Raw genomic sequence first — 56173 nt, 5'->3', positions numbered from 1 at the left:
TGCGATCCTCGGCGATTTTTACGTCAACGATGCCTTCTCGGCCGCGCACCGTGCGCACGCTTCGACCGAGGGACTGGCGCACCGGCTTCCCGCGTTCGCCGGCCGCGCGATGGAGGCCGAACTCGACGCGCTCGAAAAGGCGCTCGGCAATCCCGACCATCCGGTCGCGGCGGTGGTCGGCGGCGCCAAGGTTTCGACCAAGCTCGACGTGCTCACGCACCTCGTCGGCAAGGTGGATCATCTCATCATCGGTGGCGGCATGGCCAACACCTTCCTCGCCGCGCGCGGGGTGAATGTGGGCAAGAGCCTGTGCGAGCACGATCTCACCGCCACCGCCGAGGCGATCTTCGACGCCGCCGACGCCGCGGGCTGCATCGTGCATCTGCCGTATGACGTCGTGGTGGCGAAGGAATTCCGCGCCAACCCGCCGACGCGCACGGTCAACGTGCACGAGGTCGCCGTCGACGAGATGATCCTCGATATCGGCCCGGCCGCGATCGAGGCGCTGGGCGACGTGCTCAAGAATTGCCGCACCCTGGTGTGGAACGGCCCGCTCGGCGCGTTCGAGACCCCACCGTTCGATGCCGCGACGGTCGCGCTCGCGCGCACCGCGGCGGCGCTGACCCGCGAAGGCCAGCTCATTTCGGTCGCCGGCGGCGGCGATACCGTCGCCGCGCTCAATCAGGCGGGCGTGGCGGGCGATTTCAGCTTCGTCTCGACGGCAGGCGGCGCGTTCCTCGAATGGATGGAAGGCAAGCAATTGCCCGGCGTCGCCGCGCTCGCGCGCTGACCCACCCCCATTCGTACCAACGCGTTTCGCGGTAAGGTACCATCGTTCCAGCCGGTAATGATGCGCGTGACCACGCCGCGCCGCTCATCCGTGCGCACCGAATAACGACAAGGGGCTTCCGTGCCCCGGCTGGCCTGCGTATCAGGCCCGGAACGATCACTAGGGGAAGGGAAGGCCCGATCATGATGACCTCTGCCGTAAAGGCGATTCTGGACCGCTACGAAAGCGACAATCCCGGCGTGAAGGCGAACCTCGCGCGCATCCTCATGCAAGGCAGGCTCGGCGGCACCGGCAAGCTGATCATCCTGCCGGTCGATCAGGGGTTCGAGCACGGCCCGGCGCGCAGCTTCTCGGTCAATCCCGACGCCTATGACCCGCATTATCATTTCCAGCTCGCGATCGACGCGGGGATGTCGGCTTTCGCCGCGCCGCTGGGCATGATCGAGGCGGGCGCGGACACCTTTGCCGGACAGATCCCGACGATCCTGAAGGTCAATTCGGCGAATAGCTGGGCAACCGCGCGCGACCAGGCCGTAACGGGCGGCGTCGACGATGCGCTGCGGCTCGGCTGCGCGGCGATCGGCTTCACCGTCTATCCGGGGTCGGAGCATTTCTTCGAGCTCGCCGAGGAAATCCGCGAGCTTTCCGCCCAGGCCAAGTCGGTCGGCATCGCCACCGTGATCTGGTCGTATCCGCGCGGCGGCGAACTGAGCAAGGACGGCGAGCTGGCGCTCGATGTCGGTGCTTATGCCGCGCACATGGCGGCGCTGCTTGGCGCGCACATCATCAAGGTCAAGCTGCCGAGCGCGCATATCGAGCAGAAGGATGCGCAAAAGGTATATGAGGGCACCGACTGGTCGAGCCAGGCGACCCGCGTGCGCCACGTGGTGCAAAGCTGCTTCAACGGCCGTCGCATCGTCGTCTTCTCGGGCGGCGCGGCCAAGGGTGCCGATGCGGTCTATCAGGACGCGCGCGACATTCGCGACGGCGGCGGCAACGGCTCGATCATCGGCCGCAACACCTTCCAGCGCCCGCGTGCCGACGCGCTGGCGATGCTCGACAAGCTGGTGCGCATTTACAAGAACGAGGAATGATCGTCATGCTGGCGGACGCTGGCTCTCGCCCCGGCGAGAGGTTCTGGCGTCCGCTGGCGTGATATGGAAGGAGACGACACGATGAGTGATCCACGCTGGAGCGACGTCGATCACTATATCGAGCGCAAGCTGCTCGGCGAAGATGCCGCGCTCGATGCGGCGCTCGCGGCTAATCACGCGGGCGGGCTGCCCGCGATCGACGTGTCGGCCGCGCAAGGCCGGTTCCTGCACCTGCTCGCGCTTGCAGGCCGCGCCACGCGCATCCTCGAAGTCGGTACGCTGGGCGGCTATTCGACGATCGAACTCGCGCGCGGGCTTGCCGAGGGCGGCCGCGTCGTCACGCTCGAAATCGATCCGCATCATGCAGCGGTGGCGCGCGCCAATATCGATCGCGCCGGGCTGTCGGATCGCGTCGACATCCGCGTCGCCCCGGCGCTCGACACGCTCGACGCGATGGTGGCAGGGGGCGAGGGGCCGTTCGATCTCGTGTTCATCGACGCCGACAAGCAGCGCAATGCCGCCTATGTCGATCGCGCGGTCGGGCTGTCGCGGCCCGGCACGATCGTCATTGTCGATAACGTCATCCGCGATGGCAGGGTGATCGACGCGGCGAGCGACGACCCGACGGTGCGCGGCACGCGGGCGCTGTTCGATGCGCTCGAACGCGACGATCGCGTGGTGGCGACCGCGGTGCAGACGGTCGGCAACAAGCAATGGGATGGTTTTGTCATGGCGGTGGTCAAGTGAACGACGATCCTCTCGATGCGGATTTCGCGCAGCGTTTCGAGCGCGATGACACGCGCGAACCGTGCCAGCTCTATCTGATCTCGCCGCCCGATGTGTCGGGCGGGTTCGCCGATCGTCTCGCGCGCGCGCTCGATGCCGGGCCGGTCGCGGCGTTCCAGTTTCGCGTCAAGGCGGTGGATCAGCATCAGGCCGCGCAGCTTGCCGAGCCGCTGCAGGCGATCTGTGCGGCGCGCGATGTCGCGTTCATCGTCAACGACAGCATCAGTCTGGCCAGGCGGCTGGGTGCCGACGGCGTGCATCTGGGGCAGGAGGATGGCGATCCGCGTGAGGCGCGCACGATCCTGGGGCCTTCGATCCAGATCGGTGTCACCTGTCATGACAGTCGCCATCTCGCGATGGAAGCGGGTGAGGCGGGGGCCGATTATGTCGCCTTCGGCAGCTTCTACCCGACCACGACCAAGCAAGTCCGGCACCATGCCGATCCCGCGATCCTGTCATGGTGGGCGACGATGTTCGAGCTGCCCAGCGTCGCGATCGGCGGGATCACGCCCGATAACGCCCCGCCGCTGGTCGCGGCGGGCGCCGATTTCCTCGCGGTCTCGGGCGCGGTCTGGAACGGTGACGAAGCGGCCGCGGTGCGCGCCTTTGCCGCATTGCTGGCGGGCTGACGGGGCTGTCCTACAACGCGTCGATCGATTAAGGTGCCGGCGTGTCCGATCAAGGCCCGATCCGGGGATGCCACAGGCTTGCTCCAACCTTACCCCCTGCGGCGCGTCAACTTTGTCAACTTGGGCAGGGGCCGGGGGCGTCGGTTCGGCGCGTTACCGATGCGATCCGGCGCCGGTGGCGGCCGGCCGTGTGCGCCGCACGCCAACCGCCGCTTGCCCGCGACGGCGCGGACCGGTAAAGGCCGCGGCTCTCGGGCGTCCGACGGGGCGCTCTTTCGCTCTTTCCAGCAGGTAGGCCCATGAAGATCAGCGGCGTGGACATTCGTCCCGGCAATATTCTCGAATATGAAGGCGGCATCTGGCGCGCGGTCAAGATCCAGCACACCCAGCCCGGCAAGGGCGGGGCCTATATGCAGGTCGAGATGAAGAACCTCATCGACGGCCGCAAGACCAACGTCCGCTTCCGCTCGGCCGAAACCGTCGAACGCGTCCGGCTCGATACCAAGGATTTCCAGTTCCTGTTCGCTGATGGCGAGATGCTGACGTTCATGGACAAGGACACCTATGAGCAGATCACGCTGCCCACCGACCTGCTGGGGAATGCCGCCGCGTTCCTGCAGGACGGGATGGACGTGGTGATGGAACTCCACGACGAAAAGCCGATCAGCGTCCAGCTGCCCGACCAGATCGAGGCCGAAGTGGTCGAGGCCGACGCGGTGGTGAAGGGGCAGACCGCCTCGTCGAGCTACAAGCCGGCGGTGCTCGATAACGGCGTCCGCGTGATGGTGCCGCCGCATATCAGCGCGGGCACCCGGATCATCGTCGACGTCTACGAACAGACCTATGTGAAGCGGGCCGATTGATCATGCGCACCGTCCTCCTCCTGATGGCAGCCGCGTTCGTCGCGGCGACGCCGGCGATCGCGCAGAAGAAGCCCGCTGCCGAACCCGCGCCGCCGACGCAGGAACAGATCAAGGAAGCCAGCGACACGTTGAGCCTGATCGTCAGCGCGCTCAATTCCAAGGAGGTGCCGCAGGAGACCAAGAACGGTCTGTTCGGCTGTCTCTACCAGAATCCGCTCGGCAAGCTCGGCGACGGGCTCGCCAAGACGCTCGACGAGAATAAGGACATCGACGGCAGCAATCCGACGATCCGGTTGATGGTGCTCGCCAAGATCTGCGGTGCGCCGTTGCCGGCGGCGTCGGACGCTCCCGCCAAGCCTGCGGCGCCCGCTGCGCCATCGGGGCGCTGACGCGATGGTATCGCATTCGGGGCTTATCACCGTCATGGACCGTGCCGCGCGTAAGGCGGGGCCGCGGCTGCGGCGTGACTTCAACGAAGTCCAGCATCTCCAGGTGAGCCGCAAGGGGCCGGCCGATTTCGTCTCGATGGCGGATAAGCGCGCCGAGCAGACCTTGTTCGAGGAATTGTCGCGCGCGCGCCCCGATTGGGGTTTCATCATGGAGGAGCGCGGCGAGATCGAGGGCGACCCCACCAAGCCGCGCTTCGTCGTCGATCCGCTCGACGGCACCACCAATTTTCTCCACGGCATCCCCCATTTCGCGATCTCGATCGCGGTCGAGGAGCCGCGTCCGGGCGGCGGATGGGAAGCGATGGCGGCGATGGTCTATCAGCCGCTCACCGACGAAAGCTTCTGGGCCGAAAAGGGCAGGGGCGCGTGGGTGCAGGACCAGCGGCTGCGCGTGTCGGCGCGGCGCGATCTTTCCGATGCGCTGATCGCGACGGGGATTCCGTTCCTCGGCCACGGCAATTTCGCCGAATGGAGCCGCATCTTCGGTGCAGTCGCGCCCGAAGTGGCGGGGATTCGCCGGCTTGGCTCGGCGGCGCTCGACCTCGCCTGGGTCGCGGCGGGGCGGTTCGACGGCTATTGGGAAACGCATCTCAGCCGGTGGGATGTTGCCGCGGGGCTGTTGCTGGTCAAGGAAGCCGGCGGTTTCGTGACCGATTTCCGCGGCGGCGATCGTGCGATTGCGCGCAACGAATTCCTCGCTGCCAACGACGTCCTGCATTCGAAGCTGCACAAGCTGATCGGCGCCGCGCTCCGCTGATCGCGGTACGTTTTTCCGGCCGCCCCGGCCCGCTTCCCCACCCCACCTCCCATTCAGTATACTGCCGTTGGGAGGTGGGGTGGGGAAGCGGGCCGGGGCGGCCTGACTAAACCGCCACTAACCCGTGCTTAACCCGTCCGGGGTTAGGGGCGGGTGATGCGCACCGAGCCGATCGTCAGAGCCGAACGGAACGCGTTCCTGCGAACGCAGATCGACGCCGTTTACGGGCTCAACCTGCCGCTGATCGTGATGGACACGCTCGGCTGCGTGCTGATCGCGAGCTTCTGCTGGAGCCCGGCGGCGGCCCCTGCGCTCGGCCTGTGGCTGGCGATCAACGCGGTGGCGATGCTGCTGCGCGCTGGCGCGGCGATCGCCTATCGTACCGGGCGCCTGCCCGCGGTCAGCACTTGGGGCTGGGCCGCGGTGTTGGTCGTCGGCGCCGCCTTCGACGGGATCATGTGGGGGCTGGCGATCGTCTGGGTGGTCGCGACCGGCAGCGACAATCAGGTGATGGTCGTGATGTGCGTCGCGCTGAGTGCGCTGACACTGAGCATCGCCAATATCGCTTACTGGCCGGTTTATGCGGCGTTTGCCGCGCCCGTATCGCTTTCGGCGGCGGTCGGTTTCGCGATGTCGGATCGCTATGGCAGCGTCCTGCTGTCGATCGGTGCGCTCGCGATGACCGCCGCCCTGCTGATGGTCAGCCACCGGCTGGCGCGTAGCGTGCTGCGGGCGCAGCGGCTGGCGGTGGATAACCAGCAACTCGTCGATTCGCTCGCGCGCCGCAGCCACGAACTCGAAGAAGCGTGCCGTATCCTCGAAACGGTCAGCCGCACCGATCCGCTCACCGGGCTCGCCAACCGCCGGTCGGGCGATGCCTGTCTCGCGCGCGAATGGGCGCGTGCGCAGCGTTACGGTGGGCCGCTTGGTGTCGTGGCGATCGATGTCGATCGCTTCAAACGCTATAACGATACCCACGGTCATGCCGAGGGGGACCGGTGCCTTCAGGCGGTGGCAGCGATCATCGCCAAGGGCGCGCGCGGCCCGACCGATCTCGCGGTACGGCCGGGTGGGGAGGAGTTCCTGCTGATTCTCCCCGGCGCGACGCTCGATGATCTGCGGCCGCTCGCCGAACGCCTGCGTCGGCGGGTCGCGCGTGAAACCGCGGCGTCGGGGCTGATGTTGCGTGCTGGCGTGACGATCAGTCTCGGCCTTGCCTCGTTCGAGCCTGCCGCGGGGCTGTCGGCCGACGATCTGGTACGTGCCGCCGATGCGGCCCTGTACCGTGCCAAGATGGGCGGACGAAACCGCTACGAATGCGCGCCGGCAAGGGGAGTGAACGCCGCCGCGGCGGCCTGATTTGGATAGTTGCGAGCGATTCTCAGCGGCTACGGCCTTGCCCCTTCGGGGCCATCGGCCTAAAGCCCCGCAACACCCTCCGCCCCTATGAGAATGCCCCTTGGTCGACCTGTCTCTATATCTGCCGATCCTGCTGTTTCTCGGCGTTGCGATCGTGCTGTCGAGCGCGTTCGTCTTCCTGCCGATGGCGGTCGGCCGCCTGACGGGGGCGCATAAGCCCTATCCCGAGAAGCTCACCGAATATGAGTGCGGCTTTCCCGCGTTCGAGGATTCGCGCAGCCAGTTCGACGTGCGCTTCTATCTGGTCGCGATCCTGTTCATCATCTTCGATCTCGAGGCGGCGTTTCTCTACCCTTGGGCAGTCTCGGTGTTCGATCTCGGCTGGGTGGCGTGGATCTCGATGATGGTGTTCATCGGCGAGCTGGCGCTCGGCCTCGTTTACGCATGGAAGAAGGGAGCACTCGATTGGGAGTGATGCCGCATTCTGGCCCCGTCGAGCTGGATCGCAATTCCGGCTCGTCCGCGGTTGTGCCGCCCGATCAGGCGTTTTTCAACGATCTGAACGGCGAGTTGACCGACAAGGGCTTTCTCGTCACGTCGACTGAGGATCTGTTCCAGTGGGCCCGCACGGGCTCGCTGTGGTGGATGACGTTCGGGCTCGCGTGCTGCGCGGTCGAGATGATCCACGTCAACATGCCGCGCTACGATCTCGAGCGTTTCGGCGCCGCGCCGCGCGCGAGCCCGCGCCAGTCCGACGTGATGATCGTCGCGGGCACGCTCTGCAACAAGATGGCTCCCGCGCTGCGCCGCGTCTACGATCAGATGTCGGAGCCCAAATACGTCATCTCGATGGGTAGCTGTGCCAATGGCGGCGGCTATTATCATTACAGCTATTCGGTGGTGCGCGGCTGCGACCGGATCGTGCCGGTCGACATCTACGTTCCCGGCTGTCCGCCGACCGCCGAGGCGTTGCTTTACGGCATCATGCAGCTCCAGCGGAAAATTCGCCGCTCGGGCACGATCGAGCGATAATCCACGATGTTGGCACCTGCTCCCCGAACGCTTTCTAACGAGGGCGTGATCGACGCGGCCACGGCCGTGCTTGGCGATATGATCGTCGAGACGCTGGATGCGGTCGGCGAGATCTCGCTGACGGTCGCCCGCCCGCGGCTGGTCGAGGCGATGATCGCGCTGCGCGACACGCCGGGCCTCGAATATCAGCAGCTCATGGAAGTGGCGGGGGTCGATTATCCCGACCGCGAGGAGCGTTTCGAGGTCTGCTATCACCTGTTGTCGCTGACGCAGAACCGGCGTTTGCGGGTCCGGGTCAACACGGACGACGTGAGGCCGGTACCGTCGGTCACGGGGGTATGGCCGGTGGCCGGCTGGCTCGAGCGCGAGGTGTACGACATGTACGGCGTGCTGTTCGAGGGCAATACCGACCTGCGGCGCATCCTCACCGATTACGGCTTTCGCGGCCATCCGCAGCGCAAGGATTTCCCGCTCTCGGGTTATGTCGAGCTGCGCTATTCGGAGGATGCCAAGCGCGTCGTCTATGAGCCGGTCAAGCTTGCGCAGGATTTCCGCACCTTCGACTTCATGAGTCCGTGGGAGGGGGCCGATTATATTCTTCCCGGCGATGAAAAGGCGGCGGTTCCCGAAGCGAAGCCCGCGCCCGCGCCGGTGGCGGCCGACAAGCCTGAAAAGGCTGAGACCAAGCCCGCGGCGAAGCGTGCGCCCAAAAAGGCGGGCGTGAAGAAGGCGCCCGGCAAGGGGCAGAACCAATGAGCGATTACGTCCAGGAACTGCTTGGCGAGACCGATGCGATCGACCCTACCACCGGGGACGTCGCGATCCAGAATTACACGATCAACTTCGGTCCGCAGCACCCGGCCGCGCACGGCGTGTTGCGGCTGGTGATGGAATTGGACGGCGAGATCATCGATCGGGTCGATCCGCACGTCGGGCTGCTCCATCGCGGCACCGAAAAGCTGATCGAGTACAAGACCTATACGCAGGCGCTGCCGTATCTCGACCGGCTCGATTATTGCTCGCCCTTGGCCATGGAGCACAGCTTCGTGCTCGCGGTCGAGAAACTGCTCGATCTCGAAGTGCCGCTGCGCGCGCAATATCTGCGTGTGCTGTTCGCCGAATTGACGCGCATCTCGAACCATCTGCTCAATCTGGGCGCGCATGTGATGGACGTCGGCGCGATGACGCCGAACCTGTGGCTGTTCGAGATTCGCGAAGACTGCATGAACTTCTTCGAGCGCGTGTCGGGCGCGCGGATGCACTCCAACTATTTCCGCGTTGGCGGGGTGCATCAGGATGCGCCCTTGAAGCTGCTCGCGGACATCGGCGACTGGCTCGACACACGCCTGCCGCGCCTGTTCGAGGATGCGATCAGCCTCGTTGCCGACAACCGCATCTTCAAGCAGCGCAACGTCGATATCGCGATCGTGAGCCGTGACGACGCGATCGCCTGGGGCTTTTCGGGGCCGATGATCCGCGCGGCGGGCATTCCGTGGGATCTGCGCAAATCGCAGCCTTACGATGTCTACGACCGGATGGAATTCGATGTGCCGGTGGGCACGCGCGGCGATTGCTACGATCGCTTCATGGTCCGCGTCGAGGAGGTCCGCCAGTCGGCGCGGATCATCAAGCAATGCCTGCGCGAGATGCCCGAAGGGCCGGTGATGACGCTCGATCGCAAGGTCGGGCCGCCGAAGCGCGCCGAGATGAAGCGTTCGATGGAAGCGCTGATCCATCACTTCAAGCTGTTCACCGAGGGCTATCACGTCCCCGCGGGCGAGGTCTATGTCGCGACCGAGAGCCCCAAGGGCGAATTCGGCGTCTATCTGGTCGCCGACGGCACCAACAAGCCCTATCGTTGCAAGCTGCGCCCGACGGCGTTCAGCCATTTGCAGGCGATGGATTTCATGTCGAAGGGCCACATGCTCGCCGACATGACCGCGATTCTCTCCGCAATCGACGTCGTGTTCGGGGAGTGTGACCGGTGATGGTGTCTGAGCGCTTCCTGGTGGTTTGGAATTCGTAATGGCTGAAACCCCGCAACTCCCACCCGAAGACGAGGTCCGCGCACGCTGGGGCGCGTTCGCCTGGACGCCAGAAAACGCGGCCAAAGCGAAGGAAATCATCGCCCGCTATCCACCGGGGCGTGCGCAATCGGCGTCGCTGCCGCTGCTCGATCTCGCGCAGCGCCAGGTCGGCGCCGAGACCAAGACCCAAGGCTGGCTGCCCGTGCCGGTGATCGAGTTCGTCGCGCGCGAAATCGGCGTCGCCTATATGCGCGTGTTCGAGGTCGTGACCTTCTACACGATGTTCAATCTCGTCCCGGTCGGCCGATATCACGTTCAGGTGTGCGGGACGACGCCGTGCATGTTGCGCGGCTCGGACGATGTGCTCGCGGCGTGCCGCAACCACGGATTGTCCAAGGGCAAGACCACGCCCGACGGGCTGTTCACGCTGAGCGAGGTCGAATGCCTCGGCGCGTGCACCAACGGCCCGATGGTCCAGATCAACGACGATAATTTCGAGGATCTCGATTACGACAGCATGACCGCCGTGCTCGATGCGCTGGCGCAGGGCGAGGCGCCCAGGCCCGGCCCGCAGAACGGCCGCCAGACGAGCTGCCCCGAGGGCGGCCCGACCACGCTCAAGGAGATGGTCGGCGACAATCACGATTACAGGAGCGAATGGGCATGAACCTGCTCATTGCCCTCGCCGCGGCGGTGATCGCCGTGCTCGTGCTGATCGCGGTGCTCAAGATCACGTTCGGGCTGATCGTACTTGCGCTCGGCATCGGGGTCGCGGTGGTCGCCTATTTCGGCGCGGAAAAGTTGATCGGGAAGGGGCGCTAAGATGCTCGCCGACAAGGATCGGATCTTCACCAACCTCTACGGCTTCCAGTCGTGGCACGTCGATGCCGCGATCAAGCGTGGCGATTGGGATGGTACCAAGGCCCTGATGGCCATCGGGCAGGACGCGATCATCGACGCGATCAAGGCGTCGGGGCTGCGCGGCCGCGGCGGTGCGGGCTTCCCGACCGGCATGAAGTGGAGCTTCATGCCCAAGGAGCCGCGCCCGGACCGGCCCAATTTTCTCGTCGTCAACGCCGACGAATCCGAGCCCGGTTCCTGCAAGGATCGCGAGATCATCCGCCACGATCCGCACAAGCTGATCGAAGGCGCGCTGATCGCGGGCTACGCGATGCGCGCGCGCGCCGCCTATATCTACATTCGCGGCGAGTTCATCCGCGAGGCCGAGAACCTGTTCGCCGCCGTGGCCGAGGCTTATGCCAAGGGCTTTCTCGGCAAGAACGCTTGCGGGTCGGGCTATGATTTCGACGTCTTCGTCCATCGTGGCGCGGGCGCCTATATCTGCGGCGAAGAAACCGCGATGCTCGAAAGCCTCGAAGGCAAGAAGGGCCAGCCGCGCCTCAAGCCGCCGTTCCCGGCAGGTGCAGGGCTTTATGGTTGCCCGACGACGGTCAACAACGTCGAATCGATCGCAGTCGTGCCGACGATTCTCAGGCGCGGCGCGGATTGGTTTGCCTCGATCGGGCGTGAGAACAACAAGGGCACCAAGCTGTTCCAGCTTTCGGGCCATGTGAACACGCCGTGCGTGGTCGAAGAAGCGATGGGCATCTCGTTCCGCGAACTGATCGACAAGCACGGCGGTGGGATTCGCGGCGGCTGGGACAATCTGCTCGCGGTCATCCCCGGCGGGTCGTCGGTGCCGCTGGTGCCCGCCGCAGAGATCATCGACGCGCCGATGGATTTCGACGGGCTGAAGGCGCTGGGCTCGGGGCTCGGCACGGCAGCCGTCATCGTCATGGACAAGTCGACCGACATCGTCCGCGCGATCAGCCGCATCAGCTATTTCTACCGTCACGAAAGCTGCGGCCAGTGCACCCCGTGCCGCGAGGGCACCGGCTGGATGTGGCGCGTGATGGAGCGGCTGCGTTCGGGCGATGCCGAGGTGGGTGAAATCGACACGCTCTATCAGGTCACCAAGCAGGTCGAAGGCCATACCATCTGCGCGCTGGGCGACGCGGCGGCATGGCCGATCCAGGGCCTGATCCGCCACTTCCGCCCCGAACTCGAACGCCGCATCGCCGAGCACGGCCGCGATGAGGCAACGCCGTTGCAGGAGGCGGCAGAGTAATGCCCAAGGTTAAAGTTGATGGCATCGAGATCGAGGTGCCGCAGGGGGCGACCGTGCTGCAGGCGTGTGAGCTTGCCGGCAAGGAAATCCCGCGTTTCTGCTATCATGAGCGGCTGTCGATCGCGGGCAATTGCCGGATGTGCCTCGTCGAGGTGAAGCCGGGGCCGCCCAAGCCGCAGGCGAGTTGCGCGCTGCCGGCAGCGGACAATCAGGAAATCTTCACCTCGACGCCGATGGTCAAGGCCGCGCGCGAAGGCGTGATGGAATTCCTGCTGATCAACCATCCGCTCGATTGCCCGATCTGCGATCAGGGCGGCGAGTGCGATCTTCAGGATCAGGCGATGGCCTATGGTCGTGGCCAGTCGCGCTTCGAGGAGAACAAGCGCGCGGTCACCGAAAAATATATGGGGCCGATCATCAAGACGGTGATGACGCGCTGCATCCAGTGCACGCGCTGCATCCGTTTTGCCGAAGAGGTCGCCGGAATCGAGGATATCGGCGCGATCGGTCGCGGCGAGGACATGCAGATCACGACCTATCTCGAGCGCGCCTACAAGAGCGAGCTTTCGGGCAATGTGATCGATCTGTGCCCGGTCGGCGCGCTGACCTCGCGGCCCTATGCGTTCGAAGCGCGGCCGTGGGAATTGAAGAAGACGCTCGCCATCGACGTGATGGATGCGGTCGGCACCAACATCCGGCTCGACAGCCGCGGGCGGCAGGTGCTGCGCGCGCTGCCGCGGGTCAACGATGACGTCAACGAGGAATGGGCGAGCGACAAGACGCGCCACGCGGTCGACGGGCTCGTTCGCCGCCGGCTCGACAAGCCCTATATCCGCAAGAACGGCACGCTGGTCGCTGCGAGTTGGGACGAGGCCTTCGCCGCCATCGCGGCCGTAAAGCCCGGCGCGAGCGTGGCGGCGATCGCGGGCGATCTGGTCGATTGCGAAACCATGTTCGCCGCCAAGGCGCTGGTCAACGCGTTGGGCGGGCATCTGCTCGAAGGGCGGCAGACCGGCATGGCGTACGACACGTCGAGCATGGCGGCGGTCAATTTCAACACCACGATCGCGGGCACCGAAGAGGCCGACGTGATCCTGCTGGTGGGTACCAATCTGCGCTGGGAAGCGCCGCTGGTGAACACGCGTGTGCGCAAGGCGATCAAGCGCGGCGCCAAGGTGTTCGCGATCGGCCCCGAAACCGATCTCACCTACAAGGTCGAGTGGCTGGGCGACGATCTGGCCCTGCTCGGCAAGCTGCCCAAGGCGGCGAAGGACGCATTCAAGGACGCCGAGCGGCCGATGGTGATCGTCGGCGGCGGTGCGCTCAAGGGCGGCCACGGCGCCGCGCTCAAGCTCGCCAAGACGCTCGACCTCGTTCGCGATGGCTGGAACGGCTTCAACGTCGTCCATATGGCGGCGGCGCGGATGGGCGGGCTGATGCTCGGCTATGCGCAGCCCGGCGGGATTGCCGATGTGGTCGCGGCCGAGCCCAGGCTGGTGTTCTTCCTCGGTGCCGACGATGTGGATTTCGGCAAATTTGCCAAGAGCTTCAAGGTCTTCATCGGCCATCACGGCGACAAGGGCGCGCATCATGCCGATGTCGTGCTGCCGGGCGCGAGCTATGCCGAGAAGGCGGGCACCTGGGTCAATCTCGAAGGCCGCGTCCAGCGCGGCGAGCGCGCGGTGTTCCCGCCGGGCGATGCCCGCGACGACTGGACGATCCTGCGCGCGCTGTCGGAAGTGCTGGGCCATACCCTGCCGTTTGACACGTTCGAGCAACTCCGCGCCAATATGGCCGAAGCCGTGCCCGCGCTGGCGAGCGAGGGCCTCAAGACCTTCGCGTGGAACCCGCCCAAGCTCGACGACAAGGGCGAGGGCCGGATGGAGGGCTATCCGATCAAGGATTTCTATCTGACCAACGCGATCTGCCGTGCCAGCCCGACGATGCAACGCTGCTCGGCTGAACTGCTGCACGATCAGGACTTTGCGGAGGCCGCGGAATGACCGCGTGGTTCCAGACCTGGGGCATGCCCTACGATTGGGCGTGGTTCGTCGCCACGATCATCGGCATCCTCGCGATCGCGCTGCCGCTGATGCTGGCGGTGGCGATGATCATCTATGCCGATCGCAAGATCTGGGCGGCGATGGCGCTGCGCCGGGGCCCCAATGTCGTCGGGCCGCTCGGGCTGCTGCAAAGCTTCGCCGACGGGCTCAAGGTGTTCCTGCAGGAAACGATCATCCCGTCGGCGGCGAACCGCGGGCTGTTCCTGCTCGCGCCGATCATCACCTTCACGGTCGCGCTGATCGTCTGGGCGGTGATCCCGTTCCAGGCGGGCATGGTGCTGTCCGATATCAACGTCGGGCTGCTCTATATCCTCGCGGCGTCGTCGCTCGGCGTCTACGGCGTGATCATCGCGGGCTGGGCGTCGAACTCCAAATATCCGTTCTTCTCGGCGCTGCGCGCGGCCGCGCAGATGGTGAGCTACGAAGTCTCGATCGGGTTCATCCTGATCGCGGTGGTGCTGTGGGCGGGGACGTTCAACCTTTCGGGCATCGTCGAGGCGCAGAAGGGGCTGTACGGCTTCATCAACGGCTTCGCGTTCAACCCGCTGCTGTTCCCGATGGCGGTGATCTTCTTCATCTCGTCGATGGCCGAAACGTCACGCACCCCGTTCGACCTCACCGAGGCCGAATCGGAGCTCGTTGCGGGCTATCAGACCGAATATTCGTCGATGAGTTTCGCGCTCTACTGGCTCGGCGAATATGCCAACGTGCTGCTGATGTGCACGCTCAACGCGGTGCTGTTCTGGGGCGGCTATCTGCCGCCGTTCGATTGGGCCCCGCTTTATTGGGTGCCCGGCATCCTCTGGCTGTTCGCCAAGATCTTCTTCTTCTTCTTCGTCTTTTCGTGGGTGAAGGCCACGGTGCCGCGCTATCGGTACGACCAGCTCATGCGGCTGGGCTGGAAGGTTTTCCTGCCCGTGTCACTGTTCTGGATCTTCCTGGTTTCCGGGTTCCTGATGTTGACCCGCGTTGGAGTTGCGTCATGAGCGTCGCGCAGATCGTCAAAGCTTTCACCTTGTGGGAATTTATCGGCGCGCATTGGCTGACGCTGAAATATTTCTTCAAGCCCAAGGCGACGATCAACTATCCGTTCGAGAAGAACCCGATCAGCCCGCGCTTTCGCGGCGAGCACGCGCTGCGCCGCTATCCCAATGGCGAGGAGCGCTGCATCGCGTGCAAATTGTGCGAGGCGGTCTGCCCCGCGCAGGCGATCACGATCGAGGCCGAACCGCGCGACGACGGCAGCAGGCGCACGACGCGCTACGATATCGACATGACCAAGTGCATCTATTGCGGCTTGTGTCAGGAAGCGTGCCCGGTCGACGCGATCGTCGAGGGGCCGAACTTTGAATTCGCCACCGAAACCCGCGAGGAGCTGATCTACGATAAGGCAAAGCTGCTCGATAATGGCGATCGGTGGGAACGCGCGATCGCCGCGAACCTTGCCGCCGATGCGCCCTACCGTTAAGCGCCAACCGACTTTCAAGGGCCTTGTGATTCAGTGATTCAAGCAATCGCCTTCTATCTGTTCGCGTTCGTCGTGATTGCGGCGGCCGCGATGACCATTTCGGCACGCAATCCGGTGCATTCGGTGCTGTGGCTGATCCTCGCGTTTTTCAACGCGGCGGGGCTGATGGTGCTGTTGGGTGCAGAATTTATCGCGATGCTGCTCGTCATCGTTTACGTGGGCGCGGTCGCGGTGCTGTTCCTGTTCGTGGTGATGATGCTCGACATCGATTTCGCCGAATTCCGCGCCGGCTTCGTCCGCTATCTGCCCGTTGGGCTGGCGGTAGCGGCGCTGCTCGTGGTCGAACTCGTGTTCTACGGCGTCGCGGTATGGAAAACCGACAGTCTGCAACTCGCGCGGCGGATTGCGCCCACGCCCGATCACCTGCCCAACGTTCAGGCGGTCGGCGAGCTGCTCTACACGCGCTATCTGTTCGTGTTCGAGGGCGCGGGGCTGGTCCTGCTGGTCGCGATGATCGGGGCGATCGTGCTCACCCAGCGCCAGCGCGCGGGCACGCGGCCGCAGAATATCGCGCGCCAGAACGCCCGCCGTCCGCACGAAGCGACCCGTAACGTCCAACCGCCCGTCGGGCAGGGGGTGGAGCTGTGATCGGCCTCACGCACTATCTCGTCGTTGCCGCCATCCTATTCACGATGGGCGTGCTCGGCATCTTCCTCAACCGGAAGAATATCATCGTCATCCTGATGGCGATCGAACTGATCCTGCTCGCGGTGAACATCAACCTCGTCGCCTTCAGCTCGTATCTCGGCGATATGGTGGGGCAGGTGTTCGCGATGTTCGTGCTGACGGTCGCTGCCGGTGAGGCGGCGGTCGGGCTCGCGATCCTGGTGATCTATTTCCGTGGCCGCGGCACGATTGCGGTCGACGACGTCAATCGGATGAAGGGATGATGGTGATCAAGTCCGTCATCCCAGCGCAAGCTGGGATCGCTCATGCTGTGTTCGCGCTTCAGCCGCTTGAAGCCCCGGTGCTGACCGGGGTGTCGCGTGGGGGTGTGGCCGCGTGAGCTCGATCCATCTCATTGTTTTCCTGCCGCTGCTGGCAGCGGTCGTCGCCGGGCTCGGCAATCGCCTGATCGGCGATGTCGCCGCCAAGGCCGTGACCACGGGCGCGCTGTTCATCGCCTGCGTGCTCTCGTGGCCGATCCTGTTTTCGTACATGGCGGGCACCGCGAGCGCGACCGTCGTGCCGGTGTCCGAGTGGATCAATTCGGGCGCGATGCAGATCAGCTGGGCGCTGCGCGTCGATGCGCTGACGGCGGTGATGCTCGTTGTGGTCACCAGCGTGTCGGCGCTCGTCCACCTCTATAGCTGGGGCTATATGGCCGAAGACCCGGATCAGCCGCGGTTCTTCGCCTATCTCTCGCTGTTCACCTTCGCGATGCTGATGCTGGTGACGTCGAACAATCTGGTCCAGATGTTCTTCGGCTGGGAAGGTGTGGGGCTGGCGAGCTATCTGCTGATCGGCTTCTGGTTCAAGAAGCCGAGCGCCAATGCCGCCGCGATCAAGGCGTTCGTCGTCAACCGCGTCGGTGACATGGGTTTCATGCTCGGCATCTTTGGCACCTTCCTGGTGTTCGGCACGATCTCGATCCCCGAGATTCTCGCTGCCGCCCCCGGCATGGCGGGCTCGACGATCGGCTTCCTGTGGTTCCGTGCCGATACGATGACGGTGCTGTGCCTGCTGCTGTTTGTCGGCGCGATGGGTAAGTCTGCGCAGCTTGGCCTCCACACCTGGTTGCCCGACGCGATGGAAGGGCCGACCCCGGTGTCGGCGCTGATCCATGCCGCGACGATGGTGACCGCGGGCGTGTTCATGGTCTGCCGCCTGTCGCCGATGTTCGAGGCGAGCCCGGTTGCGCTGGGCGTCGTCACCTTCGTCGGTGCCGCGACCTGCCTGTTCGCGGCGACGATCGGCTGCGTCCAGAACGACATCAAGCGCGTGATCGCTTATTCGACCTGTAGCCAGCTCGGTTACATGTTTTTTGCCGCGGGCGTGGGCGCGTTCGGTGGGGCGATGTTCCACCTGTTCACGCACGCTTTCTTCAAGGCACTGTTGTTCCTGTGCGCCGGCTCGGTGATCGTGGCGATGCACCACGAGCAGGACATGCGCTTCTACGGCGGCCTCAGGAAACGCATCCCGGTAACGTTCTGGGCGATGGTGGCGGGGACGCTCGCGATCACCGGTGTCGGCATCCCCGGCGTGGGCGGGCTCGAGGCGATCGGCTTCGCGGGCTTCCATTCGAAGGATGCGGTGCTCGAGGCGAGCTTCGCATCGGGCTATGGCGGCCAGATCGCCTGGTGGGTCGGCACGCTCGCCGCCCTGCTCACGAGCTTCTATTCGTGGCGGTTGATCTTCCTGACCTTCTTCGGCACGCCACGCTGGGTTGGTTCGGAGCATATCCAGCACGCGATCCACGACACGCATCACGGCGATGCCCATCATGAAGCGGATGCGCATGGCACGGCGACGGGCACCGGCGGCTACCAGCCGCACGAAAGCCCGCTGTCGATCCTGATTCCACTCATCCTGTTGTCGGTCGGTGCGGTAGGGGCCGGGTTCTTCTTCCAGCAATATTTCATCGCCGCTGATGCGGGCGAGACCTTCTGGAAGGGCGCGCTGTTCCATTCGGAGCATCTGATGCACGCGATGCACGAGGTGCCGGTCTGGGTGAAACTGGGGCCGACGATCGTGATGTTGATCGGGCTGTATGTCGCCTGGTACGCCTATATCCGTAAGACCGATATTCCGGCGCATACGGCCAAGGCGTTCGAGCCGGTCTACCGCTTCCTGCTCAACAAATGGTATGTCGACGAACTCTACGACCTGCTGTTCGTCCGTCCCGGCTTTGCGATCGGGCGGTTGTTCTGGAAGCGCGGCGACGAGGGGACGATCGATCGCTTCGGCCCCAACGGGCTGGCGGCGGTGATCGCCGGGGGCAGTCGCATCACGGGCCGGCTGCAAAGCGGTTATGTTTACACCTATGCGTTCGTCATGTTGATCGGGCTCACTGCTGCGGTCACCTGGGCGATCGCGGGCTGAGCGCGGGGCTATGCAAGGTTTTCCCATTCTTTCGGTCATGCTGGCGATCCCCGCGATCGCGGCGTTGGTCTGTCTGTTCCTTGATGCCAGGGGCGCGCGCTGGCTTGCGCTTGGGGCGACGCTGCTCGATCTCGCGATCGGCGCGGTGCTGTGGGCCAATTTCGATGTTGGCGGCGCGCAGTGGCAATTCCAGGAAAATCACGCGCTGTTCGGCGGTTTCGGCTGGATGCTCGGGATCGACGGCTTTGCATTGATGCTCATCATGCTGTCGGTGTTCCTGATGCCGATCTGCATCGGGGCGAGCTGGCGGGCGATCACCGAGCGCGTGCCCGAATATATGGCGGCCTTCCTCGCCACCGAAGTACTGATGATCGGCACCTTCGCCGCGCAGGATCTGTTCCTGTTCTACATCTTCTTCGAAGGCGGCCTCATCCCGATGTATCTCATCATCGGCGTGTGGGGCGGCGCGAACCGCGTCTATGCGGCGTATAAATTCTTCCTCTACACGCTGCTCGGATCGGTGCTGATGCTGATCGCGATGCTGTGGATGAGCAACGAGGCGGGCACCACCTACATCCCCGCGCTGATGGCCTATGATTTCCCGATGCCGGCGCAGACCTGGCTATGGCTCGCGTTCTTCGCGTCGTTCGCGGTCAAGATGCCGATGTGGCCGATCCACACCTGGCTGCCCGACGCGCACGTTCAGGCGCCGACCGCGGGGTCGGTGATCCTGGCGGGCGTGCTGCTCAAGCTCGGTGGCTATGGTTTCTTGCGTTTCTCGGTGCCGATGTTCCCACAGGCGTCGGCCGACCTGACCTGGTTGATCTTCAGCCTGTCGGCGGTGGCGGTGATCTACACCTCGCTGGTCGCGCTGGTGCAGCAGGACATGAAGAAGCTGATCGCTTATTCGAGCGTAGCGCATATGGCGATCGTCACGATCGGGCTATTCGCCTTCAACCAGCAGGGCATCGAAGGCGCGATGATCGTGATGCTCAGCCACGGGCTGGTGTCGGCGGCATTGTTCCTGTGCGTGGGCGTGATCTACGATCGGCTGCATACGCGTGAAATCAGCCGCTATGGCGGGCTGGCGAACAATATGCCGCGTTATGCGACCTTGTTCCTGCTGTTCACGATGGCTTCGATCGGGCTGCCGGGGACGAGCGGTTTCGTCGGCGAATTCCTGAGTCTCGCGGGCACCTATCAATTGTCGACCTGGGCGGCGGTGCTGTGCACCACCGGGATCATCCTTGGCGCGTGTTATATGCTCTATCTCTATCGCCGGGTCGTGTTCGGCGAGATCGTCCATGACGACGTCCGCACGATGCCCGATCTGTCGGCGCGCGAATTGTGGCTGCTGGCGCCGATGGCGGCGGTGGTGCTGTGGATGGGGGTCTATCCCGAGAGCTTCCTCGCCCCGATCCGTAACGATGCCGCGCTGCTTGTCGCGCGCGTCACGCCGGCGGCCCCGCCGAGCGATTCACAACCAACGCCGGGCGCCCCTGCCGCACCTGCCAGCCATGCGGAGGCACATTGATGAGCTACGCAGTCCAGCTCACGATCGTGCTGCCCGAGATCGTGTTGTCGCTTGGCGCGCTCGCGCTGCTGCTCGTCGCCGCGTGGGGCGGGCAGTCCGCCGCACGACCCGTCTCAGCGGCGGCGCTGCTGGTGCTGATCGGCGCCGGGATCGCGCTGACCGGCCCGTCCTCGAGCGGTGTCGAGGCGTTTGACGGCCTTTATCGCGGTGACGCGTTCGCCGCTTATGCCAAGGTGCTGATCTACGTCGCGGCGGGGATCGCGATCGCGATGGCGCCGCGTTTCTTCGAGCGCACCGGCGGCGACGATCTGCGCCCCGAATATCCGGTGCTGATCCTGCTGGCCGCGGTCGGCATGGGGATGATGGTGTCGGCGGGCGATCTGCTGAGCCTCTATGTCGGGCTCGAATTGCAGAATCTCGCGCATTATATCCTCGCGAGCTTCATGCGCCGCGACACGCGTTCGGCCGAAGCGGGGCTCAAATATTTCGTGCTGAGTTCGCTTGCGAGCGGCATCCTGCTCTACGGCATCTCGCTGATCTACGGCTTTGCCGGGACGACCGGGTTCGATGGCGTGGCGGATGCCTTTGCCACCGCCAATTCGCTCGGACTCACCTTCGGGCTGGTGTTCGTGCTCGTCGGGCTGGCGTTCAAGATCGCCGCGGTGCCGTTCCATATGTGGACGCCCGACGTCTATGAAGGCGCGCCGACCCCGGTGACCGCGTATTTCGCGAGTGCCCCCAAGGTCGCGGCGATGGCGCTGATCATGCGCGTCGCGGTCGAGGCGATGGGGCCGGTGACGCTCGAATGGCGCCAGATCGTGATCTTCGCGAGCCTTGCGTCGATCTTCCTGGGCTCGGTCGCCGCGATCGGGCAGACCAGTATCAAGCGGCTGCTCGCCTATTCATCGATTAATAATATCGGCTTCGCCCTAGTAGGCCTCGCCGCGGGTACGACCGAAGGCGTATCGTCGGTGCTGGTCTATATGACCGTCTATATCGTGATGACACTGGGCAGCTTCATGGTCGTCATCCGCATGCGCGATGCCGACGGCCGTCAAATCGAGACGATCGCGAGCCTGTCGGGCATGTCCAAGACGCGGCCGGGCCTGGCGCTCGCGTTCATGGCGTTCATGTTCTCGCTAGCTGGAATCCCGCCGCTGTTCGGTTTCTATCCCAAGCTGGCGGTGTTCAACGCGGCGGTGGCGGCGGGGCTGTTCCCGCTCGCGGTGCTCGCGGTGATCGGTTCGGTGATCGGCGCTTATTATTATATCAGGATCGTCAAGACGATGTATTTCGACGAGCCCGCGCCGGCGTTTGCGGTTGCCGGCAGCACGGTCGAGAACGGGCTGATTGCGGCGACCGCGCTTGCGATCTCGCCGGTGGCGTATCTCGCGATCCCCGCGCTCACGGGCTGGTCGATGGCCGCCGCGCAGGCGTTGTTCTGACGGCGACAATCCGCACGGTTGCCGAGACCGGATCGACCAATGCCGATCTGATCGCGCTCGCCCGCGATGGCGTGCCCGAAGGGTTGTGGTTGCGGGCCGAGCGGCAGACCGCCGGGCGCGGGCGACAGGGCAGGGCCTGGGCCTCACCGGTCGGCAATCTGTACGCCAGCACGATCGTTCGCTTGCGCCCGGCCGATCCCGCAGCGGCGACGCTGGCGCTGGTCGTGGCGGTAGCCGTGGAAGAGGCGGTATCGCTTTTCCTCCCGGCGCAGGAACCCGCGGGGCTGGCACTCAAATGGCCCAACGATCTGCTGTTCGACGGGGCCAAGCTGGCCGGCATCCTGCTCGAACGCGCCGGGGATGCGGTGGTGATCGGGGTGGGTATCAATCTGGCCGATCATCCGCACGATCTTGTGCGGCCCGCGACCAGCCTTGCTGCGCACGCCCCGGCGCCCGACGCGGCGCTGGTCCTCGAAGCGCTTGCCGACATCTTTGCACGCTGGCTGGCCCGGTGGCGCGGTGAAGGCATCGCGCCGGTGCGCGACCGCTGGATGATCCGCGCGCATCCGCCGGGAACGGCGCTCACCGCGCGGTTGCCCGATGGGTCGTCGGTGGACGGGCTGTTCGACCGGCTCGATGCCGATGGCGCACTCATCCTGCGCTTGGCGGATGGCACCGCGCGTGTCATTCACGCTGGCGACGTTTTCCTGATCTGAGGGATCGCTGATGCTGCTCGCGGTCGATGCCGGTAATACCAATGTCGTCTTCGCGCTGATCCGCCCCGGATCGAGGTCGGGAGAGGAAGGTGCGGTGGTTGCGCGCTGGCGGATCGCGACCGATCCGCGTCGCACCGCTGATGAATATGCGGTGTGGCTCAGCCAGTTGCTCCAGCTCGAAGGTTTTCAGCGCAGCGACGTGACCGCGGCGATCATCGCCACCGTGGTGCCTAAGGCGCAGCACAATCTGACCGTTCTCGCGCAGAAATATTTTGGTTGCGAGCCGCTGATCGCCGGGGAAGCGCCCGCCGATTGGGGAATCGCGCTCGATGTCGAGGAGCCGCAATCGGTGGGGGCGGATCGCGTGCTCGATGCGATCGCGGCGCATGCGCGCCATCCCGGCGATCTGATCGTGATCGATTTCGGTACCGCGACCACCTTCGACGTGATCGATTATTCGGGCGCGTACAAGGGCGGGATCATCGCGCCGGGGATCAACCTGTCACTCGACGCGCTGGTGACGGCAGCGGCCAGATTGCCGCGGATCGCGATCGAGGCCCCGCCGACCGATAGCGTGATCGGGCGCGATACGGTGACGCAGATGAACATCGGCATCTATTGGGGCTATATCGCGATGATCGAGGGGCTCGTTGCACGGCTCAAGGCCGAGGTAGGGCGCCCGGTGAAGGTCGTCTCGACCGGGGGGCTGGCGGTGTTGTTCGAGCAACACACGCGCGTATTCGATGCGATCGAACCCGATCTGACGATCCAGGGACTGGCGATCTTGTGGGAACGCGCCCATATGGCGTGATCCGTCACCCCGGTTCTGCACCGGGGTCTCCTGTGATTGTTGCAGTGCCGATCGTGGCACGAGATTCCGGCCCACGCCGGGATGACGAAGTTAGGAAATATCTTGATTCCAGGTAAAGAGCTTCTGTTTCTTGCCCTCGGTGGCTCGGGCGAGATCGGTATGAACGTCAATTGCTACGGCAGCCGCGGCCAGTGGCTGATGGTCGATTGCGGCATCACCTTCGCCGATCCCGATTATCCCGGCATCGACGTGATCCTCCCCGATCTCGGTTTTATCGAGAACCAGATCGATGGGTTGCAGGGCATCGTCGTCACGCACGGGCATGAAGACCATATCGGGGCGCTGCCCTATCTCGCGCTCGATCTCGGCGTGCCGATCTATGCGTCGCCGTTCGCCGCCGGGCTGATCCGCGGCAAGCTCGAGGAAGAGGGGATCGACCGCGACGTTACCTTGCGCGTCATCGAACCCGGTGAGCAATTCACGCTCGGTGTGTTTAAATGCACCTTCGTGCCCGTTTCGCATTCGATCCCCGAAGGCAATGCGGTGTTGATCGAGACGCCTTATGGCCGCGTGTTCCACACCGGCGACTGGAAGCTCGATGATGCGCCCGTGCTGGGCAAGCCCTCGACCGCCGAGGAACTGAGCGCGATCGGCGACAAGGGCGTGCTCGCGTTGGTGTGCGATTCGACCAACGTGTTCAATCCCGAGGCATCGGGATCGGAAAGCGCGCTTCGCGACGGGCTGCGCGAATGCGTGGCAAGCGCGCCGGGGCGCGTGCTGGTGACGACCTTCGCATCGAACGCCGCGCGGCTCCAGACGCTGGGCGAGGTCGCGCGGGCGAGCAATCGGACGCTGTGCGTCGCCGGCCGCTCGCTCGATCGTATCCTCAAGGTCGCGCGCCAGACCGGCTATCTGCGCGATTTCCCCGAAACCGTTGATTTCGACACCGCGATGCGGCTGCCGCGCAAGCAGGTGATGATCGTCGCGACCGGCGGACAGGGCGAGCCGCGCGCCGCGCTGGCACGCGTGGCCGATGGCTCGCACCAGATCCAGCTCGAGGCCGGCGATCGCGTGGTCTTCTCGTCCAAGCAGATTCCGGGCAACGAGGTGGCGATCGGGCGGATCATGAACCGGCTCGCCGCGCGCGGGATCGAGATGATCACCGAACGTCAGGCGCACATTCACGTTTCGGGTCATCCCGGCCGGCCTGAACTGGCCGCGATGTACGGCTGGATCAGGCCCGATCTGCTGATGCCCGTCCATGGCGAAATGCGTCATCTGATGGAACAGGCGCGCTTCGGCCTGTCGCAAGGCATTCCGCGCGCGTTGGTTCAGACCAATGGTGACATTATACGTCTTGCGCCGGGCGAGCCCCAAAAGGTCGGCCATGCGGCCATAGGTCGCCTTGTGCTCGACGGTGATGTGATCCTGCCTGCCGATGGCGGCGCGATCAACGAACGCCGCAAGCTGGCGATCAACGGCCATGTCTCGGTTGCGGTCGCGATCGCGCGCGATGGGCGAATGATCGGAGTGCCCGACATTCGCCTCCAGGGCGTGCCCGTGGAGGAGGAGCGCGACCGGTTCCTCGTCGAAGCCGTCGGTGCAGCCCGCGAGGCGGTTGCCGAGGGCGGCCGCGATCGCGAGCATCTTCGCGAAAAGGTTCGCCTCGCGGTTCGCCGTGCCGCGACGCGCTGGACGGGCAAGAAGCCGATTGTCGATGTCATGATTATCGAGGGGTGATGCGATGCGCTGGACGTCGTTTCTCGCGATCTATTTCCTGATCTGGACCTTGAGCGCCTTTCTGGTGCTGCCGTTCGAGGAACGCCAGGGCACCGCCCGCGCGGAGGATCGGGTGCCGGGGCAGGCGGATAGCGCGCCGGTGCGGTTCCGCGCGGGGCGGGTGGCATTGCGCGTCACGATCGTCGCGACGATCCTGTTTGCTCTGTTCGTGCTCAATTACGAATATGATTGGGTGACCGCCCGGTCGCTCGACTTTTTCGGGGGGATGGACCCGGTCCAGCCCTCGGCGCCGCGCTGAAGGTTCATGTCCGCAACCGCTCGATCGCCTGCGCCAGCGCGACGTAAAGCTTGCCCATATCCGACGACAGCAGGGTTACGCCCAGCGGCGATCCCTCGCGTTCGTTCAGGATCGCGCGCAGCATCGATTCGAAATCGTGGATGTAGCGGTTGACCTGCTCGCGGAAGTCGGGATCGGCATCGTAGACCGACATGATCTCGCGTGCCTCGGTAGTGTCGAGCAGGCGCACCGCCCGCCGGGTGAACACGCCGCGATCGCCCTTCAGATACGCCGCCCAGGCGCTGTCGGACACTTCGTTCGAGAAGGTCTTGGCGATGTCGATCGAATTCGAGTTCATCGCCTCGATCAGCAGCGCGGCGCGGCGTGCGAAACTGTTCTGTTCGGCATCCTCGCGTTCGGCGCGGGCATTCTCGACCTGTGCGTTGATCGTTACGGTGGCGGCGGCGAGCGCCTCCATCTGCTCGGCGAGCCGGTCGGAGGCGCGGCCCGCCGCGGCGACCGCATCGTCAGCGGCACTGGAGAGCGCCTTGACCTGACGCGTGACCGAGGCGTCGGTGGCGCGCTTCATCGCTTCGGCGCTCGCGGTTTCGAGCGATTGCGCCGCTTCGGGGATCACCGTCGCCAGCGTTTCGCGTGCACGCTCGGCCGCCGCGCTCGCGGTGTCGCGCACGCGGATCAGCGCCTCGACCAGCTTGGGGGCTGATTCCTCGGCAAAGCTGTTGGTCCGCCCGATCGTCTCGTCGAACATCTTGCCGAGCGTATCGGCCTTGGTCCGGCCCGCATCGAGCGTTTCGAGCAATTTGGTCGAGAGCTGGTCGAGCGTGGTGCGCTGGCCCTGGACGACCTGCGCGATCGCCTCGATCGCGTCGTGCGTGCTTTCGGCGGCGGTGACGAGCGCGAGCAGTTCGGGCTTGGCGCCCGAGACCACGCCCCGGCTTTCGCCGATCCGTGCGTCGAGCCGCGCGAGTGCTTCGGGCAGCGTCTCGTCGATTTCGCGTGCCGAGGCGTCGAGCGCGGTGAGCAGATCTTCGGCGGTGCCGATCACGCGCCGTGCGGTGTCTTCTCCGGCTTGCAGCGAGACCGTCATGGCGTCGGCCGAACTGCTGAGTGCGCTGATCGATCCGGCGAGCTCCTGATTGCGCGCCAGCCCTTCGGTATGGAGCGTGGCAAGCCGGGTCTCGACATGGCCGATCCCCTCGTCGAGACCGCCGAGCAAGGCCTCGCTCGTCGCCTGCTGTTCGCCCAGCCGGGTGGCGAGCCGGTCGATCATCGTCTCGATCCCTGCGATGCGCGACGACAGCGCCTCGACGCTGTCACGGGTCGCGCGATCGAGCGCCGCCTGGTTGGTTTCGAGCATCGCGAGCATCGCTTCGCCCTGCGTCGCGATTCCCTTGCGCGCTTCGTCGACCGCGCCGGCGGTGCGGACGAGCAGCCCGTCGACTGCGTTCGACATTTCGCCGGTGACGCTTTCGAGCCGCGCGCCTGCGGTCTCGCTGGTCGCTTCCATGCGCGCGATGTGCGCGGCGAGCTTCTGTGCCGCGCCGCCCGCGACATTATCCGCCTCGCGCCCACGATCGGCGAGCGCGGCAAGCTGCGCATCGAGCGCGGCGGCCTGTTCGCTCGCGGCGAGCCCGAGCCCTTCGATCGTAGCCTTCATCTCGCGCGTTTCGTCATGCGCGCGCGGCAGCGACGCGAACAGCACTTCGAGGCTCTGTTGTGCCGCGCCGGTCGAGGCTTCGAGTTGACGGCTGTGCAGGCTGACGCTGGCCACTTCCTGCTCGATATCGCCGCGCAAGGTGCCGAGCCGGGTCGCGACGCGGTCGCCCATCGCCATCAGCGTATCGATCTGTTCGGCAAGCCGTTCGCGATTGTCCTCGATCTGACGCGCCATGATCGCGATCGTGCGCTCAAGACTCGCAGCCTCGGCACGCATGGCTTGCGCGGTGTGGCCGAACCGTCGGGCCTCGGCCCGGCTGGTGCGCATCCCCAGCAACCACAGGATGCCGATCAGCGCGGGCGGAACGCACAAGGCGGCGAGAAACTGGACCAGTTCGATCGGCGCTGGCGGCGCTGCAAAGATGCCGCGCGCGAGCCACAGCATCCCGCCAAGCCACGCAAGCACGGCGATGATCGCCACGCCTGCCCATAACGGCGCGGGCCCCGATAGGGGCGTGTCGTCGTCCTCGCTCAGATAGGCGGGATCGCCGTCGAGCACGGGCTCGATAACGCTCGCCTCGTCACCTTCAATGGTGTCGATGGTGGTCAATTCTGCCTCCGCATCATCTCGATGCAGGCCAACGATCTGCGTGCCCCCGGTCATGGCCTGTTGTTTACCACGAAACGAGCCGCGTCAAAGCCAATCGGGAAACCTTGCCTTAAACAAGTCACGGTAGAGCGCAGATGATGGCCTATGATCCCGGAGCAATCGATGCGGCGCTTGCGGCGGCGGTGGGGGACGAGCCCGCGCTGATCGCCGAATTGCGCGAAGCCTTTCTCGATAGCGTCAAGCGCGAGCTTGCCGCGCTCGAATCGGCGGCCGATCCCGAAAGCTGGCGCATCGCGGCGTGGCGGCTGAAGGGTCTTGCGGCGAGTTTCGGGGCGGTACGTCTCATGGCGCTCGCCGATGAAGGCGTGACGACGGCGCTGCGCGATCCGGCGTATCTGCGTCGCGTTCGGCAAGCGGTGGCGCGGCTGTAATTGTGCGGTGGGGGAAGCCACGCTTCCTTTGCCAATCGCGCGCCGAGCCCGTAACAGCATCGACCATGCTAGCTGGGCTTATCTTTGCGACCGATGATGCCGATGATCGGCCCGATAGGCTTGCCGCGACGCTGCCGTTCGGCGGCGGGACGCTGCTCGAATATCAGGCGCGGCTGCTGGTCGCGGCCGGGGCCGCGCAACTCCTCGTTGCGGTCGCGCGGCTGACCCCTGAATTGATCGGTGCGGTCAACCGGATCGGTGGACGCGTTCCGGTCGATATCATCCGCTCGGCGAGCGAGGCGACCGAGAAGGTCCATCCGCTCGCGCGGATCATCGTCGTTGCCGACGGGCTGGTGAGCACCGGCGCGATCGTCGACATGCTGGTGGGTGAGGGCGACGATGCGTTGCTCGTCGTCAGCCAGAGCGATGCACTCCCCCAATTCGAGCGCGTCGATGCCGATACCGCCTGGGCCGGGCTCGCGCGGATCGAGGCACGGCGACTCGCCGATGTTGCGCGCTTCCCCAGCGATTACGATTTCCAGTCGACCTTGCTGCGTGTGCTGGCGCAGGGCCGCACGCTTCGGATCGCGCTGCCGGGGTCGGCGGCGCGCGAAGGCCATGGCATCCAGCGGGATTCACGCGCGCTTGCCGATCGCAGCCGCGCGGTGCTCTCCTCGATCGTTACCGCGCGGCCGGCTTGGTTCGACCGGGTCGTGCTGGCGCCGCTCGCGCGCTGGACGCTGCCGCGGCTGGTCGCGAAAACCGTACCCAGCATCGCGCTGGCGGGCGCGGGGGCGGTGGTCGCGCTCGCCGGGCTCGCGGCGCTGGTTTTCGACCTGCCGATGACGGGGCTCGCGCTGGCCGAGGGCGGGATCATCGCGATGGCGCTCGCCGCTGTGCTCGGGTCGTTGCGTGGCGAGGATCGGCTTGCCGCCGCACAAGGCAGGATCATCGGCGGCGTCGTCGCGCTGTCGGCGCTGCTGCTCGGGCGGATGGCGAGCCTTGAAGCGATGACCGCGACGGGGTGGACGCTGGCGATCGGGCTGGTCGCGGTGGCGGCACTGCTCGAACGCGCCGCGCGGGTACGGCGCAGTATCTGGTGGGCGAGTCCGGCGGTCTATCCGCTGATCCTGCTCGGCTTCACCGCCGCCGGTCATGCGCTGATCGGGCTCACGGTCGCGGGCGTCTATGCGCTGGCATCGCTGGCCGCCGCCGTGGAGCGGCTGACAGCGGATTGATAGTGCCGCTGCCGGCATAATTCCGTTAAATTTTGGTTATGTCGGTCGTTCCTGATCTTGGCCGGGAATCACCTCCTTTTGCCCGTTCGCTGCTGCGACGCGCGCAAAACGGGGGTGTACGCACCCATCGTCGCCTCGCGACCGTCGCGGCGGAGTTGCGCGCGCACGACGACGATCGCCTCGACGATCGCACGCGGGCGGCATTCGGGCTGTTGCTCGTGTCTCTAATCGGGACGATCCGGGGGGAGCTGGTTGCCCAGACGGTGCCGATGTTGCGCGCTGGCGGAGAGGCGGCGCTGGCCGATATACTGCGCACCGAACGAGGGCATGATCATCGTCTTTCCACGATCGTGCTCGCCGATCCGGTGGTGCTGCGCGAGTTGGACGGTCGCGTGCGTCAGGATCTGCTCACCGAGGCGCTGGTGTCGCACGAGCGCGACGATTCCGAGCGGCCCAGCCTGCTGCCGCGGCTGGCAAGCGAGCGCGATCCGATGATCGCGGGGCCGGCGATGACGATGCTGCTGGCGCTCAGCCGCCGCACCGTTCCGCGGACCGGTGGCGCGCTTGCCAGCACCGATCTGTCGGCAGAGGCGCATCATCGCTTCGTCTGGCACGTCGCCGCGGATCTGCGCGATGCGGCGGGCACGATTACCGATGCGCAGGGGACGGCGCTCGATCGGGCGCTGATTGCCGCCGCTGAGCGCAGCCTTGCCGCGCACGATGAAGGCACGGGCCTGGAGCCGAGCGCGATCAGGCTTGCCGCGGCGCTGGCATCGGCCCGGCGCGGTGGCGCTCAGGTCGCGGTCGAAGCCATCGGCGATCGCTTGCTCGCGTTGTTTATCGCGCTCGTCGCCGAAGAAACCGGGCTCGATTATCATCAGGTTCGCGATGCCGTGCTTGATCGCGACAGCGCACGGCTGTGGCTGATGCTGCGCGCGATGGGGATGGAGCGCGCCGCACTGGGGCGCGTCGGGCTTGCGCTCGTCGCGGCTGACCAGCGCCGCTCGATCGATGTCCTGGCCGACGATCTCGATGCCATCGCCGATCTCGATCCGGTAGCAGCGCGAGCGACCTTCGCCGATCAGACATTGCCCGCCGCCTATCGAGAGGCCCGCGCGGCGTTGGGCGATTGCCGGTGAATGCGAGAGATCGTGATCTGCCACCCGTGTACGGCCGGATCGATGGCGACGACCGGCTGATCGAGGCTGATCGCCGGTTGGCGGCACTCAACCAGGCGGCGGGCGGCGCGATCGGTCTGCCGCTTGCGATTCCCGCGCTGGCGACGGCGGTGCGTCTTGTCCGCCGGCTCGGCGTGCTCGTATCGCGCCGGGCGGTGGTGGCCGATGGCGAGCATGATCTCGATCTATGGGTCCGTGCCGAGCCCGATGACGGCGGCGTTCGGCTGACGCTGACGGGCTGGCGCGAACGCCCCATGGCATTGCCACACACGGTTTCGGGCGGGGTTGGCACGCCTGGCGCCGGGCGTGGTTGGCGCTGGGAGACCGATGCCGCGTTGCGGCTGATCGCGCTCGCGCCCGATGCCGGGCCGCGAGACGGCTTTCATCCCGCTGCCATGCTCGGCCAGCCGCTCACCGCCTTGTTCGGTCTGGTCGAGCAGCCCGACGGTGCGCTGCCGCTGCTTGCCGCGTTGGCCGTCAACCAGTGTTTCGAGGGTCAGCAGGCGACCGTGCGGCCATCGGGGCGGCGGGTCATCCTCGCCGGATCACCGCGCCGCGATCGGCTCGGTGCGTTCGGCGGCTTTGCCGGGATCGCGACCGATGTCGCGCTCGAACCGGCGGCATCACCGGCGACGGTCGATGTCTTCACTGCTCGGCTTGGGGGCGTCTTGCGGGCACCGCTCGGGCGGATCATCGCCAATGCCGACAGTATCGGCGCCGCGCCGGATGGGTCGGTCAATGCAACCTATGCGGGCTATGCAGCCGACATCGCGACCGCCGGGCGCCATCTGCTCGGGCTGGTCGATGATCTCGTCGATCTCGAGGCGGTCGAGCGCGCCGATTTCGCGGTGGCGAGCGAAGCGATCGATCTCGCCGATCTCGCGCGCCGCGCGGCCGGGTTGCTCACGGTCCGGGCCAGCGCGGCTGAGGTGACGATCGATCGGCCGGGGGAGGGAGGCGCGATCGCCGCCATTGGCGAATTCCGGCGGGTGCTCCAGATCCTCGTCAATCTGATCGGCAACGCCGTGCGCTATGCGCCGCCGGGCTCGACCGTGACGGTGCGCGCGCAGCACCGCAAGGGCCTAGCGGAAGTGATCGTGGCCGATCGCGGCAAGGGCATCGCCCCGGAAGATCAGGCACGCGTGTTCGAGAAATTCGAGCGGGTCGATCCGTCCGAGCCCGGCGGCAACGGGCTCGGTCTCTACATCGCCCGCCGCCTTGCGCGTGCCATGGGCGGCGACATCACGCTCGACAGCGCAGCGGGCAAGGGTGCGCGCTTCATGCTGAGTCTACCTTCGCCCGATTAGGTTTCAGGCGCCCCGAATCGCCGCATGATAAGGGGCGTTTGGGGGTAGATCATGATACATGGCGTGAGGGATGCGCGCGACGCGGATCGCAAGCAGGTCGCGGCGATGCTGGCCCGCGCCTTTGCCGATGATCCGGGGATGCGCTTTATCTTCCCCGATCCCGCGGTGCGTGCCAGGCGGATGCCGCGCCTGTTCGGGTTGCTTTACAAAGGCGATGGTCCCGTGGGGATGCGGCTGATGACCGCCGGTGGTGAAGCCGCCACGCTCTGGCGTGCGCCGGGCCAAGCCCGCACCGGCTCACTGACGTTCGTTCGTGAAGCGATCCCGATGCTCCATGCGCTGGGTGGTGCGGTCGGCCGTGCGCTGCGGGTCGCGAATGCTATTGAGGCGCACCAGCCCGATGGCTGCTTCTGGTATCTCCACATTGCCGGATGCGACCCTGCGGCGCAGGGACAGGGCTTCGGCGGCGCGGCGGTGCGTGCGGGTATCGCGCGCGCGGCAGGGGCGAGGCTTCCAGTCTATCTCGAAACCCCGCTGGAGAAGAATATCGGATTTTACCAGGGGCTTGGTTTTGCGATCACCGGCGAGTGGCGGGTGCCGGGCGGCGGGCCACGTTTCTGGTCGATGCTGCGGCCCGCCTGATCAAATCCCGATCCGGATCTGGCTGGCCGGCACGCCGGGTATCGCGACCTCGAACGCGAACAGCCCGCCCGCGAGCGGTTGCCTGGCAAGTTCGTCCTCGCTCAGTCCCTTGGCGGCGGTGGTCGCATAAGCCGTCTTGAGATCGGGTCCGCCGAGCGCAATCTTGGTGACGTTGCTCACCGGAAATTCGACATGGCGCAGCAACGTGCCATCGGGCGCGTAGCAGCGCGCGCCCCAGCCGCCGAACAGGCCGATCCAGATATTGCCTTCGGCATCACAGATCGCGCCATCGGGATGGCCCGCGCCGTCCTCGATCTCGATCAGGATGTCGCCGCGCCCCAGCGCGCCGTCGGTGCCGATCTCGTGGCGCCAGATCGTCTTGCCGAGCGTGTCGACCGGATAGAGCAAGCGTCCATCGGGGCTGACCGCAGGGCCGTTGGTGATGCAGCAGGTCGAGTCGGTCGGCACTGCACGGGGGCCGTCACCTAGGCTGTAGAGCCGGCCCGAGGGTGCGGTCTCAAGGTCGTCCATCGTCCCGAACCACAGTCGCCCGTGTGGATCGACGGCGGAATCGTTGAGGCGGTTGTCGGGCGTGCCGGGCTCGGGATCGAGATAGGGCGTGAAGGTCGATGCCTCGGGATCGAACCAGTGCAGCCCGCTCTTGAGCCCTGTCAGCCAGCGCCCGTCGGCGGTCGGCTGCACCCAGCCGACCTGATCGGGGGCCTGCCATCGGCCACGGCTACCGCTGGCGGGATCGAACCGGTGGATATGGCGCTGCTTGATGTCGACGAACCACAAGGCGGCCTCGCCGGGCACCCAGAGCGGGCCCTCGCCGAGCGTCGCACCGAGGCTCCACACGCAATCGACCGTCATCCACCACACTCCCTCGGCTATCGGCGGCGCACCATAGCGGCGCTGCGCACGAGTGCTACCCGCGAATCGTCGTCAGCGGAACGGGCGATGGCGGTGGGTTGCGCGTGGCGACGCCAATCACGCCGAAATGAGCGGCACGTGGTGTTGCGCCGAAAATAAAAAGGGCTCCCGACACGCGGCCGGGAGCCCGCCCCCTTGTCCCTGTTAGAAATTGAAGCCGACGGCGATGCCGTAACGGCGCGGTTCGAGGGTGAAGATGTTGGTATAGAGGCCTGAGGCCTGGTCGCCGGTATATTCACCGGTGATGGCATTGTTGTTGGTCAAATTCTGCACAAACGCCCGCAGATGCCACCGATCGTTTGCGCCGTTGAGCGTGATCTGGGCATTGATCACTTCATATGCGGGGATGCGATCCATGTTCCGGTTGAACACGGTCGCGTAGCTGTTGCCTGTAAAGGCGAGATCGGCGCGTGGTACCAATGACATGCCGTTGCCGAACTCGATCGTATATTGCGCGCCCACCGATGCCTTGAAGGTAGGCGCCTGCGGAAGCTGGTTGTCGCGAATGTTCACTTCGACGCCGCTGCCCAGCATGACGAAGGGGAACGCGCCGGTTGGCACGCCGAAGGCGGCACGCAGCCCTTGCTGCAATGCATAGAGCGGGCTGGTCGTCGGGACGGTTCCCGCCGCGATCTGCGCGATCGTCGAGCAGGTCGAAAACACGCCGGTGGCGTTGGTGCCGGGGACGGGGACCGGTGCCTGGAGGCCCAGCGCGCCGTTGATCGCGCCGACGAAGGCATTGACGCCGCCGGCGTTGCCCGGCGTCGTCGGAACGATCGCGCAATTGGCGGCGTTCGAGATGTCCTTGACGATGACCGCATCCGACCGGCCCCCCGAAGGATCGCGCGTATCGGCGAGATATTTATCCTGCGACACCTTGGTTTTCAGGTAGCTGAAGTTGGCGTTGACGACGAAATTGCGGATCGGGCTCATCACCGCTTCCGCCTCGATGCCGTAGATGTCGGCATTGACGTTGTCGTTGACGGCGGTGCGCGACACGATCCGGCTGAGCTGGAGGCTGTTGTACTTATAATAGAAACCGGTGATGTTCAGCCGCAGCCGGCCGTTGTCGAACGTGTTCTTCGAGCCGATTTCGAACGAATCGACCTTCTCGGGCTTGAACACCGTCGGCACCGCGAACGACGGCGACAATGGCGGGTTGAAGCCGCCCGATTTATAGCCGCGCGAATAAGAGGCGTAGATCAGATTGTCGCTGGTGATCCGATAATCGAGCACCGCGCGGCCGGTCAGGCGGTTGAACTTGACCGTGTTGATCGCGAAATCCTGTGCGCCCGGCGTGTTGGCATCGAAATCGAGCGTCGTGCCGTAGCCGAGCGCATCGGTGAATGAGTCGCTGCCATATGGCACGAAAACACCGGCGCCCAACGCATCGACCAACAGCGTGTTGCGGGCCCGAACGTACTTTTCGTCGTGGTTGTAGCGCAGGCCCAGCGTCAATTTCATCTTGTCGCTGAAATCGTAATAGGTTTCGCCGAAAGCGCCCCACGATTTCAGATGGAAGAAATCGGTGTTGTTGCGGTAAAACGGGCTGGCACGATAGACTGCCGGATAGTTGGTCGCGCCCTGTGCGATCGCGCCGATCGTTTGGCCGGCGCCCAATATCGCAGCCGCATAATCAAGGCCGAAGCTGTTGACGTAATAGCTGTTGTTATAGGTCTTGCTATCGAAATAGATGCCCCCGAGCAGGAAGTTGAATTTCCCATCGAAATGGCTGTCGATATGCGCTTCAGCCGAATATTGCTTCACCTTCTGGCTCGATTCGTCGAAATCGAGGCTGGTCGGGAAGCATCCGATCGAGGCGCCGCCGAACACGCCGAGGTTGTTCGGGTCGGGTGCCGACTGGCACAGGCCGCCGGCGGGGCCGTTCGGAATGAGGGTGTTACGAATCGCCTGGAAGATCGGCTGGAAGGGCGCGACTCCCGGCGGCGGGGTGGTCGCATAGGCATTGAGCGCGCCGAGCGCGGCCGGCGAGAAGGCGCTGACCGCAAGATTATAATCGGTGCGCGAACGCACTTCGTTCTCGGCGTAGCCGCCGGTCATGTTCAGCGCGATCGAACCGAAATCGTGGAACAGCTTTGCCGTATATTGCTGCTCCTTGGCGAAATAGGTGGGTTCGAAATCGATGTCGACGGTGCGCACGCCCTTGGGATTGATGATCCCCGCATAGGCGTCGTTGGGCGAATAGACGCTGCCGGTCGCCAGCGGCAGGAACATCGGCGCCAGCGGCCCGAAGTTCAGGCTGAACACCTCTTGCGACGTAAAGATAGTGTTGAGGAGCGAATTGCCGTTGGTGGTCTCGTTCGCGAGCCGATCGGGCAAGCAGCCCAGCACGCCGGTCGGATCGCGGTGGCAGAGCTGCTTCTGGATGCGCGAACGATCGTCGTTCTCGCGGAAATAATAGCCGATCAGGTCGAGCCGGGTATCGGCGGTGGGCTCCCACGATACGGTGCCGCGAACCGACCACAATTTACGGCCGTCGATATCGTTGCCGGTGCGGATGTTGGTCGTATAGCCGTCGCGGTCCAGCCACAGCCCCGCGACGCGCACGCCCAGCGTGTCGGTCACGGGCAGGTTGAACATCGCCTTGGCCTGCTTCGAATCGTAATTGCCGTATTCGAACTCGCCGGCGGCATGGATTCCTGACATGTCGGGTTTGGCGGTGATGAAATTGACCACGCCCGACGTCGCGTTGCGCCCGAACAGCGTGCCTTGCGGGCCGCGCAGCACTTCGACCCGTTCCAGATCGAAAAATTCGCTTTCGAACAGGCGTGTGGAGAGCAGCGGCATGTCGTTCACATGGATCGCGGTCGCACTGTCGCAGGTCACGCCGACGCACAGATCGCCGATGCCGCGGATGGTGAAGCTCGACGACGTGAAGTTGGTTTTGGTGAAGGTGATATTGGGCAGCGTCAACTGGAGCGCCGACGGATTGACAATCTGCTGTTGTTGCAGATTTTCGGCGCTGAAGGCGGAGACCGCGATCGGCACGTCCTGAAGCCGCTGCGAGGTGCGCTGCGCGGTGACGACGATATCCTGGATACCGCTGGCGTCTTCCTGAGGTGCCGTCTCTGGCGTGGCGGCGGCGCTCTGTGCGAAAGCAGGGCTCGCCGACAGGAGCACAATCGCCGAGGCCGCGAGCAGGTCGAACTTCGTCATAGCAGACATCCCCTCCTGCACCGACCGCCGCTCTTGAACGCCGGCTAGACGGTGTTCGTGATTCAGGTATGCAAATCTAGCGGCCTGGAAAAGCGATCGTCAATCGCATTCGGCTAGGAAAACCGGGGGGTTGAACGAGTGTTGCCGAAATGAGACAGTTTCAAAATCGAACCTACGTTGTGCAATCGGACGCATGACGTAGCGTCAATCACGAATCGGCCCTAAGGAAGACGCCATGTCCTCACAACACGATAGTCTCGATGACGGCGCGGCCGTCGCTGATCCGTCAGCAATCCCTGTGCCCGACGATGTCGCGGACGCCGTAAAAACGCTGATCCGCTGGGCTGGCGACGACCCCGATCGCGAAGGGTTGCTCGATACGCCGCGCCGCGTCGCGCGGGCGTGGAAAGAATATTGCGCGGGCTATGACGACGATCCGGCGCATCACCTGTCACGCGTGTTCGAGGAAGTCGGCGGCTATGATGAGATCGTGCTGTTGAAAGACATTCCGTTCCAGTCGCATTGCGAACATCATATGGCGCCGATCCACGGCACCGCGCATATTGCCTATCTACCCCGCAATCATGTCGTCGGGATCTCCAAGCTCGCGCGCGTGCTCCATGCCTATGCGCGTCGGTTGCAGGTGCAGGAGCGCCTCACCGCCGAGGTCGCGGATTGCATCTGGAACGCTCTCCATCCGGTCGGCGTCGCGGTGGTGATCCAGGCGACGCACGCCTGCATGGCCGCGCGCGGCGTTCGCACCCCCGGCGTCGCGATGGTGACTAGTCGGATGATGGGGGCATTCCGAGACGATGAACGTAGCCGCCGCGAAGTGCTGGCGTTGATGGGCTTTTGACCGCGACGATGCCGGGATCTCGCAACGTCATCGTGACCGGCGGCGCCAGGCGGCTCGGCGCGGCGATCGTGCGCCGGCTGGTCGCGGGCGGGCATCGCGTGATCATCCACCATCATCGCTCGGAGGCTGAGGCGCGGGCGCTTGCCGCGGCGCTTGGCGATGCAGCGGTGCCGATTGCCGCCGATCTCGCCGACCATGACGGCCTTGGCGCCTTTTTCGCCGCCGCGCGCGCCGCTTTGGGCGGGCCGATCTCCGGTCTGGTCAATTCGGCGTCGCTGTTCCGGTTCGACGCGCCGCCGATCGCCTCGGGGGCGTTGTTCGAGACGCTCGCGCGCGTCAATGTCACCGCGCCGGTGCTGCTCGCCTCGCTTCTTGCACGGCAGGATGATCTGGCCGACGGCGCGGTCGTCAATATCCTCGATCAGAAGCTCGCCAACCTCAATCCCGACTTCTTTTCCTACACGCTGACCAAGGCCGCGCTCGAAGCGGCAACGACGATGCTCGCCCAGTCGCTGGCGCCGCGCGTGCGGGTCAACGCGGTGGCGCCCGGCCTCACGCTGCCGAGTCTCGACCAGAGCGCCGACGAGTTCGCGGCGGTCGCGGGTGAGAATTTGCTGCGGCGGCCGATCCAGGCCGAGGCGATCGGTGATGGCGTCGCCTATCTGCTAGATGCAGCGAGCGTGACCGGGCAGACGCTGTTCGTCGATAACGGCCAGCGCTTTCTGCCGCGGGCGGGCGACGTCATGTTCTCGACGCGTGGCGACGGGGAAGGGCGATGAGCGCGGTTTTCACGACGATCCTAGATGGCCTCGAGGTGACGATGCGGCTCGGCATCCATGCCGACGAGGTGACGACGCCGCAACGCGTGCGGCTGAGCGTGTGGATGGAGGTCGATTACGGCGCGAACCCGCCGGGCGATAGAATCGATGAAGCGGTTGATTACGATTTCGTTCGGCGCGGCATCCACGATTTTTCCGGACATCATTTCGCGCTGCAGGAAACCCTGTGCGAAGCGATCGCCGCCCTATGTCTGCGCGACCCGCGGGTGCGATCGGTGCGCGTGCGATCGATGAAGCCCGATATCTACCCCGATGCCGCGATCGGCTGCGAGATCGTGCGGACGGCAATCGGTTGAGCCCGGTGCGGGAACCGGCGGTGTCGTTCAATCGTCGTTCACGGCGCGATGGCTAGCCCGGCGCGGGGCAGGGTTGGCTTGAACCACGGCCGGTCGCCCACTAGAGCGTGCGGCGCCCCGATGAGGAGAGATTCCAAGATGGTTAAGATTTCAAGGGCCGCCCTGGCCGCGGTGATGATGATGACGGCGGGTGGTCTGATCGTGGCTTCCCCCGTTGCCGCCAAGAAGAAGCAGGAACAGCAGGCGCCGCAACTCAAGCTCAGCGATGCCGTGCGCAAGGCTGCGGTTGCCGCGCGCGATGCGATCGCCGCCAAGGATATTGCGACCGCGCAGACCAATGTCGATGCCGCGATCGCTGCCGCCACCAACGACGACGAGCGCTATATCGCCCAGGCGCTCAAGCTCAGCCTCACCGCCACGCAGGGCCAGATCGAAGGCGCCGCCGATGCCGCCGCCAATGCACGCCACGATCAGGCGCTGATCGCGCCGCTCGAAGCGCTGATTTCGAACCCCAGCACGCCGGCGACCGAAGTCGGCAATTACAGCTATATGCGTGGCTCGATCGCCTTCAATCAGCAGAAATATGCCGAAGCGCTGACCTTCTATCAAAAGGCGCAGGCGGTAGGCTTCACCAACCAGGATCTGCCGCTCCAGATGGTCAAGGCCAAGGTCGAAAGCGGCGATGTCGCGGGCGGGATGGTGCAGCTTGGCCAACTCGTCGAGCAGGAGAAGGCCGCCGGACGGGTCGTGCCCGAGGCCTGGTATCGCTACGCGATCGGCAAGCTCTACAAGACCAATGACAGCGCGACCACGCTCCAGTGGGTGCAGCGCTGGCTGGGCGCCTATCCGACCTCGAAGAACTGGCGCGACGCGATCATCGTGTTCGGTTTCCAGGGCCCGACCGCCGCGCGGATGGGCAAGCCCGAGCGTGTCGACCTGTTTCGCCTGATGCGCGCGAGCAAGTCGCTCGCCGATCAGAGCGATTATCTCGAATATGCCGGGCTGACGTTCGATCTCGGCCTGCCGAGCGAAACCAAGACCGTGCTGGCCGAGGGCACCGCGACCGGGCGCATCGCGAGCAGCAGCGCCGACGCATCGGCGCTTGCCCGGACCGCGCAGGACGTGATCTCGCGTGACGAATCGCTGGCGTCGCTGACCACGAAGTCGAAGGCGCGACCCGATGGCAAGCTCGCGGCGCAGACCGCCGACGCCTATCTGGGCGGGGGCGATTATACGCATGCGATCGAACTCTATCGGCTCGCGCTCGAAAAGGGCAGCGTCGATACCGATGCGGTGAATACGCATCTCGGGATTGCGCTCGCGTTGACCGGCGACAAGGCTGGCGCGACGACCGCGTTCGATGCGGTGCAGGCCGCACCGCGCACCGATATTGCGGCGCTGTGGAAGACGTGGCTCAACGTAGGGGCGCAAGCGGCGCCTGCCGCGGCCGCGACCGCCGCACAATAAGCGGACGTCTCTCCCCGTGTCGTCAGCCCGACGACACGGGGATGCCCGGTTTCAGCTTCGACGTCCGGATCGTCAGCGAGGTCTTGACGCTGGCGACGTTGGGCGCCGGCGTCAGGTGCGTGGTCAGGATTTCCTGAAACGCCTTGAGGTCGGTGGCGACGATCTTGAGAATGAAGTCGATCTCGCCGTTGAGCATATGGCATTCGCGGACCTCGGGAATGCCCGCCATATGCTCCTCGAACTCGGCGAGATCGTGTTCAGCCTGGCTTCTCAGGCTGACCATCGCAAACACGGTGATCGGATAGCCCAAGGCGGGCGGATCGAGTTCGGCGTGATAGCCCTTGATCGCACCCGCTTCCTCAAGCGCGCGTACCCGGCGCAGGCACGGCGGCGCGGTCAGGCCGACGCGTTCGGCGAGATCGACATTGGTCATCCGACCGTCGTCCTGGAGCAGCCCGAGTATTTGCCGGTCGATCCGGTCGAAAGCCATTCGCACGCTCCCCTTTGCACCGACCTTTCCGATCGGCAATCTAGCCGTCAGCATAAGATAATTGCGAGCGAACGCAATTGTCCCACAATGCGACGACACGATTTGAGAGGTTTCGATACCGACGCCAACACGGTAGGAAGGGCGATGACGTGCCGGTGCGCGTCGCCCGGGGATTTCGTTTTGCGCTTCGATGACAGCCTCGACACAGTGCTTTCCGCCGACATGTCGACCCCGTTCGGGATCGAATCGGCCTGGCGCCAGCTCGTCGACCTGATCGGACGTCGCCGCGCGCTTGCGAACGAACAGGCCCTGGCGCGACTCGCGGGGATGCGCGACGCGGTGCCGATCGCGGTGCGAACGGCGAGCGCCCGCGCGATCGCGCATGGGGCGCCGCCGGCGGCGCTCGTCCGGTTTTTCGCTGCTGACGATGCCGCGGTGGTGGCGCCGTTGCTCCGGTCTGCGCAACTTTCCGAAGCCGAATGGATCGCGGTGCTGCCGGCGCTGTCGCCGACGGGACGGGCGCTGCTGCGGCACCGGCGCGATCTCGGCGGCGGGGTCGTGCGCGCGCTCGAAAGTTTCGGCAGCGTCGATTTCGTGCTGTCGGCCGACGAGGAGGCCGTGGCAGCAGCCGAGCAGGTGCCGCAACCCGATGCCGCGCCGCAGGCCAGTGAAGACGTCGACACGCCCGCGGCGAAACCGCCGCACATGCCGCCGTCATCGTCGTCGTTCGTATCGCTTGGCACCGCGGCGATGGCGTTGCCCGTGGTGGCCGAAGCGTTGCGCCAGCGCCAGACGAGCGAGACGCCCGCCGCCGAGCCTGAGGGCGCGTTCCAGATCGCCGAACTGGTGGCCCGGATCGATGCCTTTCAGCGGCGCCGCGAACAGGCGCGCGATGCCGAAACTGGGGTGGCCGACGAAACGGTGTCGACGCCGCTCGCCGCGTTCGATTTCGAAGCCGACGAAAGCGGCATGGTGCGCTGGGTATCGGGAGTCGAGCGCGCGCCGATCATCGGCCTGTCGTTGCTCCACGGGGCGACGGCGGGTTCTCAGGTCGATGGCATCGCGGCGGGCGCCTTCCGCCGCCGCGCCTCGTTCAGCGATGCGCGACTGGTGATCGAGGGCAATAGCCGTGCCGGCGGCGCATGGCGGATTTCGGCGATTCCGATCTTCGAGCCGCTGACAGGGCGGTTCGCGGGCTATCGGGGAACCGCCCGGCGGCCGCGCGCCGACGAAAGCGCCGGGCCGCGCACCACGGGGGCCGTGCCCGATTCGCTGCGTCAGCTTGTGCATGAACTGCGCACCCCGACCAATGCGATCGCCGGTTTCGCCGAGATGATCGAGACCGAGATGCTTGGCCCGATCGCCGATCCGTATCGCGCGCGCGCGGGGGCGATACGGCGGCAGGCGCGCGATCTGTTGCTCGCGATCGAGGATCTCGACACCGCGGCGCGGATCGAAGGGCAGGCGCTCGATCTCCGCCCCGCGACGGTGGCGCTGCCGCAGTTGCTGAAAACCGTCGCGGCCGATCTGGCGCCACTCGCCGAATTGCGCGGGACCACACTCGATCTCGCCGCCGACATGCCCGACCTCTCGGTCCTCGGCGATGCGCTTGCGCTCGAACGGCTGGTCGGCCGGTTGCTCGCCGCGCTGGTTGCCGCGGGCGCGCGCGACGAGCGGATCTGCATCGATGCGCATCAGGATGATGGGCAGATCGTGGTCGTGATCGATCGGCCGCATGGCCTTACCGGTTATTCGGGCGAGGCGCTGCTCGCGATCGACGCCGAACAGGAAGCCACGCTCGAAGGGGCGCCGCTGCTCGGCACCGGCTTCGCGCTGCGGCTTGCGCGCAACCTCGCGGCAGAACTGGGGGGCAGGCTGACGATCGGCGCCGAGCGCTTGACTTTGCGCCTGCCCGCGGCTCGAACCGACGATGTGGGGCGGGTATCTAACCATTGAGCGGCGACGCGGCCGCGGGGCAGGCGGAGCACGCCGCGCGGATCGCGTGGCCCGATGATTTCGGCACGCGCTTCACGCTGTTCGTCGATACCGAGGAAGAATTCGACTGGCGCGCGCCACTATCGCGTGACGCGCGCGCGACGACGGCGATCACCGCACTTCCCGATCGCCACCGCCGCTTCGCCGACCGCGCCATCCCGGTGGCCTATCTGATCGATCACCCGGTTGCGACCAGCGCGCGCGCGATCGAGATATTGCGCGGCATCGTGGCCGAAGGCGGCGCCACGATCGGGACGCAGCTTCACCCCTGGGTCAACCCGCCGTTCGACGAGGCACTGACCCCTGCCAACAGCTATCCCGGCAATCTGCCGGTCGCGATCGAGGCGGCCAAGCTCGACATCCTCACGGCCGCGATCACCACCGCGTTCGGCACGCGGCCGCTGGTGTATCGCGCGGGGCGCTATGGCATCGGCCCGGCGACGGCGGCGCTGCTTGCCGAGCGCGGGTACCGGCTCGATAGCTCGATGCGCTCGCGCTACGATTATCGCGGTGACGGCGGGCCCGATTTCGGCGCGGTCGGCAACGAGGCATTCTGGCTCGATGCGGCGCGTGGCGTGATCGAACTGCCACTGACCACGGTCTTTACCGGGATCGGCAGGCGCGGTGGGGAGGGGCTTTATCGCCGATTGGGGACGATCCCGCGCGGCCGGGGTGTCGCCGCGCGGCTCGGCGTGCTCGCGCGCGTGGCGCTGACGCCCGAGGACATGCCTGTCGCCGACGCGCTCGAGGCGATCCGCGTGGCATTGGGGGAGGGGGTACGCGTGCTCAATTTCGCCTTCCACTCGCCCTCGCTGGTGCCGGGCCACACGCCTTATGTGCGCGATGCGGCGGATCTTGCCGCCTTCCATGGCTGGTGGGATCGGGTGCTCGATCTGCTCGACCGGCTGGGGGCCACGCCGATCGCTGCCGAAGCGCTCATCGCGGCGGCCGATGCGACGGGTGCGCCCACGCCTGCGTCCGTGCTTGCAAGCGCGCCACCGGTTGCTTAACGCCGGCGCTCGGTGGGGCCCGTAGCTCAATTGGTTAGAGCTGGCCGCTCATAACGGCTAGGTTGCGGGTTCGAGTCCTGCCGGGCCCACCACGCGTCGATCCAGCGGCCCTGCCGGCCTTGCGCTTGCGGATGGCGGCGCTAGATGGGGGCGATCGATATGTTGAGTGAGGGATGACGATGCGCGCCTTGACCGTTCTGGCCCTGACGGGCGCCTTGCTGGCGGCGGGTTGCAACACGATCGAGGGCGTCGGCAAGGACGTGTCCTCGGTGGGCAGCACGGTCGCCAAGACGGCGAACGACGTCAAAAACTGAGGCTCCCGGACCTGCCGGTTTCCGGGGCCGGCTCATTTCAGCTTACCAATGGTTGCGCGGCCGCCCGAGAGCGGGCAAAGCGCAGCCCGTCGGGGAGTGGCGCAGGCTGGTAGCGCACCTGGTTTGGGACCAGGGGGTCGCAGGTTCGAATCCTGTCTCCCCGACCATTTGTCTGCCGCGCGTCAGAGCGCAGCGAGCGCCTTGGAGACCGCGGCCATCGTGAAGGGCTTGCTCAACAGCGGGCGGTTGCGATGGGCCTCGACGATCGAGTCGGCGCTGCCGCCGCTGGCGAGGACGAAGCCGATCCCGGCGGCGGCCAGCGCGTCGGCGATCGGCCAGCATTGCTCGCCACCGCGCAGATTGATGTCGAGGATCGCGCCGTCGATCCCGCCCGCGGTGATCTTCTCCAGCGCCTCGGCGACCGTATCGACCGTCGCTGTCGCCTCATGATCGAGCGCGTCGAGGAAATCCTCGAGCATCATCGCGATCAGCGGTTCGTCCTCGACGATCAGGATGTGACGGCGGTCGCTCATCCGTGTTGCCTTAGCGGTGGGCCGAGCGGGTCGCCAGACCTATCTCTCGGCCAATGCATCGCGTGCCGCTTCGGCAAGTTGCTGGACTGAAAAGGGTTTGGCGAGGAAGGCGACATTGTCGATGTCGATCGAGCGGCGGAGCTGTTCCTCGGCATAGCCCGACATGAACAGGATCGGCAGATCGGGGTACAATTTGCGTGCCGCGCGGACCATCGTCGGGCCGTCCATCAGCGGCATCACGACATCGGATACCAGCAGATCGGGGCGCTCGCCCTCGTGCAGCCGATCGAGCGCGGCTTCGCCATTCTCGGCGGTGACGACGGTATAGCCCTGCCGCGTCAGTGCGCGCTCGGCGACCGCGCGGACCATGTCTTCGTCCTCGACGAGCAGGACGGTGCCCGATCCCCACAGATCGCCCTTCTTTTCGGGCTTGGCGACCGCGGCAGCGGCGGTGCCGGCGGCGTGAACGGGAAAATAGATCGAGAAGGTCGCGCCCTTGCCGGGCGTGGAATCGGCGAAGATGTAGCCGCCCGATTGCTTGACGATGCCGTAGACGGTCGAGAGTCCCAGCCCGGTGCCTTTGCCGGTCTCCTTGGTGGTGAAGAAGGGCTCGAAAATCTTGCCGAGATGTTCGGGAGGAATGCCAGCGCCAGTGTCGCTTACCTTGAGCGCGGTATAATCGGCGATCGGTAGCACGTCGTTGGCCATCCGGCGGACTTCGGCCGCGCGCACCGCGAGCGTCTGGATGGTGAGCGCACCGCCCCCGAGCGGGTTCTTGGCCAGCATCGCATCGCGCGCGTTGACCGCAAGGTTGACGATGACCTGTTCGAGCTGGCCCGGATCGGCCCGCACCGCGCCGAGATTGCGGCCATGCGTCACCGTCAGCGTCACCGTTTCGCCGAGCAGCCGCTTCAACAGGTTCGAAACTTCGGAGATCACGTCGGGAAGCTGGAGCACCTGCGGCCGCAAGGTCTGCTGGCGCGAAAAGGCGAGCAATTGGCGCGTCAGGCTGGCCGCGCGATTGGAGTTCGCCTTGACCTGCTGAATATCGTCATAATCGCTGTCGCCGGGGGCGTGACGCATCAGCATCAGATCGCAATGGCCGATGATCGCGGTCAGGATGTTGTTGAAATCGTGCGCGACGCCGCCCGCGAGTTGCCCCACCGCCTGCATCTTGGTTGCCTGTGCGACTTCGCGCTTGAGGCGATCCTCCTCGCTATTGTCCTTGAGGCTGAGCAGCACCGCCGCCTCGCCGAGCCCGCGCGCGCCCGCGATCGAGAGCACCACGGGTTCGTCGGGATCGTCCTTGAGCCGTACCGCCAGGTCGCTCGCGCGCGCCGCGCCACCGGCAAAACGCCGGATCGCATCGGCGAGCACCGCCTTGTCCTCGCGCACCACGAGATCGCCGGGATAGACCGGCAGCGCAGTCTTATCGACGTGTGCAGCGCGCGCGAAGGCGTCGTTCATCTGGAGAAAACGCCCGTCGCGATCGACCAGTGCCGTACCGAACGGCATCATCGCCACCAGGCTGCCGAGCGTTGCGGCGGCGTCCACGCCCAGCGCCGAGGTGGCGCTTTCCTCTTCGTCGATCAGCGCGACCAGCATCGGCACGCCCTCGCCCTGGAGGAACGGGATCTGGAGCACGCGCACCGGCGTGCCGTCCAGGCCTTCGCGCTCGAACCGGACCGCGCCCTGTGCGTCGGTAATCAGGAAGCGCGCGAAATCGCGCCCGGCAACCGCACCTTCCTCATGCCCCAGCGCACGGGCGCGGAACACCCGGTTGGCGGCGCGGATACGCCCCTCGGCCGAAACCAAAGCAACCATAATACCCGCCGCGGCCAGACGATCGCCGGTCGGGCCGGCGATCAGCCCCGCGACGCTGCCGGCGAGATCGAGCCCCTCGGCGCCGTGGAACCGCCAGATCAGCATATCTTCAAGCGCGCCTGCGCGGGCGATATCGGCGGTGAGCGGTGTGCCGTTGGAAACGAGCCGCGTTACCGTGCCCGATCCGTCACGCCACGCGACCCGGCCCGCCGCGGCCAGGAGCGAGACTTCATTGTCGCTGATCGGCAGGCCGGGGGGCGTGGGCAATCCGCCGAACAAGGTCTCGTAACGATCGTTGGCGCACACCAGCCGGCCGGCGCGATCGGTGATCGCGATCGCGTCGGAACTGGCCTGTGCCAAAGCGCGCGCCAGCGACCAATCGACCGCGACCTCGGCCTCGGCGCTGGGGAGCAGCCGGCGCGCGACGATCAGCAAGCCACCCACGACGATCGCGGTGGCAAGAAAGGCCGTCGCGACGATGATATCGCCGAGAATCCACAGAATGAGCGCCGCCGCGGCGATGCCCACCGCACCGGCGATCAGCGCGGCACCACGCGCCGGCGACAGGCGATTGCTCGGGGAGAGGGAAGGCGCGGCCATCGCCTCCTTCATGGCATTGCGCCGGGAGCCGTCAAGCGGCGTCGATGATTTGGGAGCTATAGTCCGTTGCGGGTGACTCGAAACGAAGCGGGCCGGTGCCGCTCCCCCGTAAGCGGCGCAAGCGCTATCGCGCCATCACCGCCAGCAGATCATAATAATCGGAGAGCGCGATCGGGTAATCGAGCTGGCAGCCGAGCCGCCCGCCGAGCGCCCAGCGGATCTCGGCAACGACCACGCCGACGATCGGCAGCGTGATCCGCAACCGCTCGCCGACGGCATAATCGGTATCGCAGCGCGCCATCAGGCCCATCGCTGAAATGTTGACGATCAACAGGTTGAGCGGCTTCGCGTCGGGGCCGAAGGCGCGCGCGCGGTAATGGACTTCGTCGCGGCCAACCGCGCGGCCATCTTTCCAGGCAAGGGCGCCCGCCGTCATGGTGTTACGCTTCCCCCGTTCGTGTGAACGCTATCGAGGCTAAGCGCGGGAAATGAACGGTCTCGCAACGAAGCTGGTTTACAAAAGCTTGCGATCGCTCGGCTGGCGTTTGGAGATTGCCGCACCAGACCATGGTGCGGCTTCGGCGATCGCACGGCCGTGCTTTCTCACCCAGCGCTCAACGGGTGAGCAAGCCGTGGTGCTTCTTGCCCGCCGACAGCCGCACCGGCTGGTCGCCGATGGTGATCGTCGCGGCTTCGTCGGCCACCTTCTCGCCCTCGATCCGCGCGCCGCCGCCCTTGATCAGGCGGCGCGCCTCGCCCTTCGATGCCGCGAAGCCGAGCGCGACGAGCGCGTCGACCACGCCGATCGCGCCGGCCGGCACGGCATGGCGCGGCAAGGCGTCGCCCGCGGCGCCTTCCTCGAAGGTCTTGCGTGCGGTCGCGGCGGCCTCGGCAGCGGCCGCAGCGCCTCGGCACATCGCCGTCGCGGCGTCGGCGAGCACTTTCTTGGCCTCGTTGATCTCGGCGCCTTCGAGTACCTCGAGCCGCGCGATCTCGTCGAGCGGCAGATCGGTGAACAGTCGCAGGAAGCGGCCGACGTCACGATCGTCGGTATTCCGCCAGAACTGCCAATAGTCATAGCTCGGCAATTGGTCTTCATGGAGCCACACCGCGCCGGCCATCGTCTTGCCCATCTTGCCGCCGTCGGCGGTGGTGATGAGCGGGGTGGTGACGCCGAACACCTCGGTGCCGTCCATCCGCCGCGCCAGCTCGACGCCGTTGACGATATTTCCCCATTGATCCGATCCGCCCATCTGGAGGCGGCACCCGGCGCGCTGCGCAAGCTCGCGGAAATCGTAGGCCTGGAGGATCATGTAGTTGAATTCGAGGAACGACAGCGATTGCTCGCGATCGAGCCGCAGCTTGACCGAATCGAAGCTGAGCATCCGGTTGACCGAGAAATGCTGGCCGACCTCGCGCAGGAAGGGGATGTATTCGAGCGCGTCGAGCCATTCGGCATTGTCGAGCATCACCGCGTCCGACGGCCCGTCGCCAAAGGTCAGGAAGCGTTCGAAAATGCGCTTGATCGAGGCGACATTCGCCTTGATGCCGTCTTCGGCGAGCAGCTTGCGGGCCTCGTCCTTGAAGCTGGGGTCGCCGATCTTGCCGGTGCCGCCGCCCATCAGCACGATCGGCTTGTGGCCGGTCTGCTGGAGCCGCCGCAGCAGCATGATCTGGACGAGGCTGCCGACATGGAGCGAGGGCGCGGTGGGATCGAAACCGATATAGCCGGGCACGACCGATTTGGCCGCGAGCGCATCGAGCGCGGCGGCGTCGGTGATCTGGTGGATATAGCCGCGCGTCGCGAGCAGGCGGAGGAGATCGGATTGATAATCGGTCATGGCGCGCGGCGCTTAGCACGCGCTCGAATGGCCGTCATCCCGGCGATGTAAATAGCGTGCCCCGAACCTTCATCGTCACCTCGGACGTGTTCCGGGGCCAACGCGCCTCATACGCTGGCGCTCGTGGAGGGTTGGATGCCGGAACGAGTCCGGCATGACGAAGGAGGGGGCGTTCAGCCTGGCAATTTCCCCAGCGGATCGACCGCGTCGCGGCCCTTGCGGACCTCGAAATGCACCCCCGGTTCGGGCGCCGAGCCCGACTGGCCTGATAGTGCGATGCGCTGCCCGCGCTTGATCGACTGGCCGCGCGTGACGAGCAGCGAACTGGCGTTGCCATATACCGTCACCCAGCCGTCGCCATGTTTGAGGATGACGAGCCCGCCGAGCGATGGAATTCCGGTGCCAGCATAAGCAACGACGCCATCGGCGGCGGCGGCGATCGGCGTGCCCACCGGTGTTGCGATCTGGATCCCGTCGTTGCGTTTGCCGCTGCCCATCGAGCCGAATTTGGAGACGACGCGCCCCTGCACGGGCCAGGAGAATCCACCGACGAGGCGCGTCGGTGCCGCGACCGCCGTCGTCGGCGCGGGCACGTGCGCGGGTGAGGTCGCGGCCGCGGCGGGCGCGCGGTTCTCGGCGATCGCGGGCTCGCTGCCGGTGACGAGATCGTCGATATCGAGCGTGAAGGCGGCGGCGCGTTCGGCCGCGCTGCTCTGGCCGGGCATATCGCCGCCAGGGATCAGCAGCCGCCAGCCGGTGCGCAGCAGATAGGGTTCGGTGAGGCCATTGGCGGCAACGATGCGCGACCATTCGACGCCGTAAGCGCGCGCGATCGCAATGCCGGTCTGGCCGCGCGTAATCTCGTGGTAGCGCCCGCCGGGGATCGTCAGCCGCTGCCCCGCGCGGATGACATAGGGTTCGGCGAGGCCGTTCGCCTGCGCGATCGCCAATTCGCCGCCGCCGGTCTTGATCGCGATCCCGCGCAGCGTGTCGCCGGGTTCGACGGTGTAGCTGCGCGTTGCGATCGTGCGCGCATTGGGGGCGACCGGGTTGGTTTCCCAGGCCGGGGGACGTGCCGGCGACGTCGTTACGTCCTGTCGGTAATCGGGCCGATAATCGGGATAGCCGCGATCCTGCTGCGGCGGCGGCGCGGGCGCTACCGGTGGCGCGGCGGCGGGGATGCAGCCCGCCAATGCCGCCATCGCCCCGAGCGCGGCCAGCCCGCCGGTCGTGCGCCGATGTCCCGCGATCCTCATTGCGCCCCGCTTACCGATACGCCTGACCCAGCATAGCGAGCGATTCGCGATGCGTCAGGTCCAGATGGAGGGGGGTTACCGCGACATAGCCATCGGCGATCGCTTCGAGGTCGGTCGAATGTGCGGGGGTCTCGATCGTGGGGCCGAGCGCGAACCAGTGATATTCGTAGCCGCGCGGATCGGTGTTGCTGACGATCTGCAGCCGCCCGTAATCGCGCAGCCCCTGGCTGGCGACACGGACGCCCTTGACCGCATCGGGCGCCAGCGCGGGGAAATTGACGTTGACCAGCGAGCGCGGGGCGAGCTCGGCCGCGATCAACGGGCGCAGCACGCGCTCGCCCCAGGCGGCGGCCGCGGCGAACGGGACGGTGTCGCCCATGCCCTCGCGGGCATAGACCTGGCTCAGCGCGATCGAGCGGACGCCCGCGAGCGCGCCTTCCATCGCCGCCGAGACGGTGCCCGAATAGGTTACGTCCTCGGCCAGATTGGCGCCGCGATTGACGCCCGAGAGGATCAGATCGGGCGGGCTGTCGGCCATGATCCTGGCGAGCGCCATCATCACCGCGTCGGTGGGGGTGCCGTTGACGGCATAGCGACGCTCGGCGAATTTGCGGATGCGCAACGGCCGGCTCAGCGTCAGCGAATGGCCCGCGCCCGATTGCTCCTCGGCAGGGGCGACCACCCAGAGATCGTCGGAAAAGCGCGCCGCGATGTCCTCGAGCACCTTGAGGCCGGGGGCATGATAGCCGTCGTCGTTGGTGATCAGGATGCGCATCAGCGCACCGGCTCGATCCGGTCGAGGTCCGGCAGCAGCGGCTTGAGCAGCTCGGGGATCGCCACCGACCCGTCCTCCTGCTGGTAATTCTCGATCACCGCGACCAGCGTCCGCCCCACCGCGAGCCCCGAGCCGTTGAGCGTGTGGACGAAGCGCGTGCCCTTCTCGCCGGTGGGTCGATAGCGCGCGTTCATCCGCCGCGCCTGGAAATCGGTGCAGGTCGAGCAGCTCGAAATCTCGCGATAGCGCTGCTGCCCGGGCAGCCAGACTTCGAGATCGTAGGTGCGCGCCGCCGAGAAGCCCATGTCGCCGGTGCACAATTTCACGCGGCGGAACGCGAGCCCGAGCTGGGTAAGCAGGCTTTCGGCGCACGCCGTCATCCGCTCGTGTTCGGCTTCGGACTGGTCGGGGGTGGTGATCGAGACCATCTCGACCTTGTCGAACTGGTGCTGGCGGATGAAACCGCGCGTATCGCGGCCCGCGGCACCGGCTTCCGAGCGGAAGCACGGTGTCAGCGCGGCGAAACGCAACGGCAATTCCTCCTCGGCCAGAATTTCCTCGCGGACGATGTTGGTCAGGCTGACTTCGGCGGTGGGGATCAGCCAGCGGCCGTCGGTGGTGCGAAACAGATCATCGGCGAATTTGGGAAGCTGGCCGGTGCCGAACGCCACTTCGTCGCGGACCAGCAGCGGCGGCACGACCTGCTCATAGCCGTGATCGTGTGCAAGGCTGGTGAGCATGAACTGGCCGAGCGCGCGATAAAGCCGCGCCACGGGGCCGCGCAGCAAGGTGAAGCGCGCGCCGGCGAGCTTGACCCCGGTCTCGAAATCCATGCCGAGCGCGGGGGCGATCGCGTCATGGGCGCGCGGGGTGAAGCCGAATTCGGGCAGCGTGCCGTGGCGCGCGACCTCGATATTGTCGTTCTCGTCGGCGCCCTGGGGCACGTCGTCGAGCGGGAGATTGGGGATCGTCGCGAGGATGCCGTGCAGCTCGTCACCGAGCCGCGCGCCTTCGGCGTCCAGCGCGGGCAGGCGCTCCTTGAGTACCCCGACCTCGGCCATCAGCGCCTGCGCGGTCGCCTCGTCCTTTTGCGCCTTGGCCGCGCCGATCGCCTTCGACGCCTCGTTGCGCCGCGCCTGCCCGGCCTGAACCTCGGTGATGACCGCGCGGTGGCGCTCGTCGAGCGCGATCAGATCGGCGGCACGGGGTTCGAGCCCGCGGCGGGCGAGCGCGGCGTCAAAGGCGTGCGGATGGTCTCGGATGAAGCGGATGTCGTGCATATACCGCGCTATGGCTGCGCGCGACGAGCCGCGCAACCCCGCCGCCGTGGCCGCGTTCTATCGTTACCCCAACCTCGTAGAGGAGACGAGAGATGCTGCTGCCGCACGACGTGTTCGTCCTGGTCGCCGATGGCCGCAAGGCGCTGTTCTTCCGCAATGAAGGCGATACCGTCGAGCCCAATCTGGTCGTCGAGCACGCGCGCGAGCAGATCAATCCCCCCAATCGCGACCAATCGACCGACGCGCCGGGAACCGCCTTCTCAAGCAACGGGCCGGGCCGAAGCGCGTACCAGGAGACCGATTTCCACCAGCTCGAGGAGGAGCGTTTCGCGGTGGACACGGCGGCGATGCTCAAACAGCGCGCCTTCGCCAACGATTATGAGAAACTGATCGTGATCGCGCCGCCGCGCACATTGGGCGCGCTGCGCAAACATTATCACAAGCACGTCGCCGATCGTGTGATCGCCGAGGTCGGCAAGAACCTGACCGGCCATCCGGTCGATCAGATCGAAAAGGCGCTGATCGCAGTTTAGGACTTTGCGCTGCGTGGCCGAGGCGTGCGGGTCTCGGAGCGTGTTTGGGAAATCGCGGAAGAGCGATTTCCGAGGCGGCACCGGCCCGCTCCCCCACGGGGTCCCCACAAAGTAATACTTTGTGGGGTGACGCCCCCACCCGGCCACCCAATGCGATTATCCTATGGGTGGCCGGGTGGGGGAGCGGGCCGGTGCCGCAATGCGCCGAAAGGCGCATCAAACGGTCGCTCAGTTCGCGGTGTCGTCCTTCTTGCGCGCCAACCGCTTGCGCGCGACCAGCGCCGTGGCCGCGGCGCCGAACAGCAGCAGCATCGGCGGTGCGGGAACGGGGGCGGGCGGGCCGCCGCTCGATCCGGTCGAGCCGCTCGATCCGTGATGCCCGCTGCTGCCGTGGTGGCCGCCGCTGCTCCAGCCCTTGCTCGACGAGCCATAGCCGTTCGACGAACTGCTGGTGCTCGACGAGGTCGAAGACGACGAGGACGTGGAGGACGAGGTCGACGACGACGTGGACGACGAGGTCGACGACGAGACGTTGCCCGACGACGAGGACGAGACGTTGCCCGATGACGACGAGGTGCTCGAGACGCCGCCGGTCGACGACGAGGTCGAGGTAGAGCCACCACTGGTGGAGGTAGAACCACCGCTCGTCGAGGTCGATCCGCCGCTCGAGGTCGACGAGATCACGATGCTGCCGCTCGATCCGCCGCCGCCGCCGAAGAAGCCGCCACCGAAACCACCGCCAAAGCCGCCGCTGCCGCCGACGATGATCGGCGCACTGCCGCCGCCGCCCGACATTTCGGGAAGCGGGGGCAGCGGCACTGGCGCCGGCTGGTTCATCACCGTCACCGTGGCGGGCGGGCATTCGGCGACCTCGGCCGGCCGTGGCACCGTCTTGGAGCGGTGGACCACCTTGTCCTTGGTCGGCACGGCGGCCGCCCGGTGGCGAACCTTGGTCTTGCTGGGGGAGGCGTCGGCGATCGAAGCGTCGAGCGCGTCGCTGCCGACATGCTGCCGCACGACCTTGTCGGTCGGGCGCACGGTTGGGTGCTGTTGCTCGACGAGATGGACCGCGCCACCGCCGAGGAGGGCACCGCCAGCGGCGCATGCACACAATTTCGCCAAAGCTATCCGCACGGACATGAGCGTGTCTCTCTACGTTTGCCGGCGAGGAATGCCGCCGGCGCGTGTTGCAGCAACGATTTCTCCGCCGCTTGATGGCTGAAAGTGCGGAATAAAGGCTTAATCGCAAGCGCGTTAACCATGGATCACCGTCCCGCGACGGGATTTTTGTGCGATGCGTGAAGGCTGCTGCGGTTAATGTCCTGCAATGGGACAGAAACGGCTGCCGATTCGCGGCCTGCCGAACCTGCGCACCGGCATTTGAGCCTCCCTCTGGCCGCGATGATACCGCCTGGTGCCGACTCGTGGCATCGTTTGTCGCAGGACAAATACGGAGGCATCGGACCGCACGGACGAACGCGTCGTCCCGGTTCGTGACGGGCAATGTTAACAGTCGCTTGTGGTGCGTCCCGGGCGTGGTATAGGGCGCGCCATTGCGGATCGGCACCGAGACGCCAAAGTGCGCGCGGAGCCCCGTGGGGGAGAGTTGAGAATGGCCAGCGCTTTGAAAAGCATCGACGATATTACGAAACTTGTCCCGCCCCCGGTGAATGACGGCGGCGGGTATCGGCCCAGCCAGGACGAGCCGTTCATGAGCCCGCAGCAGCAGGATTATTTCCGCGCGCTGCTCCAGGCATGGAAGGAGGCGATCCTGCGCGAGGCGCAGGGGACGATCTCCCAGCTTCAGTCCGATTCGCTGCGCGAGGCCGATCTTACCGATCGCGCGTCGAGCGAAACCGACTGGTCGATCGAACTGCGCACGCGCGATCGCCAGCGCAAATTGATCGCCAAGATCGATGCCGCGATTCGCCGTATCGACGATGGCGAATATGGGTATTGTGAGGTGACTGGCGAGCCGATCTCGATCGCGCGGCTCGAGGCACGTCCGATCGCGACCATGACGGTCGAGGCGCAGGAGCGCCACGAACGTCAGGAAAAGGTGTCGCGCGAGGATTGAGACATCGCGAACGCCCTTTTAACGCTTGGATAGCGAATGGACGATAGAGCGGATCACAGAACGGCAACCGTAAACCAGCGGATTTGAGATGGATCGCTATTCCGACGATCGCCTTTCCGCCGCGGTCGACACCGATGTCGGCACCGGGCGCAATGAGAGCCGCGACAGCTTGCTGTTGTCGGCGCGGTTCCGCGAGCTTGGCAAACGTCGCGAAGATCGGGTGCGGGTACGCAACCTTTCCGCCGGTGGGTTGATGATCGAATTGCCGCGCGACGTGGCCGTCGATACCGCGGTCGAAATCGACGTGCGCGGGATTGGCTGGGTGAGCGGGCGCATCGCCTGGAATACGGCGGGGCGGGCGGGCATCGCCTTCGACGCGCCGATCGATCCGATGCTGGCACGCAAGCCGGTGGGGGCGTCGCCGTCACCTGGCAGCAATCGACCGATCAAGATTTGAGATGATGGCGGTGCGGCGGGAGCCCGCGACAGCGCGGGCTGCCGCCGTCCGTATGCCGCCTAGAGTCGATCCGGTTCTAGTTGAACCGGACCGTCCCTGGATGATCTTTTGCTTGCCGTGATTTCCGAGTCGCCAGATGATTCCCTCTGGCTCGAAATCACTCTAGATCGCGGCCATTTCCTCTTTCAGCCTGAGCTTCTGCTTCTTCAGATCGGCCAGCATGCGCGTATCCGGAAGGGGGCGCTGCGACTCGGCGGAGATTTGCCGCTCGAGTCCCTCGTGCTTGGCCGCAAGTGCCGAAAGATGCGCGTTTTGCATGGAAGCAATCCTCCTGGTTTGCCAACGGGGCAGCCAAGTAGATCACCAATGCGTGCAAATGTCGCCACCGAAGATGGTTGATTTCGACGGCATGTGGCATTTGCCGCATGATCGGCGCTACGCACGAATCGTGATGGACGACGAGGCAGCGGGAAGCAGGGGTACGAAGTGGCGGATCAGGCGGGCACCGAGGCGGAGATACGGCAGCGGCTCGAGGCGCTGCGGATCGAGCATCGCGATCTCGATACCGCGATTGCCGCCCTGGGTGCCGCGAGCGCGCCGGACCAGTTGCGGCTCGCACGGTTCAAGAAGCGCAAGCTGCGGCTGCGTGACGAGATCGCGCGCATCGAGAATGGGCTGATCCCCGACATCATCGCCTGATGGCTGGACCGGAACGAGACATTGGCCGCGATACAATGAGTGTCGCGGCGCGCGCGGATGTGGCACCTTCTCGCGATGCACGGGCGCCCGGATGATTCGCGGATTCACCGCAAGCTGATCGACTCGCTTTATGTCGAGGCGATGCTGCTCGCCGATGAGGCGCGGGCCTATTTCGACGAGGGCGGCCGCAGCGATCGCGAGGCGCTCGATCCGCTCGCGCGCGTCGCCTTTTCGTGCGAATCGCTCAAGGTGACGACGCGGCTGATGCATATCATTGCCTGGCTGCTGACCCAGCGCGCAGTTGCAGCGGGCGAACTGCCGCCGTGCGATGCGCTCCATCCCTCGCGGCGGCTCGGCACCGCGCCGGTCTCCGATGACGAGGCCCTGGCGACGATGCCGGCGGCGGCGCGGCAACTCGTCACCGCGAGCGCGGAACTCTATCGTCGTGTCGCGCGGCTCGACGCCGCGCAATCTGCGCCCGAAAGCCACGCCAGCCCCGCGCGGCGGATGCTCGATCGGCTGCACGCGGCGTTTTGATAACGCTCCTCCGTTCGCCCTGAACTTGTCGAATGGCCGTTCTTTCTTCCTATCGGAGCCGAAGAAGAACGGTGCTTCGACAAGCTCGGCACGAACGGTTCCTTTAGAGCGGGATGACGTGGGATTGAATCGATAGGGGATTCACGAGGGCGTATAGATGTGATTCAAGATGCTGGCTGGGCATGGAGGCCAGCGAGCATGGCGCGACCTTATTCGATGGACCTGCGTGAG

General features: G+C 65.8%; 57 protein-coding genes and 2 tRNA genes (1 of these 59 cut by a window edge). 46 read left to right on the top strand and 13 right to left on the bottom strand.

Annotated features, from left to right (window positions below; genetic code table 11):
- The 27 genes from NFE57_RS04310 to NFE57_RS04180 form a co-directional block, all read left to right on the top strand.
- Positions 1–790, top strand: partial view of a phosphoglycerate kinase gene (locus NFE57_RS04310; protein WP_252134341.1) — the 3' portion only. It extends 404 nt beyond the left edge of the window; 790 of the gene's 1194 nt are visible here — the last part of the coding sequence; its start codon lies beyond the left edge, outside the window; the stop codon is at positions 788–790.
- A 185-nt stretch (positions 791–975) separates the two neighbouring features.
- Positions 976–1884, top strand: coding sequence for a class I fructose-bisphosphate aldolase (locus NFE57_RS04305; RefSeq protein ID WP_252134546.1), 909 nt, complete (start codon positions 976–978; stop codon positions 1882–1884).
- Between the two features lie 81 nt (positions 1885–1965).
- Positions 1966–2631, top strand: a complete 666-nt coding sequence (locus NFE57_RS04300) for an O-methyltransferase (protein WP_252134340.1) — start codon at positions 1966–1968, stop codon at positions 2629–2631.
- On the top strand, positions 2628–3299 hold the full coding sequence (gene thiE / locus NFE57_RS04295; RefSeq protein ID WP_382279520.1) for a thiamine phosphate synthase: 672 nt from the start codon (positions 2628–2630) through the stop codon (positions 3297–3299). The genes NFE57_RS04300 and thiE overlap by 4 nt, the downstream gene beginning before the upstream one ends.
- A gap of 299 nt (positions 3300–3598) precedes the next feature.
- Entirely contained in the window at positions 3599–4162 is a 564-nt protein-coding gene (efp, locus tag NFE57_RS04290; RefSeq protein ID WP_252134338.1) for an elongation factor P, read from the top strand.
- A gap of 2 nt (positions 4163–4164) precedes the next feature.
- Entirely contained in the window at positions 4165–4551 is a 387-nt protein-coding gene (locus tag NFE57_RS04285) for a hypothetical protein (protein ID WP_252134337.1), read from the top strand.
- Between the two features lie 4 nt (positions 4552–4555).
- Positions 4556–5368 (top strand): inositol monophosphatase family protein, encoded by an 813-nt coding sequence (locus NFE57_RS04280; protein WP_252134336.1) that lies wholly within the window; start codon positions 4556–4558, stop codon positions 5366–5368.
- Between the two features lie 156 nt (positions 5369–5524).
- Positions 5525–6727: a GGDEF domain-containing protein gene (locus NFE57_RS04275; RefSeq protein ID WP_252134335.1), complete on the top strand. Its 1203-nt coding sequence runs from the start codon at positions 5525–5527 to the stop codon at positions 6725–6727.
- 100 nt (positions 6728–6827) lie between these two features.
- Positions 6828–7202: an NADH-quinone oxidoreductase subunit A gene (gene ndhC, locus NFE57_RS04270; protein ID WP_252134334.1), complete on the top strand. Its 375-nt coding sequence runs from the start codon at positions 6828–6830 to the stop codon at positions 7200–7202.
- A complete protein-coding gene (locus tag NFE57_RS04265) occupies positions 7202–7759 on the top strand; it encodes a NuoB/complex I 20 kDa subunit family protein (protein WP_252134333.1) in 558 nt (185 codons plus the stop codon). Before ndhC ends, NFE57_RS04265 begins: the two co-directional genes overlap by 1 nt.
- A gap of 6 nt (positions 7760–7765) precedes the next feature.
- Positions 7766–8515 carry an NADH-quinone oxidoreductase subunit C gene (locus NFE57_RS04260; protein WP_252134332.1) on the top strand — a complete coding sequence of 250 codons (750 nt, stop codon included), beginning with the start codon at positions 7766–7768 and terminating at the stop codon, positions 8513–8515.
- Positions 8512–9747, top strand: coding sequence for an NADH-quinone oxidoreductase subunit D (locus tag NFE57_RS04255; protein WP_252134331.1), 1236 nt, complete (start codon positions 8512–8514; stop codon positions 9745–9747). The genes NFE57_RS04260 and NFE57_RS04255 overlap by 4 nt, the downstream gene beginning before the upstream one ends.
- A gap of 37 nt (positions 9748–9784) precedes the next feature.
- Positions 9785–10453, top strand: coding sequence for a complex I 24 kDa subunit family protein (locus NFE57_RS04250; RefSeq protein ID WP_252134330.1), 669 nt, complete (start codon positions 9785–9787; stop codon positions 10451–10453).
- The gene (locus NFE57_RS04245) at positions 10450–10608 is read left to right on the top strand and encodes a hypothetical protein (RefSeq protein WP_252134329.1); all 159 of its coding nucleotides are present in this window, start codon (positions 10450–10452) and stop codon (positions 10606–10608) included. Before NFE57_RS04250 ends, NFE57_RS04245 begins: the two co-directional genes overlap by 4 nt.
- A gap of 1 nt (position 10609) precedes the next feature.
- Complete coding sequence (gene nuoF, locus NFE57_RS04240; protein ID WP_252134328.1) at positions 10610–11914, top strand: NADH-quinone oxidoreductase subunit NuoF; 1305 nt, start codon at positions 10610–10612, stop codon at positions 11912–11914.
- Positions 11914–13917: an NADH-quinone oxidoreductase subunit NuoG gene (nuoG, locus tag NFE57_RS04235; protein ID WP_252134327.1), complete on the top strand. Its 2004-nt coding sequence runs from the start codon at positions 11914–11916 to the stop codon at positions 13915–13917. The genes nuoF and nuoG overlap by 1 nt, the downstream gene beginning before the upstream one ends.
- A complete protein-coding gene (gene nuoH / locus NFE57_RS04230; RefSeq protein ID WP_252134326.1) occupies positions 13914–14963 on the top strand; it encodes an NADH-quinone oxidoreductase subunit NuoH in 1050 nt (349 codons plus the stop codon). Before nuoG ends, nuoH begins: the two co-directional genes overlap by 4 nt.
- Entirely contained in the window at positions 14960–15445 is a 486-nt protein-coding gene (nuoI, locus tag NFE57_RS04225; protein ID WP_252134325.1) for an NADH-quinone oxidoreductase subunit NuoI, read from the top strand. Before nuoH ends, nuoI begins: the two co-directional genes overlap by 4 nt.
- 33 nt (positions 15446–15478) lie before the next feature.
- Entirely contained in the window at positions 15479–16093 is a 615-nt protein-coding gene (locus NFE57_RS04220; protein WP_252134324.1) for an NADH-quinone oxidoreductase subunit J, read from the top strand.
- Positions 16090–16395: an NADH-quinone oxidoreductase subunit NuoK gene (nuoK, locus tag NFE57_RS04215; RefSeq protein ID WP_252134323.1), complete on the top strand. Its 306-nt coding sequence runs from the start codon at positions 16090–16092 to the stop codon at positions 16393–16395. Before NFE57_RS04220 ends, nuoK begins: the two co-directional genes overlap by 4 nt.
- A 112-nt stretch (positions 16396–16507) precedes the next feature.
- Entirely contained in the window at positions 16508–18547 is a 2040-nt protein-coding gene (gene nuoL, locus NFE57_RS04210; RefSeq protein WP_252134322.1) for an NADH-quinone oxidoreductase subunit L, read from the top strand.
- Between the two features lie 10 nt (positions 18548–18557).
- The gene (locus NFE57_RS04205; RefSeq protein WP_252134321.1) at positions 18558–20081 is read left to right on the top strand and encodes an NADH-quinone oxidoreductase subunit M; all 1524 of its coding nucleotides are present in this window, start codon (positions 18558–18560) and stop codon (positions 20079–20081) included.
- A complete protein-coding gene (nuoN, locus tag NFE57_RS04200; RefSeq protein ID WP_252134320.1) occupies positions 20081–21526 on the top strand; it encodes an NADH-quinone oxidoreductase subunit NuoN in 1446 nt (481 codons plus the stop codon). Before NFE57_RS04205 ends, nuoN begins: the two co-directional genes overlap by 1 nt.
- 8 nt (positions 21527–21534) lie before the next feature.
- Entirely contained in the window at positions 21535–22242 is a 708-nt protein-coding gene (locus tag NFE57_RS04195) for a biotin--[acetyl-CoA-carboxylase] ligase (protein ID WP_353653865.1), read from the top strand.
- A gap of 10 nt (positions 22243–22252) precedes the next feature.
- Positions 22253–23053, top strand: a complete 801-nt coding sequence (locus NFE57_RS04190) for a type III pantothenate kinase (RefSeq protein WP_252134319.1) — start codon at positions 22253–22255, stop codon at positions 23051–23053.
- A gap of 102 nt (positions 23054–23155) precedes the next feature.
- Entirely contained in the window at positions 23156–24793 is a 1638-nt protein-coding gene (locus NFE57_RS04185) for a ribonuclease J (protein WP_252134318.1), read from the top strand.
- A 4-nt stretch (positions 24794–24797) separates the two neighbouring features.
- Complete coding sequence (locus NFE57_RS04180) at positions 24798–25091, top strand: DUF1467 family protein (protein WP_252134317.1); 294 nt, start codon at positions 24798–24800, stop codon at positions 25089–25091.
- Between the two features lie 4 nt (positions 25092–25095).
- On the opposite strand, the gene NFE57_RS04175 is transcribed toward NFE57_RS04180, so the two are convergent.
- Positions 25096–27411 carry a coiled-coil domain-containing protein gene (locus NFE57_RS04175; protein ID WP_417438424.1) on the bottom strand — a complete coding sequence of 772 codons (2316 nt, stop codon included), beginning with the start codon at positions 27409–27411 and terminating at the stop codon, positions 25096–25098.
- Between the two features lie 83 nt (positions 27412–27494).
- Here NFE57_RS04175 and NFE57_RS04170 point away from each other — a divergent pair, with 83 nt between their 5' ends.
- The 5 genes from NFE57_RS04170 (at position 27495) to NFE57_RS04150 (ending at position 32153) form a co-directional block, all read left to right on the top strand.
- Positions 27495–27788 (top strand): Hpt domain-containing protein, encoded by a 294-nt coding sequence (locus tag NFE57_RS04170; RefSeq protein WP_252134544.1) that lies wholly within the window; start codon positions 27495–27497, stop codon positions 27786–27788.
- 65 nt (positions 27789–27853) lie between these two features.
- Positions 27854–29026 (top strand): hypothetical protein, encoded by a 1173-nt coding sequence (locus NFE57_RS04165; RefSeq protein WP_252134315.1) that lies wholly within the window; start codon positions 27854–27856, stop codon positions 29024–29026.
- Positions 29027–29181: 155 nt separating this feature from the next.
- Positions 29182–30165 carry a DUF2336 domain-containing protein gene (locus tag NFE57_RS04160; RefSeq protein WP_252134314.1) on the top strand — a complete coding sequence of 328 codons (984 nt, stop codon included), beginning with the start codon at positions 29182–29184 and terminating at the stop codon, positions 30163–30165.
- The gene (locus NFE57_RS04155; protein ID WP_252134313.1) at positions 30162–31511 is read left to right on the top strand and encodes a sensor histidine kinase; all 1350 of its coding nucleotides are present in this window, start codon (positions 30162–30164) and stop codon (positions 31509–31511) included. Before NFE57_RS04160 ends, NFE57_RS04155 begins: the two co-directional genes overlap by 4 nt.
- A 63-nt stretch (positions 31512–31574) precedes the next feature.
- Entirely contained in the window at positions 31575–32153 is a 579-nt protein-coding gene (locus NFE57_RS04150; protein ID WP_353653862.1) for a GNAT family N-acetyltransferase, read from the top strand.
- On the opposite strand, the gene NFE57_RS04145 is transcribed toward NFE57_RS04150, so the two are convergent.
- Together NFE57_RS04145 and NFE57_RS04140 are read right to left on the bottom strand one after the other, a co-directional pair.
- Complete coding sequence (locus NFE57_RS04145) at positions 32154–33026, bottom strand: SMP-30/gluconolactonase/LRE family protein (protein WP_252134312.1); 873 nt, start codon at positions 33024–33026, stop codon at positions 32154–32156. It abuts the gene before it with no gap.
- Between the two features lie 204 nt (positions 33027–33230).
- Positions 33231–36263, bottom strand: coding sequence for a TonB-dependent receptor (locus NFE57_RS04140; protein ID WP_252134311.1), 3033 nt, complete (start codon positions 36261–36263; stop codon positions 33231–33233).
- Between the two features lie 235 nt (positions 36264–36498).
- Here NFE57_RS04140 and folE point away from each other — a divergent pair, with 235 nt between their 5' ends.
- From folE to NFE57_RS04120, 4 genes are all read left to right on the top strand, one after another.
- Positions 36499–37119: a GTP cyclohydrolase I FolE gene (gene folE, locus NFE57_RS04135; RefSeq protein ID WP_252134310.1), complete on the top strand. Its 621-nt coding sequence runs from the start codon at positions 36499–36501 to the stop codon at positions 37117–37119.
- 8 nt (positions 37120–37127) lie between these two features.
- Entirely contained in the window at positions 37128–37898 is a 771-nt protein-coding gene (locus tag NFE57_RS04130; RefSeq protein WP_252134309.1) for an SDR family NAD(P)-dependent oxidoreductase, read from the top strand.
- Entirely contained in the window at positions 37895–38254 is a 360-nt protein-coding gene (locus tag NFE57_RS04125) for a dihydroneopterin aldolase (RefSeq protein WP_252134308.1), read from the top strand. The genes NFE57_RS04130 and NFE57_RS04125 overlap by 4 nt, the downstream gene beginning before the upstream one ends.
- 138 nt (positions 38255–38392) lie before the next feature.
- A complete protein-coding gene (locus NFE57_RS04120) occupies positions 38393–39721 on the top strand; it encodes a tetratricopeptide repeat protein (protein ID WP_252134307.1) in 1329 nt (442 codons plus the stop codon).
- A gap of 22 nt (positions 39722–39743) precedes the next feature.
- On the opposite strand, the gene NFE57_RS04115 is transcribed toward NFE57_RS04120, so the two are convergent.
- Positions 39744–40211 carry an Lrp/AsnC family transcriptional regulator gene (locus tag NFE57_RS04115; protein WP_252134306.1) on the bottom strand — a complete coding sequence of 156 codons (468 nt, stop codon included), beginning with the start codon at positions 40209–40211 and terminating at the stop codon, positions 39744–39746.
- 180 nt (positions 40212–40391) lie between these two features.
- Here NFE57_RS04115 and NFE57_RS04110 point away from each other — a divergent pair, with 180 nt between their 5' ends.
- The 5 genes from NFE57_RS04110 (at position 40392) to NFE57_RS04090 (ending at position 43697) form a co-directional block, all read left to right on the top strand.
- Entirely contained in the window at positions 40392–42167 is a 1776-nt protein-coding gene (locus NFE57_RS04110) for a sensor histidine kinase (protein WP_252134305.1), read from the top strand.
- Positions 42164–43216, top strand: a complete 1053-nt coding sequence (locus NFE57_RS04105; protein WP_252134304.1) for a polysaccharide deacetylase family protein — start codon at positions 42164–42166, stop codon at positions 43214–43216. Before NFE57_RS04110 ends, NFE57_RS04105 begins: the two co-directional genes overlap by 4 nt.
- Positions 43217–43231: 15 nt before the next feature.
- Positions 43232–43308, top strand: a tRNA-Ile gene (locus tag NFE57_RS04100).
- Between the two features lie 81 nt (positions 43309–43389).
- Positions 43390–43530, top strand: a complete 141-nt coding sequence (locus tag NFE57_RS04095) for an entericidin A/B family lipoprotein (protein WP_382279496.1) — start codon at positions 43390–43392, stop codon at positions 43528–43530.
- A 90-nt stretch (positions 43531–43620) separates the two neighbouring features.
- Positions 43621–43697: transfer RNA gene (locus NFE57_RS04090), tRNA-Pro, on the top strand.
- 15 nt (positions 43698–43712) lie between these two features.
- On the opposite strand, the gene NFE57_RS04085 is transcribed toward NFE57_RS04090, so the two are convergent.
- From NFE57_RS04085 to serS, 7 genes are all read right to left on the bottom strand, one after another.
- Positions 43713–44063: a response regulator gene (locus tag NFE57_RS04085; RefSeq protein WP_252134303.1), complete on the bottom strand. Its 351-nt coding sequence runs from the start codon at positions 44061–44063 to the stop codon at positions 43713–43715.
- Between the two features lie 39 nt (positions 44064–44102).
- Positions 44103–46487 carry a hybrid sensor histidine kinase/response regulator gene (locus NFE57_RS04080; protein ID WP_252134302.1) on the bottom strand — a complete coding sequence of 795 codons (2385 nt, stop codon included), beginning with the start codon at positions 46485–46487 and terminating at the stop codon, positions 44103–44105.
- Between the two features lie 124 nt (positions 46488–46611).
- On the bottom strand, positions 46612–46923 hold the full coding sequence (locus tag NFE57_RS04075) for a PilZ domain-containing protein (RefSeq protein WP_252134301.1): 312 nt from the start codon (positions 46921–46923) through the stop codon (positions 46612–46614).
- Positions 46924–47101: 178 nt separating this feature from the next.
- Complete coding sequence (gene tyrS, locus NFE57_RS04070) at positions 47102–48328, bottom strand: tyrosine--tRNA ligase (protein ID WP_252134300.1); 1227 nt, start codon at positions 48326–48328, stop codon at positions 47102–47104.
- Between the two features lie 173 nt (positions 48329–48501).
- The gene (locus NFE57_RS04065) at positions 48502–49584 is read right to left on the bottom strand and encodes a M23 family metallopeptidase (protein ID WP_252134299.1); all 1083 of its coding nucleotides are present in this window, start codon (positions 49582–49584) and stop codon (positions 48502–48504) included.
- 10 nt (positions 49585–49594) lie between these two features.
- On the bottom strand, positions 49595–50359 hold the full coding sequence (gene surE / locus NFE57_RS04060; protein WP_252134298.1) for a 5'/3'-nucleotidase SurE: 765 nt from the start codon (positions 50357–50359) through the stop codon (positions 49595–49597).
- Positions 50359–51639, bottom strand: coding sequence for a serine--tRNA ligase (gene serS / locus NFE57_RS04055; RefSeq protein WP_252134297.1), 1281 nt, complete (start codon positions 51637–51639; stop codon positions 50359–50361). Before serS ends, surE begins: the two co-directional genes overlap by 1 nt.
- Positions 51640–51731: 92 nt before the next feature.
- On the opposite strand from serS, the gene NFE57_RS04050 reads away from it, so the two are divergent.
- The gene (locus NFE57_RS04050) at positions 51732–52172 is read left to right on the top strand and encodes a host attachment family protein (protein WP_252134296.1); all 441 of its coding nucleotides are present in this window, start codon (positions 51732–51734) and stop codon (positions 52170–52172) included.
- Between the two features lie 228 nt (positions 52173–52400).
- Here NFE57_RS04050 and NFE57_RS04045 read toward each other — a convergent pair whose 3' ends face one another.
- Entirely contained in the window at positions 52401–53312 is a 912-nt protein-coding gene (locus NFE57_RS04045) for a PEP-CTERM sorting domain-containing protein (protein WP_252134295.1), read from the bottom strand.
- A 472-nt stretch (positions 53313–53784) separates the two neighbouring features.
- Here NFE57_RS04045 and dksA point away from each other — a divergent pair, with 472 nt between their 5' ends.
- Both dksA and NFE57_RS04035 read left to right on the top strand, forming a co-directional pair.
- Positions 53785–54249: an RNA polymerase-binding protein DksA gene (gene dksA, locus NFE57_RS04040; RefSeq protein WP_382279489.1), complete on the top strand. Its 465-nt coding sequence runs from the start codon at positions 53785–53787 to the stop codon at positions 54247–54249.
- 88 nt (positions 54250–54337) lie between these two features.
- On the top strand, positions 54338–54706 hold the full coding sequence (locus tag NFE57_RS04035; RefSeq protein ID WP_252134293.1) for a PilZ domain-containing protein: 369 nt from the start codon (positions 54338–54340) through the stop codon (positions 54704–54706).
- Between the two features lie 162 nt (positions 54707–54868).
- Here NFE57_RS04035 and NFE57_RS04030 read toward each other — a convergent pair whose 3' ends face one another.
- Positions 54869–55024: a YdcH family protein gene (locus NFE57_RS04030; protein WP_252134292.1), complete on the bottom strand. Its 156-nt coding sequence runs from the start codon at positions 55022–55024 to the stop codon at positions 54869–54871.
- 168 nt (positions 55025–55192) lie between these two features.
- Here NFE57_RS04030 and NFE57_RS04025 point away from each other — a divergent pair, with 168 nt between their 5' ends.
- Together NFE57_RS04025 and NFE57_RS04020 are read left to right on the top strand one after the other, a co-directional pair.
- Positions 55193–55405: a YdcH family protein gene (locus NFE57_RS04025; protein ID WP_252134291.1), complete on the top strand. Its 213-nt coding sequence runs from the start codon at positions 55193–55195 to the stop codon at positions 55403–55405.
- A gap of 57 nt (positions 55406–55462) precedes the next feature.
- Positions 55463–55942 carry a DUF1465 family protein gene (locus NFE57_RS04020; RefSeq protein ID WP_252134290.1) on the top strand — a complete coding sequence of 160 codons (480 nt, stop codon included), beginning with the start codon at positions 55463–55465 and terminating at the stop codon, positions 55940–55942.
- Positions 55943–56173: the final 231 nt, after the last annotated feature.

The organism is Hephaestia sp. MAHUQ-44, assembly GCF_023806085.1.
In the GTDB taxonomy this organism is placed as follows: Bacteria; Pseudomonadota; Alphaproteobacteria; order Sphingomonadales; family Sphingomonadaceae; genus Sphingomonas.
Note: the sequence above shows the minus strand (reverse complement) of the source record. Positions and strands in the feature narration are given on the sequence as shown.

Excerpts from the sequence above, each read along its gene's own strand:
- NFE57_RS04305 (WP_252134546.1), top strand. The coding sequence starts at position 976 with ATGACCTCTGCCGTAAAGGCGATTCTGGACCGCTACGAAAGCGACAAT.
- NFE57_RS04300 (WP_252134340.1), top strand. The coding sequence starts at position 1,966 with ATGAGTGATCCACGCTGGAGCGACGTCGATCACTATATCGAGCGCAAG.
- efp (WP_252134338.1), top strand. The coding sequence starts at position 3,599 with ATGAAGATCAGCGGCGTGGACATTCGTCCCGGCAATATTCTCGAATAT.
- NFE57_RS04285 (WP_252134337.1), top strand. The coding sequence starts at position 4,165 with ATGCGCACCGTCCTCCTCCTGATGGCAGCCGCGTTCGTCGCGGCGACG.
- NFE57_RS04280 (WP_252134336.1), top strand. The coding sequence starts at position 4,556 with ATGGTATCGCATTCGGGGCTTATCACCGTCATGGACCGTGCCGCGCGT.
- NFE57_RS04275 (WP_252134335.1), top strand. The coding sequence starts at position 5,525 with ATGCGCACCGAGCCGATCGTCAGAGCCGAACGGAACGCGTTCCTGCGA.
- NFE57_RS04265 (WP_252134333.1), top strand. The coding sequence starts at position 7,202 with ATGCCGCATTCTGGCCCCGTCGAGCTGGATCGCAATTCCGGCTCGTCC.
- NFE57_RS04260 (WP_252134332.1), top strand. The coding sequence starts at position 7,766 with ATGTTGGCACCTGCTCCCCGAACGCTTTCTAACGAGGGCGTGATCGAC.
- NFE57_RS04255 (WP_252134331.1), top strand. The coding sequence starts at position 8,512 with ATGAGCGATTACGTCCAGGAACTGCTTGGCGAGACCGATGCGATCGAC.
- NFE57_RS04250 (WP_252134330.1), top strand. The coding sequence starts at position 9,785 with ATGGCTGAAACCCCGCAACTCCCACCCGAAGACGAGGTCCGCGCACGC.
- NFE57_RS04245 (WP_252134329.1), top strand. The coding sequence starts at position 10,450 with ATGAACCTGCTCATTGCCCTCGCCGCGGCGGTGATCGCCGTGCTCGTG.
- nuoF (WP_252134328.1), top strand. The coding sequence starts at position 10,610 with ATGCTCGCCGACAAGGATCGGATCTTCACCAACCTCTACGGCTTCCAG.
- nuoG (WP_252134327.1), top strand. The coding sequence starts at position 11,914 with ATGCCCAAGGTTAAAGTTGATGGCATCGAGATCGAGGTGCCGCAGGGG.
- nuoH (WP_252134326.1), top strand. The coding sequence starts at position 13,914 with ATGACCGCGTGGTTCCAGACCTGGGGCATGCCCTACGATTGGGCGTGG.
- nuoI (WP_252134325.1), top strand. The coding sequence starts at position 14,960 with ATGAGCGTCGCGCAGATCGTCAAAGCTTTCACCTTGTGGGAATTTATC.
- NFE57_RS04205 (WP_252134321.1), top strand. The coding sequence starts at position 18,558 with ATGCAAGGTTTTCCCATTCTTTCGGTCATGCTGGCGATCCCCGCGATC.
- nuoN (WP_252134320.1), top strand. The coding sequence starts at position 20,081 with ATGAGCTACGCAGTCCAGCTCACGATCGTGCTGCCCGAGATCGTGTTG.
- NFE57_RS04190 (WP_252134319.1), top strand. The coding sequence starts at position 22,253 with ATGCTGCTCGCGGTCGATGCCGGTAATACCAATGTCGTCTTCGCGCTG.
- NFE57_RS04180 (WP_252134317.1), top strand. The coding sequence starts at position 24,798 with ATGCGCTGGACGTCGTTTCTCGCGATCTATTTCCTGATCTGGACCTTG.
- NFE57_RS04175 (WP_417438424.1), bottom strand. The coding sequence starts at position 27,411 with ATGACCGGGGGCACGCAGATCGTTGGCCTGCATCGAGATGATGCGGAG.
- NFE57_RS04170 (WP_252134544.1), top strand. The coding sequence starts at position 27,495 with ATGGCCTATGATCCCGGAGCAATCGATGCGGCGCTTGCGGCGGCGGTG.
- NFE57_RS04165 (WP_252134315.1), top strand. The coding sequence starts at position 27,854 with ATGCTAGCTGGGCTTATCTTTGCGACCGATGATGCCGATGATCGGCCC.
- NFE57_RS04145 (WP_252134312.1), bottom strand. The coding sequence starts at position 33,026 with ATGACGGTCGATTGCGTGTGGAGCCTCGGTGCGACGCTCGGCGAGGGC.
- NFE57_RS04140 (WP_252134311.1), bottom strand. The coding sequence starts at position 36,263 with ATGACGAAGTTCGACCTGCTCGCGGCCTCGGCGATTGTGCTCCTGTCG.
- folE (WP_252134310.1), top strand. The coding sequence starts at position 36,499 with ATGTCCTCACAACACGATAGTCTCGATGACGGCGCGGCCGTCGCTGAT.
- NFE57_RS04130 (WP_252134309.1), top strand. The coding sequence starts at position 37,128 with ATGCCGGGATCTCGCAACGTCATCGTGACCGGCGGCGCCAGGCGGCTC.
- NFE57_RS04125 (WP_252134308.1), top strand. The coding sequence starts at position 37,895 with ATGAGCGCGGTTTTCACGACGATCCTAGATGGCCTCGAGGTGACGATG.
- NFE57_RS04120 (WP_252134307.1), top strand. The coding sequence starts at position 38,393 with ATGGTTAAGATTTCAAGGGCCGCCCTGGCCGCGGTGATGATGATGACG.
- NFE57_RS04115 (WP_252134306.1), bottom strand. The coding sequence starts at position 40,211 with ATGGCTTTCGACCGGATCGACCGGCAAATACTCGGGCTGCTCCAGGAC.
- NFE57_RS04095 (WP_382279496.1), top strand. The coding sequence starts at position 43,390 with ATGACGATGCGCGCCTTGACCGTTCTGGCCCTGACGGGCGCCTTGCTG.
- NFE57_RS04085 (WP_252134303.1), bottom strand. The coding sequence starts at position 44,063 with ATGAGCGACCGCCGTCACATCCTGATCGTCGAGGACGAACCGCTGATC.
- NFE57_RS04080 (WP_252134302.1), bottom strand. The coding sequence starts at position 46,487 with ATGGCCGCGCCTTCCCTCTCCCCGAGCAATCGCCTGTCGCCGGCGCGT.
- NFE57_RS04075 (WP_252134301.1), bottom strand. The coding sequence starts at position 46,923 with ATGACGGCGGGCGCCCTTGCCTGGAAAGATGGCCGCGCGGTTGGCCGC.
- tyrS (WP_252134300.1), bottom strand. The coding sequence starts at position 48,328 with ATGACCGATTATCAATCCGATCTCCTCCGCCTGCTCGCGACGCGCGGC.
- NFE57_RS04065 (WP_252134299.1), bottom strand. The coding sequence starts at position 49,584 with ATGAGGATCGCGGGACATCGGCGCACGACCGGCGGGCTGGCCGCGCTC.
- surE (WP_252134298.1), bottom strand. The coding sequence starts at position 50,359 with ATGCGCATCCTGATCACCAACGACGACGGCTATCATGCCCCCGGCCTC.
- serS (WP_252134297.1), bottom strand. The coding sequence starts at position 51,639 with ATGCACGACATCCGCTTCATCCGAGACCATCCGCACGCCTTTGACGCC.
- NFE57_RS04050 (WP_252134296.1), top strand. The coding sequence starts at position 51,732 with ATGCTGCTGCCGCACGACGTGTTCGTCCTGGTCGCCGATGGCCGCAAG.
- NFE57_RS04045 (WP_252134295.1), bottom strand. The coding sequence starts at position 53,312 with ATGTCCGTGCGGATAGCTTTGGCGAAATTGTGTGCATGCGCCGCTGGC.
- dksA (WP_382279489.1), top strand. The coding sequence starts at position 53,785 with ATGGCCAGCGCTTTGAAAAGCATCGACGATATTACGAAACTTGTCCCG.
- NFE57_RS04035 (WP_252134293.1), top strand. The coding sequence starts at position 54,338 with ATGGATCGCTATTCCGACGATCGCCTTTCCGCCGCGGTCGACACCGAT.
- NFE57_RS04030 (WP_252134292.1), bottom strand. The coding sequence starts at position 55,024 with ATGCAAAACGCGCATCTTTCGGCACTTGCGGCCAAGCACGAGGGACTC.
- NFE57_RS04020 (WP_252134290.1), top strand. The coding sequence starts at position 55,463 with ATGTGGCACCTTCTCGCGATGCACGGGCGCCCGGATGATTCGCGGATT.